Below are 57,671 nucleotides of genomic sequence, written 5' to 3'. Positions count from 1 at the left end.
GCCAGGGCTTGGGCGGTGATGCCCCGCAGGACCGGATCGTGCGAATCACCGGCGAGTTGTGCTGCGGCCTGTGCGTAACGGCGTGCCTCGACCTCGTAGCCGCCTTGTGCTGCGCCGATCGAGAGAGCGGCCAAGTGACGGCATTCGTACGTAGCTCGGTGAGCAGCACTGATCAACTGCTCCGCCGACGTGAACTCCCCAACCACACCGAGCCCTTGAAGCAGTGCGGCCGTCCAACGCCTTTCGGATGCGGCTGGCGTTGTCCGTGTGGGCAGGCGACGGAGCGCCTCCTCAAGTCGCTCGCGGCCGAGGAGGAGGTCGCCGTGTTGCACCAGCAGTCGGGCTTGTCGCAGCAGCGCGACGTGTCGCGGTGTTTGGGGATCACGCTCGTGCTGATCGGCCAGAGTTCCCTGGTGACTCTCTTCGGCGCGCGGCTCCAGACCGGGAAGCTTCAGTTCAGCGCGTTCCGCGAGGTCGTCGCCGAGCAGGCCTGAGCGCAGCATCTCCCGATGAGTCGACACCAGTTTCGCGAGCTCGGCGGGCATCTCCAGGAAGGTCGGCATGTCGTTCGCGGCCTGGCTGAGCCGCTCCAGCGTGGTGGACACATCGCGTCGAAGGTGTGCCTGGTCGGTGGGGGAGAGGGCACCAGGGCCGGCCAGAGCCGCGGCCAGCCGGTCCATCGCTCTCCTCGCAAACCGGATCGCCACCGCCCTGCTTCCCTTCAGCGCGGAGACAGCGACGGCGAGTACGTCCACAGCGACCAGTCCGTCAGTCGGGTCCAACTCGTCGCAAATCGCGATGATGCGCCGTCGAGCGTCCTTGCCACGGGACGGCATCCTTCGGGCGATCGTCGCCCAGATGTCCACGGCGGCGGCCTTCGCCCGAGCGTCGCCCGCACCCAGGTCGTCCGCCCGCGCCTCGACCACCTTCACCCACTCCTGGTCATCGTCACCACTCGCCGGCAGCACGCTGGTCGCCGTGACGAGGGTCTCGATGTCGGCCGCGCCGCTGAGGATGACGGCTCGGAGCAGTCCGAACGCGCCAGTGGTCTCGCCCCGTGCGTGCAATTCGCGCGCTGCCACGGCGATCTCCGCATAGACGTCCGCATCCTGGGCCGGGATGGGAAACGTTCGGTCGGCACGGTCCAGCAACGCCACCGCCTCCTGCGCGAGCGCGGCAGCTCCTTCCCCCGGCCCTCTTTCACACACCACCACCGCCGTCCGGGCCAGCGCAGCCGCTTGGACCACCGGGCCCGGCATCATCCGTGCGAGCGCGCGGGCACGGTTGACGTCACCGAGTTCTCCGTACAGCAGCAGTGCGTCGAGCGGGACTTCAAGGGACCGGTCCGTCAAACACGCCCGAGAAGCGGCGAGCCGTACGGCCGTTGCGACTTGTCCGGTGCCAACGTCGCGCCTGTCGGCGCTCGGCAGCTCCGCACCAAGTGCGTCCAACTGCGCGAGTACGACGTCATGACCCGCCGAAGCCGCCAGCAGCCTCTGCCGATGTGGGTCGAGTACGTACTCGCGCCGGCGGTCGGGATCGTCCAGCAGGCGGACGTAGCGCTGGAGCACATACGGCGGCGTCGACTCCGGCCAGTCGGCGGAGCGCCAGCGTTCTGCCCATGCGTGGAACTGTGCCGCGCGGCGCGCGACGCCGGCCGTCCCGAGTGTCTGGCGGACAGATCGCAGGATGTCGGCGTGACTGAGGGCGTACGTTTCCGTCACCGGGTCGTCCAGCACGACGCAGCGACCCTCCGCGCTGTGGATGAGACGCTCGACCTCGCTGACCGGAGCGTCGGCCAGCTCGGCAAGCTCCGCTATGCGCAAGCCCCCGCCCGACACCGCGAGCAACTCCATGACGGCGCTACCCAGGGGATGCGCCCGCAACCGGTCCGCATCGGCCCACGAGCTTGCTCCGATTGCGACGGCACGGGGTGAGGGGCTGAGCGTGCGGTAGTACGCGCGCCGGCGCAGTGGATGGTCGACCGGTAAGTCTCCGGAAGGCGGCCTGCTCCATCGTGTCGACACGATGATCCGCAGATCGGGGCCGGGATGGGCGGGCAGCAGCGCGGCGATGCTTCCGCCGGGTGCGACGCTGTATGCCTCGTCGCCGTCCGCCGCCGCATCGTCCTCGGCCGAGGCCTGGTCGGTCCATGCCGTGTCTTCGTCGAGTCCGTCGACGACGAGCAGCAGTTTCTTCTTGTGGGCTGCGCTATTCGCGGCTGCCCTGTCCAGGAGACGCGCCCAGCCTTTGGCGTCACGGGGCAACTCTTCTTGTAGGGAGTCACGTTGATGGCTGAGGAGGTTGCGAAGCTGCTGTCCCACCACGGCGGTGAAATCGGCGCGGGTGTTCGTGCCGTGGGTAAGGGAGACGAAGAAGCTCAAGACATCGAGGCTGCGCTCCGGCCTCTTCACGTAGTCAGCCAGCAGTGCCGTCTTGCCGACCGGGCGTTCCGACTGCCAGCACAGGTACGACGGTGCGGTTGGACCGGAGGCCCGGATGAAGGTGTGCATCACGGCGCGTTCGTCCTCCCGTCCCACCAGGGCATCTGCAACTCGCAGCTCAGGCAGATGCGTTTGGACAAGACGCATCTTCGGGTTCGGGTCGGGCGATTCATGGCCGTGCCCTCGTCTCCTGCCCTTGTCCTGCTGCTCCGAGCTGTGCCCTCGGCTCTGGGCGCTCTCCCGCTGCGCCGCCCGTAGCACCTTCTCCCAGTCGGCGTCGTCGTAGGCACCATGGTCTCCGTGTGCTTCGGCGGTCTTCCGTAAGTTCTTGATCAGTTCGACGAAGGCAGGCTCAAGCCTCGCTGACGGGGCGGAGTCGCCGTCACGCCACCTCTGGAGGGTGCGCACTGTGAGGAGGCCATCGGGGACAGCCGCGCTGGCGTCGGACAGGCTCAGCTTCGACGCCTCCAACAACTTCGCAGTCATCGCGCCGAGTTGCCTGCGGGCCGTGTCCCCGCCGTCGTCCGACTCCATCACGCGCCTCCGTCTTCTGTAAATGGCAAAGAAAATAGGTCTTGTTCGTTCAGCTGACCTGCGGCTATGTCGACGACCGCCGGGGAGCCGTATGCGCGGCAACATCTGGCCGTCGCAAGCTTCGTCCATCGACCGAGAGGCCCCCGTGGTCTCCGACGGAAGGACTCTCGCTGTGTCCGCGCTCTACGGACTGTTCCACGATGCCGCCGCTTTGACGGCAACTGCCAGTTTTCTCTACGGAGGGATTCTGGCCGCCGTCGCCCTCACCTCGGTACTGGCCCGCACCTCCGAGCGCCGCCGTGACGCCCGCTCGACCCTGGCCATCCTCATGAAGATGCGCCGACCGAAGTAGCGGAACCCAACAGCCGAAGTGGCGCTGTTCGAGCCTCCCCGCGAGAGCGGGGTTGTCGGTCTGCCGTCCCGGATACGTCGGGCGGCAGACTAATGGCGAATCCCGTATCTCGCGCTGCTGCAACTGTTAGCGTTCCCGTCGTACCGCAGCGTCACCGCTTGGCCCGTCGGCTTTACCAGGAAGCGATACCCAGGCTTGCCCGAAGTGCTTATGGACGATCTCGCAGAGCAGCGGCCCCGCTGGGACCCCAGATACCAGCCGTGCATCCCGACGGTCACGCTCGACGGTGCCGTGGCTCATCACTCGCTGTGTGCCCTCCTCGCGGAGGCCGACGCGCTCAGCACCATCAACTGCACGACTCCGGGCGAGACCGTCGCCGTCATCGAGTACCTGATGGCCATCTGCTTCGCGTCGAAGACCTGCCCCTCGTCCGACGAGGAGTGGCGGGCGTGGAACGTCGCCGAGCACAGTCTCAGCGGTGCGTCCGACTGGCTGACCATCCAGCCGGACCAGGAGTGGGACCTGTTCAGTCCCGACGCCCCGCTCGGCCAGAACCGTAATCTCGCACCGGAGATGCCTGAAAGCGGCACCGGGCCAGCCCAGTTGGTGATCGAGCACGTCGGCGACTACAGCCAGCACTTCGACCATCACCACCTCGAACGAGGTGACACCCTGCCCGCCGCCGACGCGTTCCGCGCCATGCTCACGCAGCACGTGTACGCCCCGTACGGTCGTGCACGCATATCCGGCAAGAATCTCGGTGCCACTGTCACGAACCTGGCGGCCGGGCGGCTGTTGGGGCGGATTCGCGTCGTGGCCCTGGGCCGGACCCTGGGCGAGACACTGCGGCTCAACCTCTACCCGTCCGAGGGCACAGGCGAGTCCTTCAACACGTCGTGGACCAGCGGCTCCATCGAACGCCGGACTTTCGCGGTGAAGGCGAAGCCCAGGACACCGGAGAATTCCGCCGACCTACACAGCGCTCTCGGCCGGTCAGTGCTTCTGCACCCTGCTCGCGGAGCGCACGGTCAGGCCATGGTCGACCGTGTACTCATCGGCGCCGGCGAAGTCCTCGAACTCGACCCAGAACGCGATCTCCAGGACGCCGCGTACGTGGACACGACCGCCGGCCGCAAGCCGCTGCGGCCATCCCCCAGCAGAGCGCAGTGGCGAGACGCGCACGCGTTGTACGGCGCGGTGATGGAAGCCCCGACAGGTATGTACGCCCGTCTGCGAGCCTTGCCCCACGAGCGGAAAGGCCCCGGCGCTCCTTACCAGATGTGGGCGGTAGGACTCCTCGCCAACAAGACTCTGCCTGTTGCCTGGACGCAGGGCACCTATCCGTTCGCTCCTGCCCTGACCAGGCACCTGCACCGCGCCTCGTACCGCGGTTCCAAGATTGCCGAGTACATCGCCGACAGCCTCAGACGCGCGGCCGTGATCGCCTCGGAAACGGCGTATCCGGCCATGCGCGCAGCGGACGGCAGCGCGCAGTTGGCCCGCTTCGACGGCCGGTGGGAGTTCTGGCCTGCTGCCTCCGTGCCCTTCTACAGCCTGCTCGACGAGGTGATCGACGCGGGAGCGGTGGACGACGACGATCCGGTCTCGGCCCCTCTGGTCGACTACGCCTGCACCTTGATGAAGGCGGCGCGTGCCCACCTGGCCCACCGTCTCGACTCCCTGCCGCCCAACGACCGGGGAAACCGCGCGCGGGCCCGAGCCCAGCAGCGCTTCGAGGACGACATGAACAGCGACAAGGCGCCCGCCGAACTACGAGGGGAGACCGCACATGACTGAAGACAGCAGCGTCGACGATCCCCTCGCCCCTGGCGTCTTCCCGCACGACAGCGCGGCCCTGACCGCGTGGCTCACCACGCTCGTCCGCAATCGCGAGTACGGCACGCTCGCCGATCTGCGCCGCGCGAAGGAACCGACCAATGCCCACATCCGAGCCGGCTGGTACGGCGGCGACAAGCACCGCGAGATCTTCGAGAAGGTGGCCTTCCTCTTCGCGATCTACCACCAAGGCCGCCCGGTGCCCTCGTACGGCTACGGCAGTCTGGGCGCCGCGGCACGCCGGATCGGAGACGGTACGGGTCGCGGTCCGGACAACCCGGGGGCACAGCGCCTGCTGGACCGGGTGGTCGCCAGCCGCCGCATCCCCTGGCGTCACCTTCAGCACGCGATCACACGTCTCCGGTCGTGTGATCAGGCGCCGCCTTCCTGGGCCCAGCTCACCGAGGACCTGATCCGCTGGAACGACCGGAAGGCACGTATCGCCTACCAGTGGTCGGTCGAGTTTCACACTCCGGTCACGCGGAGTCGGGCAGCACAGACCAAACAGACGACCCGAAAGGACGCGACCACGTGACCGAGGCCCGACGAAGCCAGTTCCTTTCCCTGCACCTGCTGGAGACACTCGTCGCGGTACTGCCGGTAAGGGATGAAAACGGACAACCCAAAAGCCTCGTGTACGGCGGGGCTGAGCGGCACATGATCACCAGCCAAGCGCGCAGGCGCGCCGAGCGGGTCCACGCACGCATCCGCGCCAACGCCGGTCTCGGCGCTCTCGCCCACCGGAGCATGGGTATCAGGACGCGGGAGTGGGCGCTCCTCGCCGGTCAGGCACTGGAGTCCGAGCACGGCTGGGCCAAGGACGAAGCGCTCGTCACTGCGCGGGCGATCATCGAGGCCAGCGGTCTGAAGTTCGGCGACCCGAAGAAGAAGACCGTGGCCAACCTGACGAAGGTCCTGATCTTCGCGCCCGAGGACACGGGCGTGAGAATTGCCGCTCACATCGCCGAACACGCCGACGACCTCAGGGAATGGCGAGAGACTTACCTTCAGGCCCAAGCCCAGGCGGAGGCGGCGAAGAAGTCCCGACGCGGAGCCAAGCCGAAGGAAGACGCACTGCCGCCGGAGGAGCAGGGCCCGACGGAAGCCGCCGCTACGACGCTCCCGCCGCTGCCCAAAGCCACCCGCGACGCCGTCCTCCTCGCGATCGCCCCGCGCGACGCGGTCGACATCGCTCTCTACGGACGTTTCCTCGCCGAGATCGCCGACTCGCCGAACGTCGACGGGGCTGTACAGAGCAGCCACGCCTTCACCGTTCACGAGGCGGAGCAGATCGACGACTTCTACGCGGCGGCCGACGACGCGAAGCTCGACCGCAAGCGGAACGCCCTTAACTTCCTTGACGCCGCGGACGATGCCGGCGCAGGCATGACGGGATACCAGTCGCTCATCTCCGGAACCTTCTACCGGCACGCGGTCCTCGACCGCATCCAGCTCCGCACCAACCTGCGAGCGGCCGGAATGCCGGAGAGCGAGGCGGAGGAAGCCGCCGCGGACGCGGAGAAGGAATTCGTCAACGCCTTCGTGGAAGCATTCCCTGAGGCCAAGAAGAACTCCACCGCTTCCACGGGCTCACTGCCCGCCCTGGTCCTGGCCTTCGAAGGCGAACGCCCCTACAACTACGCGGCCGCCTTCCAACTCCCCGTCGACGAGGCACCCGTGAACGCCGGTGGTGAAGGTCCGGCGGGTCCGGCGGCCGTCCGCAGGCTCCTGCGCCACCACGCCTTCGTCAGCAAGCGCCGGGAGGATCTCCGTACGGCACGAGTCCTCACCTACGACCCTCAGGTCGACGAGGTCCTGAGGGAGCCGCAACTGTCCCTGTCCGCTGAGGTGGTGGAGAAGATCGAGGACCTCACGCCATGACCGAGACGCACGTCCTGCTCATCCGGCTGGCCGGGCCCGTGCAGTCCTGGGGGGTGGCCAGCCGGTTCGCGCGTCGCGACACCCACCCCCGTCCCACCAAGTCAGGTGTGATCGGCCTGTGTGCGGCGGCGCTCGGCCTGGATCGTGACACGCCACTGGGCGAGCTTGCGGCGACGCTGTTCGGCGTCCGCGCGGACCATCCCGGAGTTCCGCTGCGCGACTTCCACACCGTGGGCGGCGGAAAGTATCCGGTCCGGCCGCGCGACCTCGCCACCGACCACCGCCGGGCGGCGGCGATGGAAGCTGCCATGGGCGCCGTGGAGGACATACGTTCCGGCTCCGGCCATTCGACGGTTGAGCCCTTCGGGCGTCAAGCGTTGGAGAGCTGGTACGGGGCTCCCAAGAGGATTGCGGCCGATCCGGTTTCGGGAACCCTGGTGTCGGCGGAGGTTCGCCGCCATCCCATGGTCACCGAACGCTGGTATCTCGCCGACGCCACCTTCCTCGTCGGACTCCAGCACGCCGACCGCACGCTCCTTGAAGGAGTTGCCCACGCTCTGGAGCACCCCAAGCGCCTGCTCTGGCTCGGCCGCAAATCCTGCCCGCCGACTGGGCAGTTGGCTCTTGGCGTCGTATCGGGAGTCTTGAAGGACGTGTTCGAGACGAGGTCCCTTCTTCCCGCCGCCGGCGCGCCGTCCACTCCGTCGGCAGGCACCCGCACCTGGGCCTGGATCGAGAGCCCACAGCCGCTCCCCGGCGTCGGACCCGTCCAGGACCAGCCGGTACGGTTCGACGCGGACGGCCCCGAGCACGGCCTCCGATGGGAGACCCGTCACCGCATCACCATCGCCCCGCACGCCAGCGAATGGGACATCATCCCGTGACCACCACAACCCCCGGCGTCGGTCCCGGAGCGAGGTTCGTCACCACGCACACCTTGCTCACCCTGGACGCGCGGCACCCCTTCGTCACCAAATCCCTGCTCGACGCCCAGGACATGCATCGGACCGTCATGAGCGGCTTCCGGGGCTGGGTCGAAGAGGGCAGCAGCGACGCCCGCTCCCAGATGGGTGTCCTGTCGACGTGGACTGTCGACCTCCGGAAAGCACAGCTCTCCCTGGTCGTGCAGTCCGGCGTTCCCGGTGACTGGAGCCCCATTCCCCGAGCCGCACTTGCCGAGAAACCGCACACACTCACCATCGACCGCACCTTCCGCGTCGGCGAAGAACTCGCCTTCCGCACGGTCGTCAACCCCGTCCACAGCCGGCCCCAGCCCGACAGTTCGCCGTCTGCGAAGGTCCGCGGCACCCGTGTCGCCCACAACCGCCCTGACCACATCAAGACCTGGTTCACCCGCCGCCTCCAACCCCTCGGCGAGCCGGCCGTTGCCCCCGACGGAGTGACCCGCATCGGCGCCGACGTCGACACCGAGCGCCTGGGCCTCCGTGTCCTCCCGAAAATCTCCAGCACCACCGCGCACAAGGGCCTGCGCATCGCCCGCGCCGAAATCAAGGGAACTCTCACCATCACGGATTCCGAGGTGTTCGTCGCAGCCCTCACGCGCGGTATCGGCCACGCCCGCGCCTACAGTTGCGGGCTGATCCTGGTGCGATGAAGGGCCGCCACGGAAGGGACGAACCAGGCCATGGCGGTGCTGGGTGAGAGCGGCGCCGTCGTGGTCTGGGTCGGCGAGAAAGGCGTACGGTTCTACGCCGGCGGCCGGGCGTTGACCCGTTCTTCCGCGCTGGTCGAAGCCCAGGCGGTGGCCTGGGCGAACCAGCGCACCCGGCTGGATGTCGCGCGGGCCATGTACCGGCTGGGCTTTCCCGACGAGGACCCGGCCGGCTGCACGCGGCGCCAACTGCTGGGCCGCGAAGGCGACCGCGTCAAGCGCTGCTACGCGCGGGAGTCGGCTCGTACGGGGGTCCCGTGGCGCGGACGACGCTTTACCCCAGGCGACTTCGGCAGCGGTGACGCACCCAACCAGGCGATCACCGCTGCCGCTCAGTGCATGTACGGCATTGCCCAGACGGTGGTGGCCGCGTTGGGGTGTAGCCCGGGGCTCGGTTTCGTGCACTCGGGCCACGAGCTGTCCTTCGTCCTCGACGTGGCCGACTTCTACAAGACCGACATTGGCATCCCGCTCGCCTTCGAGGTCGCCGCGGAGGGCCCCGAGGACATCGGCCCTCGTACTCGGCGGGCGTTGCGCGACCGGATCAACAGCACCGGGCTGCTCGACCGGTGCGTGCGCGACATCCAGACCCTGCTCGCCCCGGCAGGCGTCGGCACGCGCGGCGACGGTGATCATGTGCCCCTGCTGTCCGACCGCGGCGCCGAGGTGGCGGCCGGCCGCAACTACGGTGACGCCGAAGGTGGTCAGGACGCCACCTCGGATGAGGACGCCATCTCGGCTCAGGACAGCAGCACGCAGGACGCCTTGGCGCGGGACGGTGTGATCTGGTGACGGTCGTTGTCCTCACACACTGCCCCCTCGGGCTGAGAGGCTTCCTCACCCGCTGGCTCCTGGAGATCTCCCCGGGCGTCTTCCTGGGCAACCCCTCCGCCCGCATACGCGACGCGCTGTGGGACGAGGTCCGCCAGTACGCCGGCAACGGCCGTGCGCTGCTCGCCTACGCGGACAACTCCGAGCAGAGATACTCCTTCAAGACCCACGACCACAAATGGCACCCGGTCGACCACGAGGGCCTGACCCTCATCTTCCGTCCGGCCGATCGCCCCTCGGGCCGCCGTGCCCCGGAGCACTCCTCCCCGGCCGTCGGCTGGAGCAAGGCGTCCAAGCGCCGCCGCTTCGGGAACCGGGCGCCGTAGTCCGCGGCCTGCGGGGACGGCCATCGGCCGGCGCTCCGCGTGCCGTACCGACCGGGGTACTGCGGACCCGGAATCTGCGCACCGCCGCTCCGACAGGGGCGCCCCTTCCGCCCGAGGGGTCGCAACCCAACGAGATTGTCCAACTGCTGCAAGAACCATGCGACTGGAACTTCCCCACCTACCTGACGATCAGTACACCCCGAACTGCCGCCCCTGCGTGCGGGATATCCACTCGTTCGCAGCGCAGCGGCAGGCGTGAGCAGCAGCCGGGAGCCACATCCAGCGCGGAGCCCCGATGGGGCACCAGGAATGCCGCAGGGCGTCCGCGTAGCCTGTCACGTGGACAACTGAGTCCGTGTGGTCCCTTTTATCCCGTGTGTGCTTTTCTCTCATCCTTGCTGAAACAAGCGCCGCCCCTTGATAAAACCGCAGCTCACAGAGACCGCTCCCCGCCCCCGCGGGGATGGACCAGACATCGGCGAGCGCCTGGCGGCCGCCGGACACCGCTCCCCGCCCCCGCGGGGATGGACCCGCCAGGACGCGTTCGAGACCGCGGTGAAGACACCGCTCCTCGCGCCCGCGGGGATGGACCCAGGACGTGGAGCGTGGGCTGCACGGGTTGGTGTAATGCCACGCCCGCCAATCTGATGAAGATCGCCGACGCTCTGCATTGCCCGGTCGTGGTCCTGGAACGCAAGCGTGGGTTCAACGCGGCCGACGTCCGTGGTTGACGTCGCTCACGCTGGCGGGGTCCCGATTGGGCGGGTGTGCCGCCGGTTGCTCGGTGGGTGCAGGCCGAGTCCGGCGGGTGCCAGCGGTGCTGCGGGACATCGCGGCTCGGGCCAGCGGGCTCGGTGCGGAGCGTTGGGCCAGGCGGTGGAGGCGCCAGGTGAGGACTTGGGCGGGTGAGCGGGCGTCGGTGAGGGCGCGTTGGTCGGCGGCCAGTTGAAGGAGCCGGCTGGGGTCGTGGCCGGCGGTTTCGGCGTCGGTGAGGGTGGTGGCCAGGCAGGGTCGGACAGGATCTGTTCGGCGTGGGTGGGGATGGTCTGGTGTATGCGCTGGGCGTGGCGATCTGCGGCCGGCTGTGCAGGGGCGCGGTGGGTGAGGGCGGCCAGTGGTGTAGCGGCGGCGACGCTTCGGTGGGCGGCGCCGGCGGCCGCGGCACTGCTGGCGTTGGCGGTCGTGGTGGCGGGCGGAGTGCCAGCGCTGGATGGTGATCACGGCGAGGATCGCGGCGTCCAGGAACATCGCGAGGCCGGTGCCGTCGCTGGTGGCGGGCTGGCGGGCGATGGTGCGGATGGCTCCTCGCAGGGCGCGGGCGTGGTGATGGTCGGCGGCGGTGCGGGTAGCGGCTGGCGCGTTCGAAGGCGAGGGCTGCTTGGCGGAGTTGGGGTCGCAGGTTGGCTGGGGTGTGGAGGGGGAGGGCGTCGAGGGCTTCGGCGAAGGCAGCGATGTGGGCTTGGGAGGCGGAGTCGTCGGTGCCGTCCAGCTGGTGGGGGATACGTTCCGCGGCGGCGATGGCCTGGGTCCACGGGTCGGTTCGACGGATGCCTGGGCCCGCGGCGGTGGTGGGTGCGGCGTCGGTGAGGCGGTCGCGGATCTGGAGGTAGGACAACCCGGGGGCGAGGGTGGAGTTGGAGAACCACATGGGCTCGCCGGCGGCGTTGGCGCGCTTTCGGAGGGCACAGGTCGATTCAGGGGCGAGGCTGCCTGGTACTGCTTCTCGCTGCACATCATCTGATCGTGAACGGCCAGGCGGGGAAGCCAAGGCCGACTGTCAGCATGGCCGCATAGGATCACCGCTTCCTTGAAGTCGATGCGTTGACAGGAGGGCATGGTGAGCTTTGACCTCGCAGTGTGGAGCGAGGAACTCCGCCCATCCCGTGCTGCGGCAGAGCAGACGCTTCGGCGACTGTGCGCGGGCGAGGCTGAGGTCGTCATGCCGGTCGAGGCGGTGCGGGGTTTCCACGCCGCACTGGTAGCCGAGTTCCCGGAGGCCGATGGCATCACGGACGAGGCGTCGCCGTGGTCGGCGGGTCTGGATGTCGGTGACGGCTTCGTTCTGATGCCGGTCCAATGGAGCCGGGCGGGAGAGGTGGCCACCCGGGTTGTCGAACTGGCCGGGGAGCATGGGTTGGTCTGCTTCGACCCGCAGGCCGGCGTTGTGCACCTCCCCCCTTCTCTCCGGGCCGCAGGAGCGTTGGAACTGCAATCATGTGTCGGCCTGCCGGTCAGCGACCCGGACCCGGAGACCGTCGAGCGGGCTGTGCGCAGGCTGTCGGCGGAGAACTGGTTCGTGATCCTTGAAGACCCAGCAGGACGATATGTACAGGTCGGAATAGGCGCTCATGCGGGAGTCGCTGCGGGGGGCCACGCGGTCGAGTTCCGGGATGACTCGTCCGGACGGCACTACCGCTGCGTGCTCCAGGAGCGTGAGCGGGCTTTGAGCGTTTTCGCGGCCTTCACGCGCGATTCGGCGACCCGACCGGATGGGATTGCGTGGGAGAAGCTGACGTTGTGAGCGTTGTCGGAAGCGGTACCAGCCCGCTATGGCACGCCAGTGGCACGCGGCCCCGTAATTGGTCTGGGCAACGACAAAGCCCCAACTCGGTGAGCTGGGGCTTCTTTATGGAGCGGATGACGGGATTTGAACCCGCGCTCTGAGCTTGGGAATCGCGGGGGTCTTGCCGGCGTCTGTGCTGGTCTGGTAGCTCGGTGACCGTCGGGTGCTTCATGACCGCGGGGTGGTGTGTGACTGCGGGTGCCCGCGGCATACCGCTGGAAATGGTGCAGCGGTGGTGCGGTGTGACGCTCGCGCCCTTGCGGTCGTGGAGCCGCTGCGTCGAACCCACGCGTTTACTCGCTTTGCGAGGTGGCCGGGAGCGGTGGGCCATCGCACGACCTACTCTGTGTGGTAGGGAGTTGCCGGTCGCCCCCGCCCATTCGGTGCCCCAAATGTCGCTTTCTCTGCAGTTGGTTCAGGGCAGGTCCACCCTCCCGAAAACCCGCAGGTCAGTAAGCCTGCTCCCCGCACCCGCGGGGATGGACCCGTGGCGAGGACACGCTCGCCGAGGTCGAGCAGCTGCTCCCCGCACCCGCGGGGATGGACCCATCTGCCGGATCAAGGACCTGCCCGACCTCTACTGCTCCCCGCACCCGCGGGGATGGACCCTACAACCAGGGCGAGGGGCAGCCGGCCTCCGGCTGCTCCCCGCACCCGCGGGGATGGACCCGCGTCGCGTACGACCGCGGGGCTGGCGCCGTCCTGCTCCCCGCACCCGCGTGGATGGACCCGTCACGGACATCGCGGTGGTGGCGGCAGCGGCCTGCTCCCCGCACCCGCGGGGATGGACCCACCGAAGTCGGCGAAGGCACTTGGGCGACCGTCTGCTCCCCGCACCCGCGGGGGATGGACCCGGCTCACCTGGCGTGGCACGTGCCCGGAAGACCTGCTCCCCGCACCCGCGGGGATGGACCCGATGTCGCCTTCGAGCACGGCGCGGTGGAGCTGCGGATCAGCCGCGCCGCACCCGAACTCACCACGGGGGCCGAAGGGCGGTGGGCGACCCGAAGTCGCGGGCCGGGAAGCGCGTCGTGGTGCTGCCGGGGTTCCTCGCCGTGGACGTACGGCGGCACCTGGAGTGGTTCGCGGCGAAGGAGCCGGACGGGTTGCTGTTCGTCGGCGAGCGCGGTGCGCCGTTCCGACGCTCGACGTTCGGTCGTAGGTGGCGCAGGGCTCGTGCCGCCGCCGGCTTGCCGCCGAGTTTCGCTTCTACGACCTGCGGCACACCGGCAACACCCTCGCCGCTGACACCGGCGCCAAATTCAAGGACCTCATGGTCCGCGCCGGCCAGTCCTCGCAGAAGGCCCAACTCATCTACCAGCACTCGACGCTGGAGCATCAGCGACGGCTGGCCGAGGACATCGATGCCCATGTCCGTGACCGACGCGCTGGCGGCAAGCAGTCCGGAGGGGATGCCCGGCAAGCGTGATTGGGTGCGTGCCGCCGCACGGCGGTCGTAGCAGGTTCTCCTGCCGAGGTCGCCGTGTTGGCGTGAACCTGGCCGTGCCGATTCGCAGTCCGGCACGATCGGCCGCATGACGTATGTGGTGACGGTGGACGCGGAGGTCCCCGAAGGCGCCCCCGAACTGGACGCGCTACAGCGCGAGGGCGTGATCAACCTGTTGGGCAAATACCTGGACCAGCTCGACGCGATCGAAGGACCGGACGATCTGGAGGTCGACGTCCTCGACCGTGTGATCGCCGTCCATCCCGGTGGTGCGATCGTGAAGGTGTTCGTGGACGCGCCCACGCTGGAAATCGCTGAGGAAGCCGTCCATGCAGTGATGACGGACATCCTTGAACGCACCGAACTGCTTGCGGAGTGGACCATCGCTCGGTGCGAGGTCGAGTTGCATGAAGGTATTGCACAGCAGGGCCTCGACGCAGCGGACGGGCCGGACGCACCGCCCTCCGACCCTGCCGAGCGGGCGCGTCGGCATCGCGAGGCACTGACCGGGCCGGAGTCGGGGAAGCTCGACGAGGCGGAAGTGAAAGCGATGCGCAGCAAGCTGCGCGCCATGGGCACTCAACTGCATGCCTTCCCTCTCGACTCCTTCGGATTCACCGAGGACAAGGAAGACGAGGACGAGGAGGGCTATGGGCCGCTCGTTACCCAGGAGGCAGCCGAGATCGCGGCCGGCACCCTCGTCTACGGCATTCACCTCCTCGTGGACGAGCTGTTCGCCGATCTCGGCCGGCTGGAGAACGACGGGCCGAACGTCGCCGAGAGCGACGAGGTGTTCATGGTCCTCGACGGTCTGCCCGAGCGGTACGTCCTCAAGTACGACGTGCTGTTCGTACGCCGACTGGTCACCACGGCCGTCTGCATGACCGCCCGCCTTACACAGCCGAATTTCGGACCGTTGACCTGTGTCGCCGAGGAGTTGCTCATGCGCCTCCTCCTGACCGAAGCCGAGGTGACAGCCGACCTGTACGGACTCCTCGACGACGACGTACGCCGAGCCCTCGAAATCCTCGCCGATGAGGTCTACGAGGACATGGACCACGAATGGCTTTACCAGCCTGCCGCGGACGGAATCGACGAAGACCCTGCTTTCGCCCACATGGGAATCGCTCCCATGGGCATCAACGACTGGTTCAAGCCCTTCAACGAGGGACGCTTCGTCCACGTCTACGCGGCGGACGACGACAGCGAGGCCGCCACTGAACCGGGGACGGAGGAGTGAGTGTCGGCACCGTTGTGGCACAGCAATGGCACGCGGAACCGTAATTGGTCTGGGCAACGGCAAAGCCCCAACTCGGTGAGCTGGGGCTTATTTGTGGAGCGGATGACGGGAATCGAACCCGCGCTCTGAGCTTGGGAAGCTCATGTTCTACCATTAAACTACATCCGCAAGGTGAGCGGCTTTGGGAAGACGCTGCGAGGCTACTGTACCCCATGGTGGGAGGCGGACGGGGCGGGGTCGGGGGGTGGGGGAGGGGTAGGTTGGGGGTCGGTGTGGTGGAGCCGGGTGGGGCGGGGGAATCCCCTAATGTGTGGGTTTGTCGGCCACGCGGAGTTGGGGAAGGGGCTACATGGAGCGCACGGTTGTTCGGTGTGCGGAGGGACATGTGTTCAGTACGGCGTCGTTTCCGATGCAGCATCTCGGAGCCGAGCGGTTGGGGCCTGGGCGGCTGTTGAGGTGTCCGAAGTGCGCGCGGCTGCGGCATGCGGTGCCGGTGGACGAGCTGCACGGGAGCACGGGGAAGTGAGCGGGAAGTAGGGCCACGCGTCCCGGTGCGCCCCGTCGCTCGGTGCCGCGAGGCGCCATGGCGGTGCCGTGACGGCCCCGCGGGGTGCGGGGCGCCGGGACGCGTGATCGGGTTCGGCTAGTCTCGGGGGGTGCTTCTCTCAGACAAGGACATCCGGGCCGAGATCGACAACGGGCGGGTGCGGGTGGACCCGTTCGACGCGGCGATGGTGCAGCCGTCGAGTATCGACGTGCGGTTGGACCGGTTCTTCCGGGTGTTCGAGAACCACCGCTACCCGCACATCGACCCCGCGGTGGAACAGCCCGACCTGACCCGGCTGGTGGAGCCGGAGGGCGACGACGCGTTCATCCTGCACCCGGGGGAGTTCGTGCTCGCCTCGACGTACGAGGTGATCTCGCTCCCCGACGACATCGCGTCGCGGCTGGAGGGGAAGTCGAGCCTCGGGCGGCTGGGGCTGCTCACGCACTCGACGGCCGGCTTCATCGACCCCGGGTTCTCCGGCCACGTGACGCTCGAACTGTCGAACATGGCGACGCTGCCGATCAAGTTGTGGCCCGGGATGAAGATCGGGCAGCTCTGCCTGTTCCGGCTGTCGTCCCCCGCGGAGTTCCCGTACGGGTCCGCCCGCTACGGTTCGCGCTACCAGGGCCAGCGCGGCCCCACGCCCTCCCGCTCGTTCCTCAACTTCCACCGCACGCAGGTCTAGCCAACGCCTCGAAGGCCCTCAGGGGTGCATCCGCGCACCCTTCAGCACCTTGTCCACCGCGTTCTTCGGCCCGTACACCGCCAGCCCCACCAGATCGAGCCCGTCCCGCGGCACCGCTCGGACCGCGGCCCGGTTGTCGTGGTCGTTGCCGGTGCTGAAGAGGTCCGCGGTGAAGACCGACCGCGGCAGCGCGCGGGACAGCGCCCGGGCGTGCGCGGTGGTCAAGGTCTGCTTGTCGCCCTCGAAGACCAGGACCGGCTGCCGGAACATCGGCAAGTACGGCGTGCCGTCGGCGTCCTCGTACGGCTCGCCGACCACCTCGGGCACCTGCGAGCCGAGCCCGCTGACGAGGAAGGCGGTCGTGTTCAGCCGCTGCCAGGTCTCCAGGTCGTCCCGCAGGAGTACGGCGATCTTCGTGTCGAAGCGGAACGGTTCGGGTGCGATGTCGTTCTCGGTGCTCATGCACCCAGCCTCACGCCCGGCCGGCCCCGGATCTTGTACGTTCCTGACCGATCCCGCGGATCGGCGCCGACCCGGCCCCGCGCCCCGGGCCACCCCGCCCGCGCGCACCGGCCGCGCCCCCCGGCCCACCCCTCAGATCAGCGGCAGCTTGAACAACATCAGCAGCGCCACCAGCTGTATCGACGACGCCCCGAGCGCCTTGAGCCACGGCAGATCGTGCGACTTCGCCACCATCGACGTCAGCAGCGCCCCGCACGCGATCCACGTCGCCCAACCGAGCAGCTGCACGAACCCGTTGCCGCCGCCGAGGAACAGCGCGAACAGCAGGCGCGGTGCGTCCGTGAGCGAACTCACCAGCATCGCCAGGCCGATGGTGGGCGCCCAGGCGCCGTCCCCGCCGAGCTGGCGGGCGAGCGTGTTGGTGACGGCGCCGAGCGTCAGCCCGCACAGCACGACCATGACCGCGGTGGTCAGCACCCACGGCACGCTCGCGGTCAGCGTGGAGTTGAGCACGTCGCTGCGGGCCGCGTCGAAGCCGAAGACGGCGAGCAGCCCGTAGATGAAGGTCACGATGAGGGCCGGGCCCCACACCGTGTGGTCGCGCATCTGCCAGAACGTACGGCCCGGCCGCAGCACGATCCCGCTCAGCAGTTCCTTCCAGTGCAGCCGCGGGGCGACCGGCGGCGCGCTCGCCTGGCCGGCCCGGTACGTGGCCACGTTGTCATCGCCGTAGGGCGCGCCGCCGTAACCGCCGTCGTACCCGCTGCCGTAGGAACCGCGGTCGTAGGACCCGCCGTCGTAGGAACCACGGTCGTACGACCCGCCGTCGTACGCCTGCTCCGCGTACGGGTCGGCGTACCGCGCGTCGTTGCCCACGGTGAACGCGCGGGTGCTGCCGGGGGAGTCGTCGTACGAGGGGGCCGGGGCGCCGCGGTGGTCGTAGTAACCGGGCTGGTCGGGCCCGCCGTGCGGCGCACCCGCGCCGGGCGCGCCGTCGGGGTAGCCGCCTCCGCCGCCCCCGCCGTATCCCCCGCCGTACGCCCGCGGGTGCCCCTGCGGCTGCTGCGGCGCCGCGCCGGGCCCGGGCGGCCGGTACCGCGCCGACCGCGCCCCGCCCCGCTGCCCGCCCTCGCCCCGTCGTCCCTTGAAACCTGCCACGCCTTCGAACGTACCCGCTACTTCCGGATGCGGGGACGGCCCTCTGTGCGCGGGCGGCCCATTGCTGCCAACCTGTGACACGCCCGGTAGCCTGCCGGGCGGCAACGGGTGACGGGCTGGACCGGGTGTGGGGAAGTCGACGATGAAGAAGAACGCCGCTGGGATCATCGGAGCGGAAGCCGCGGACGAGGGCGCGCGGACCAGGGCCGTTCGGGTGATGCGCACCCCTCTCACCCCCTTCCCCGCCCGCCGCAGGGCCGCCCTGGTCGCCACCGCCGTTCTCGCCCTCGCGCTGCCGCTGGCCGCCTGCTCCACCGGCACGGACCCCGGCTACGGCTCCCACCTCCCGGACTCCCGTACGAGCGCGCCCGCGACCCCTTCGGCACCGACGGCGACCGGCACCGGCGCCCCCGCCGACGCCGGGCACGCGATCCCGGCCCGCCTGGAGGCGGACGGCACCACCATCACCGTCGGTGACCCCTCCGCGGCGCACACCCTCACCGTCTTCGAGGACCCGCGCTGCCCGATCTGCGAGCAGTTCGAGCAGGCGAACGCGGCCCAGGTCCAGGCGCTGGAGGTGGCGGGCAAGATCCGCGTGCAGTACACGTTCGCGTCGTTCCTCGACCAGCGCGGCGGGGGCGGCTCGAAGCGGACGGTGAACGCGCTGCGCGCGGCGTTGGACGCGTCGGCGGACGGCAGCGGCTTCGCGGCGCTGCACACGCTGGTCTACCAGTACCAGCCCGACGAGCAGACCGACGGCTTCACCGTGGACTACCTGCTCCAACTCGCCGGCCGGGTGCCGGGGTTGCGCAGCACCACCTTCGACGCGGCGGTGCGCGACCAGAAGTACGCGAGCTTCGTCAGCGCCTCGGAGAACGCGTTCGACAAGAGCGGGGCGGCCGGCACCCCGATGGTGAAGATCGACGGCGACAAGGTGTCGGACGACAGCGGGATCTTCAAGACGGCGGACTTCAAGAAGATGCTGGCCGACCACGGGGTGTCCTGAGGGACTACCACCCGGCGGCCGGCTACTGCACGCCGCACGCCGCGCGCCGGCCACCGCGCGCCGGCCGCCGGCCGCTGGTGACGTCCGGGGCCCGGTGACGTCCGGGCCCCGCACCGTCCGTGCGGCTCAGCCCGTCGTGGTCGCCTCCGCCGGCACCGCCGCCGGCGTCCGCACCGAGTCGAGCAGCAACTGCGCGACATCCACGACCTGCAGCGACTCCTTCGCCTTGCCGTCGTTCTTCTTCCCGTTGACCGAGTCCGTGAGCATCACCAGGCAGAACGGGCAGGCGGTGGAGACGATGTCCGGGTTCAGGGACAGCGCCTCGTCGACGCGCTCGTTGTTGATGCGCTTGCCGATCCGCTCCTCCATCCACATCCGCGCGCCGCCCGCGCCGCAGCAGAAGCCGCGCTCCTTGTGGCGGTGCATCTCCTCGTTGCGCAGCCCGGGCACCTTGGCGATGATCTCGCGCGGCGGTGTGTAGACCTTGTTGTGCCGGCCGAGGTAGCAGGGGTCGTGGTAGGTGATCAGGCCCTCGACGGGCGTGACCGGGACCAGCTTCCCGTCGTCCACCAGGTGCTGGAGCAACTGGGTGTGGTGGATGACCTCGTACTCGCCGCCGAGCTGCGGGTACTCGTTGGCGATGGTGTTGAAGCAGTGCGGGCAGGTGGCGACGATCTTCTTCGAGGCGCGCGGCTTGCGGGAGGTGGGGACCACCTTGCCGTCGTCGTCGAGCTCCTCGCCGAACGCCATGTTGAGCATGGCGACGTTCTCCTGGCCGAGCTGCTGGAAGAGGAACTCGTTGCCCAGGCGGCGGGCCGAGTCGCCGGTGCAGTTCTCGTCGCCGCCCATGATGGCGAACTTCACGCCCGCGATGTGCAGCAGCTCGGCGAACGCCTTGGTGGTCTTCTTGGCGCGGTCCTCCAGCGAGCCCGCGCAGCCGACCCAGTACAGGTACTCGACCTCGGTCAGGTCCTCGACGTCCTCGCCGACGACCGGCACCTCGAAGTCGACCTCCTTGACCCAGGCGAGCCGCTGCTTCTTCGGCAGGCCCCAGGGGTTGCCCTTCTTCTCCAGGTTCTTCAGCATCGTGCCGGCCTCGCTGGGGAAGGCCGACTCGATCATCACCTGGTAGCGGCGCATGTCCACGATGTGGTCGACGTGCTCGATGTCGACCGGGCACTGCTCGACGCAGGCGCCGCAGGTGGTGCAGGACCACAGCACGTCGGGGTCGATGACCCCGTTCTCCTCCAGGGTGCCGATCAGCGGGCGTTCGGCCTCGGCGAGGGCGGCGGCCGGCACCCCGGCGAGCTGCTCCTCGGTCGCCTTCTCCTCGCCCTCCGCGGACTTGCCGCCGCCTGCCAGCAGGTAGGGCGCCTTGGCGTGGGCGTGGTCGCGCAGGCTCATGATCAGCAGCTTCGGCGACAGCGGCTTGCCGGTGTTCCAGGCCGGGCACTGCGACTGGCAGCGGCCGCACTCGGTGCAGGTGGAGAAGTCGAGGATGCCCTTCCAGGAGAACTGCTCGACCTGGGAGACGCCGAACACGTCGTCCTCGCCCGGGTCCTCGAAGTCGATCGGCACGCCGCCGCTGGTCATCGGCTGGAGCGCGCCCAGGGCCACCGGGCCGTCGGCGTTGCGCTTGAACCAGATGTTGAAGAAGGCGAGGAAGCGGTGCCAGGCCACGCCCATCGAGGTGTTCAGGCCCAGGGTGATCGCCCAGATCATGGTGACGCCGAGCTTGATCATCGCGACCAGGTACACGGTGTTCTGCAGGGTGTGGGTGCTCAGCCCGCGCAGGCCCGCCACCAGGGGGTACGACACCCAGTACGCGGCTTCGTAGTGGTCGACGCCGTGCAGGGCGCCCTCCAGGCCGCGCAGCATCAGGATGGCCAGGCCGATGACAAGCACCACGTACTCGACGAAGTACGCCTGCCAGGCGGTCGATCCGGCGAACCGCGACTTGCGTCCGGCGCGGGAGGGCAGGTTCATCAGCCGGACCGCGATGAGCACCAGGATGCCCAGGGTGGTGAAGAGCGTGATGAACTCGATGTACACCTCGTACGGCAGCCAGGTGCCGATCACCGGGAGAATCCAGTCGGCCTTGAAGAGCTGTCCGTAGGCGTTGAGGATGGTCAGGCCCAAGGTGAGGAAGCCGACCGCCACGAACCAGTGGGCGACGCCGATCGGGCCCCACTTGTTCATCCGGGTGTGGCCGACGAACTCCTTGGCCAGCGTCTTCGTGCGCGCGACCGGGTCGTTGGTGCGGCTGCCCGCGGGGACGGGCGTCCCGAGCTTGACGAACCGGTAGATCTGCGCGACGGCGAGGCCGATCAGGGCGACGCCGACCGCCGTGAGGACCAGCGACACGATGATCGCGGCGAGCTGCATGAGGGCTCCTCGGGCCTGCTGCGAGCAAAAACGTACTAAGCGGTAACTTACTCCGGTCTCGGCTGAGGTTACCCGGGAATTCCGGGCCCATAAAGCCGCCCTGCTGGTGATCTGCGTCGCGACGGGGGTACCCGCGGGGCGGAGCGGGCGCCCGCTGGGTGGGGGTGGGGGCGCTCGCGGAGCGGAGCGGGGGTGTCCGCGGGGCGGATCTGCCGCCGATCGGGTGAATTGCGGCGGTTCAGGCGTGGCCGGGGAACTACGCAGGGTGCCCATCCGTGAGACAGGTGAGGGGCGGCGCCGGTGGTCGGGTGGGCGTCGCTCGGGTAGTGCGTCAGACACGCGCCGTTAAGTTGAGTCGCCTCGACTCATGTCAATTGACAGCGGGCTCGTTGTCGTGCACTGTTGAGCCAGTTGCACTCAAGTCAGTTGTTGGAGGATTAACCATGGCACGTGCGGTCGGCATCGACCTGGGCACGACTAACTCCGTCGTCAGCGTTCTCGAAGGCGGCGAGCCCACCGTCATCACCAACGCAGAGGGCGCCAGGACCACGCCGTCCGTCGTCGCCTTCGCCAAGAACGGCGAGGTGCTCGTCGGCGAGGTGGCCAAGCGCCAGGCCGTCACCAACGTGGACAGGACCGTCCGCTCGGTCAAGCGCCACATGGGCACCGACTGGCGGATCAACCTGGACGGCAAGGACTTCAACCCGCAGCAGATGAGCGCCTTCATCCTGCAGAAGCTGAAGCGGGACGCGGAGTCGTACCTGGGCGAGAAGGTCACCGACGCGGTGATCACCGTCCCCGCGTACTTCAACGACTCCGAGCGGCAGGCCACCAAGGAGGCCGGCGAGATCGCCGGTCTGAACGTGCTGCGCATCGTCAACGAGCCGACCGCCGCCGCGCTGGCGTACGGCCTGGACAAGGACGACCAGACGATCCTCGTCTTCGACCTCGGCGGCGGCACCTTCGACGTGTCCCTGCTGGAGATCGGCGACGGCGTGGTGGAGGTCAAGGCCACCAACGGCGACAACCACCTCGGTGGTGACGACTGGGACCAGCGCGTGGTGGACTACCTGGTCAAGCAGTTCCAGTCCGGCCACGGCGTGGACCTGGGCAAGGACAAGATGGCGCTCCAGCGGCTGCGCGAGGCCGCGGAGAAGGCGAAGATCGAGCTGTCCTCGTCGACCGAGACCTCGATCAACCTGCCCTACATCACGGCGTCCGCCGAGGGCCCGCTGCACCTGGACGAGAAGCTGACCCGGGCGCAGTTCCAGCAGCTCACCTCCGACCTGCTGGAGCGCTGCAAGACCCCGTTCCACAACGTGATCAAGGACGCCGGCATCCAGCTGTCCGAGATCGACCACGTGGTCCTGGTCGGCGGCTCGACCCGTATGCCCGCCGTCGCGGAGCTGGTGCGCGAGCTGACCGGTGGCAAGGAGGCCAACAAGGGCGTCAACCCGGACGAGGTCGTCGCCATCGGCGCGTCCCTCCAGGCCGGTGTCCTCAAGGGCGAGGTCAAGGACGTCCTGCTGCTCGACGTCACCCCGCTGTCCCTCGGCATCGAGACCAAGGGCGGCATCATGACCAAGCTGATCGAGCGGAACACCACGATCCCGACCAAGCGTTCGGAGATCTTCACCACCGCCGAGGACAACCAGCCGTCGGTGCAGATCCAGGTCTACCAGGGCGAGCGCGAGATCGCGGCGTACAACAAGAAGCTCGGCATGTTCGAGCTGACCGGTCTGCCGCCGGCCCCGCGCGGGATGCCCCAGATCGAGGTCACCTTCGACATCGACGCCAACGGCATCATGCACGTGGGCGCGAAGGACCTCGGCACCGGCAAGGAGCAGCGGATGACCGTCACGGGTGGCTCCTCGCTGCCCAAGGACGAGGTCGACCGGATGCGCCAGGAGGCCGAGCAGTACGCGGACGAGGACCACAAGCGCCGCGAGGCCGCCGAGACCCGCAACCAGGGTGAGCAGCTCGTCTACCAGACCGAGAAGTTCATCGCGGACAACAAGGACAAGCTTCCCGAGGACGTGAAGTCCGAGGTCGAGACCGCGGTCGCCGACCTCAAGGAGAAGCTGAAGAACGAGTCGTCCGACGACGGCAACACCGCGTCGATCCGCGAGGCCACCGAGAAGGTCGCGGCCACCAGCCAGAAGCTCGGCCAGGCGCTGTACGCCAACGCGCAGGCCGAGGGCGGCGCGGCGACCGCGGGTGCCGGTGCGGGCGCCGGTCCGGCCGACGACTCGGCCCAGGCCGCGGACGACGACGTCGTGGACGCCGAGATCGTCGACGACGAGAACAAGAGGGATGGTGCCGCGTGACGGAGGAGCCGAAGGGCTTCGAGGAGCCCGACGTCCCCTCCGACGCCGCCGACAAGCCGGAGTCCGGCAAGGCGGGTAAGTCCGGCTCGGGCAACGGGACCGCCGGTAAGGCGGGCCCGGTGTCCGGGGCCGGGGACGACGCGACCTCCCAGGAGCTGACGGCCGTCAAGGCGCAGTTGGACCAGGTGCGCACCGCGCTCGGCGAGCGCACCGCCGACCTCCAGCGCCTCCAGGCCGAGTACCAGAACTACCGCCGCCGGGTGGAGCGGGACCGCGTCGCCGTCAAGGAGGTCGCGGTCGCCAACCTGCTGACCGAACTGCTCCCGGTGCTCGATGACATCGGCCGGGCGCGGGAACACGGCGAACTGGTGGGCGGCTTCAAGTCGGTCGCCGAGTCGCTGGAGACGGTCGCCGCGAAGCTGGGCCTGCAGCAGTTCGGCAAGGAGGGCGAGCCCTTCGACCCGCTGGTGCACGAGGCGCTGATGCACAGCTATTCGCCTGATGTCACACAGACGACATGCGTGCAGATCCTCCAGCCGGGGTACCGCATCGGGGAGCGCAATCTGCGGCCGGCCCGGGTCGCGGTCGCCGAGCCCCAGCCGGGCGCCCACGGCAAGGACGAGCAGTCCGAGTCGGACGAGCCGGCCGACCAGGCCGACCGGGCCGACCGGAAGGCGGACGACGACGAGGAGACCGGTGGCCCGTCCAAGGGCTGACGGAGCGGGACGTGACGGAGAGGAGGGACGCCGAGGATGAGCATCAGTAGGGACCTGTTGGAGAAGGACCTGTACAAGGTCCTCGGTGTCCCCAAGGACGCCACCGACGCCGAGATCAAGAAGGCGTACCGCAAGCTGGCCCGGGAGTTCCACCCCGACGCCAACAAGGGCGACGCCAAGGCCGAGGAGCGCTTCAAGGAGATCTCCGAGGCCAACGACGTCCTCTCCGACACCAAGCGGCGCAAGGAGTACGACGAGGGCCGCGCGCTGTTCGGCAACGGCGGCATGCGGCCGGGTCCCGGCGCGGGTGGCAGCGGCGGGTTCAACTTCGACCTGGGCGACCTCTTCGGCGGCGCCCAGGGGCCCGGCGGCACCACCACGACCGGCCAGGGCGGCGGCTTCGGCGGCGGCCTGGGCGACGTGTTCGGCGGCCTGTTCAACCGGGGCGGCGGCACCCGCGTGCAGCCGCGCCGCGGCCAGGACATCGAGTCCGAGGTGACGCTCAGCTTCACCGAGGCCGTCGACGGGGCCACCGTCCCGCTGCGGATGTCCTCGCAGTCGCCCTGCAAGGCGTGCTCCGGCACCGGCGACAGGAACGGCACGCCCCGGGTGTGCCCGACCTGCGTCGGCACCGGGCAGGTCTCCCGTGGCGGCGGTGGCGGCTTCTCGCTCACCGACCCGTGCGTGGACTGCAAGGGCCGCGGTCTGATCGCGGAGAACCCCTGCGAGGTCTGCCACGGCAGCGGCCGGGCGAAGAGTTCGCGCACCATGCAGGTCCGCATCCCCGCCGGGGTCACCGACGGGCAGCGCATCCGGCTGCGCGGCAAGGGCGCCCCCGGCGAGCGCGGCGGACCGGCCGGCGACCTGTACGTGGTCGTGCACGTCGGCCGGCACCCGGTGTTCGGCCGCAAGGACGCCAACCTGACGGTCACGGTCCCGGTGAGCTTCACCGAGGCCGCGCTCGGCGGCGAGATCAAGGTGCCCACCCTCGGCGGGCCGCCGGTCACCTTGAAGCTGCCCGCCGGCACGCCGAACGGCCGGACCCTGCGGGCCCGGGGCAAGGGCGCGGTGCGCAAGGACGGTTCACGCGGCGATCTGCTCGTCACAGTCGAGGTGGCGGTGCCCGCACGGACCGAGGGCAAGGCGCTGGACGCGCTGGAGTCCTACCGTGAGGCGACCGCGGACCTCGACCCGCGGGCGGAGTTGTTCAAGGCCGCAAAGGGAGCGTGAGCGGATGAGCATCGACGGCGGCGGGGTCTCCGGGCCCCGGATGGGACGCGGCCGCAATCCGTACCAGTTGACGGAGGAGTCGCCGGTCTACGTGATCTCCGTGGCGGCCGAGCTGTCCGGGCTGCACCCGCAGACCCTGCGGCAGTACGACCGCCTCGGCCTGGTCTCGCCGGACCGCGCGGCCGGCCGCGGGCGCCGTTACTCGGCCCGCGACATCGAGCAGTTGCGGGAGGTGCAGCGCCTCTCGCAGGACGAGGGCATCAACCTCGCCGGCATCAAGCGGATCATCGAGCTGGAGAACCAGGTCGCCGCGCTCCAGGCCCGGGTCGCCGAACTCTCCGCCGCCGTCGACGGCGCCGCCGCCGTCATCCAGCAGCGTGAGGCCGCGGTGCACGCGTCGTACCGCCGCGACCTGGTGCCGTACCAGGACGTGCAGCACACGAGCGCGCTGGTGGTGTGGCGTCCCAAGCGGGACGGCTAGAGCCTGCCCTGGGAACCTGCGTTGCCGTTGCCGTACCCGCGTCCCTTCGGGGGCGCGGGTGCCGCACGTTGCCGGCCGTAAATGCGGCGACAGCCCCGCGGGTCGCTTGTTAGCTTCGGATGCCATGGACCCACTTGGCGAAGCGCAGATCCGGGACTCCTTCGTGAACTGCTCGAAGGGGGAGGCGAAGCGGAGCAGGCTGCCTCGGGACCTGGCGGAGGTGCCGTGGGGCGACCTCGACTTCTTCGGCTGGCGGGACCCGGGCGCGCCGGACCGCGCGTACGTGGTGACCGGCGGGGAGCGGCCGCTGGGGATCACCCTGCGGATCGCGCCGGGGGCACGGAGGAACCTGATGCGCAGCAGCCTGTGCTCGATCTGCCTGACCGGGCACTCCGGCGGCGGGGTGGACCTGCTGGCCGCGCCGCTGGCCGGCCCGGCCGGGCGGCAGGGCAACACCGTGGGCATCTACATGTGCGCCGACCTGGCCTGTTCCCTGTATGTGCGGGGCAAGAAGACCTCGGTGCTGGCCAAGCGCATGGAGGAGACCCTGACGCTGGAGGAGCAGGTGGAGCGCACCCTGCGCAACCTGGACGCCTTCCTGGCCAAGGTCACCGGCGCCCGCGCGGCCTGAACCGGCGCCCGCGCGGCCTGAACCGGCGGCACGAACCCGGATCACCCGAACCCGGGGTGCCCGCAACCGAGTGCGCGGCGTCGGGCGGACGCGTCAGGCGTTGCCCATCGCGCGGGTGAGGGCGATCTCGATGACGACGCGGTCCGGGTTGAACGCGGGGGTGCGGTCGTAGCGCTCGGTGTAGCGGCGTACGGCGTCGGCGACGCGTTCCGGGTCGGCGCTGACCGTGGCGAGCCCTTCGAGGGTGGCCCAACGGCGGCCCTCCGCCTGGCAGACCGCGACCCGGGCGCCGGACGGCCCGGCGGCCCGCACGTTCGCCGTCTTGCGGCTGGCGGTGTTGGTGATCACCCGGGCGAGCCCCGCCTCGGGGTCGTAGGTGACGCCGACCGGGACGACGTGCGGGGAGCCGTCGGGGCGGCTGGTGGTCAGCGTGCACAGGTGGTACTCGCGCCAGAAGTCGAGGAATCCGGCGTCGGGGGAGCGGGGGTCACGGCGGGCCATGGGAGGAACCGTAGCCCGTCGGCGCGGTGGCGTTGCCCGCGCGGGGCTCAACCGTCCAGCCGGACCGGCAGTTCCTCCACGCTGTTGCCGACGAAGCCCGGCAGTGGCGGCAACTCGTCCTCGTCCACGGCCATCGCCAGCCGCGGATACGCCCCGTACAGCGTGCGCAGCGCGACCGCGGCTTCCAGGCGGGCCAGCGGGGCGCCCAGGCAGTAGTGGGCGCCGTGCCCGAAAGAGAGGTGGCGGGTGCCCGGCGGCCGGGTGATGTCGAACAGGCCCGCGTCGGGGCCGTATTCGCGCGGGTCGCGTCCGGCGGCGGCGTACCCGGCGAGCACGGGCGTGCCGCGCGGCACCCTGGTGCCGTCCACGTCGATGTCGGTGGTGGGGTAGCGGAACGGGAAGTTCGCCACCGGGCTGTCCCAGCGCAGCGTCTCCTCGATCACCGCGTCCCAGGAGGCTTCACCCGAAAGAACGAGGTCGCGCTGACCGGGGTGGCCGCACAGGGCGCGCACCGCGTTGGTGATGAGATTGAGCGTGGTCTCGTGCCCGGCGACGATCATCAGCAGCAGGGTGCCGGTCACCTCCTCGTCGCTCAGCCGCTCGGCGCCGTCCGTCCGGTCCCCGTCGCGGGCCGCGATCAGCGCGCTGGTCAGGTCGTCGCCGGGGCGGGCCCGGCGCTCGGCGACGACATCGGCGAGCACGCCGTGGATCGCGCGCTGCGCGGCCATCGCGTCGGCGGCCGAACTGGAGGTGCTGACCAGGAGGTGGGTGAGGTCGTGCAGGCGGTCGCGGTGCGCCGGGTCCACTCCGAGCAGCTCGCTGATCACGCCCATCGGCAGCGGGTACGCGAAGTGCGCCCGCAGGTCCACCACGCCGTCCTCGCCCGCCCGGCCGGGCAGTTCGGCCACCAGGTCGCCGGCCAGCCGCTCGATCCAGGGGCGCATGGCGGCCACCCGGCGCGGTGTGAACGCCTTGGTGGCCAGCCCCCGCAGCCGCCGGTGGCTGTCGCCGTCGGCCGTCGTCATCCCGTTGACCAGGGCGAAGGCGTTGAGCTGCCACTGGTCCGGGATACGGCCCTCCTGGAGTGCGGCGAAGTGCCGGGCGTTCTTGGCCACTTCGGGGTCGGCGAGGAAATCGCGCAGTTCCCGGTAGCGGGAGACGATCATGCCGGGGACACCGTCGGGCAGCATCACCGGACAGGCGGCCGCGCGCTCGCGCAGTATGGCGGCGTCGGCCCGTACGGACGCGCCGCTGGCGTCCATCGGATACGGGTCGGCGGGGCCGGCCGGGTCGGTCGTGCCGGCGGGGCCGGTCGGGATGGCGGGGTCGGTCGCGCCGGCTGGGCCGGTGGACTCCGTGGACTCCGTGGACTCCGTGGGCTCGGTCGGGCCGGTCGGCCGGGAATCCGTCGGGTGTGCCGAGCTCATGGGTCCTCCCGAGACGGTGCCCCGAACCGGTGCGCGAACCTGTGCCCGGAATCACCTTGAGTGGAATAGACTCAACTTGCTTCATGTTCCTGTGATCAGGTTGAGGTACATGGTAGCGACGATCGAATGAGGAGGACAGCACGCCCGTGGAAGCCGAGCTGACCAACAAGAGCCGGGAAGCGCTGAACAGCGCCAACGCCAAGGCCGTCGCGGAGGGGAACCCGGACCTGACGCCCGCGCATCTGCTGCTCGCTCTGTTGAGCGGCACGGACAACGAGAACGTGCTCGACCTGGTGGCCGCGACCGGCGCCGACCCGGCGGCGCTGCGCGCCGACGCGGAGCGGCTGGTGGAGAGCCTGCCGTCGGTACAGGGGGCCACCGTCGCACCCCCGCAGGCGAACCGTGACATGCTCGCGGTCATCGCCGACGCGTCCCAGCGCGCCACGGACCTCGGCGACGCGTACGTGTCGACCGAGCACCTGCTGATCGGGACCGCCGTCAAGGGCGGCCCGGCCGGCGAACTGCTCAACGCCGCGGGCGCCAAGGCCAAGGCGCTGCTGACGGCGTTCGAGAGCGCCAGGGGAGGGCAACGGGTGACCAGCCAGGACCCGGAGGGCACCTACAAGGCGCTGGAGAAGTACGGCACCGACTTCACCGCCGCCGCCCGCGAGGGCAAGCTCGACCCGGTGATCGGCCGGGACCAGGAGATCCGCCGGGTGGTCCAGGTGCTCTCGCGCCGGACCAAGAACAACCCGGTGCTGATCGGCGAGCCCGGCGTCGGCAAGACCGCCGTCGTGGAGGGCCTGGCCCAGCGCATCGTCAAGGGCGACGTGCCCGAGAGCCTGCGCAACAAGCGGCTGGTCTCCCTCGACCTGGGCGCGATGGTGGCCGGGGCGAAGTACCGCGGCGAGTTCGAGGAGCGGCTGAAGGCGGTGCTCGCCGAGATCAAGGACAGCGGCGGGCAGGTCATCACCTTCATCGACGAGCTGCACACCGTCGTCGGCGCGGGCGCCGGCGGCGACTCCGCGATGGACGCGGGCAACATGCTCAAGCCGATGCTGGCCCGCGGCGAGCTGCGGATGGTCGGCGCCACCACGCTGGACGAGTACCGCGAGCGGATCGAGAAGGACCCGGCGCTGGAGCGGCGCTTCCAGCAGGTGCTGGTCGCCGAGCCGACCGTCGAGGACACCGTGGCGATCCTGCGCGGCCTCAAGGGCCGCTACGAGGCGCACCACAAGGTGCAGATCGCCGACTCCGCGCTGGTCGCCGCCGCGACGCTCTCCGACCGCTACATCACCTCCCGCTTCCTGCCCGACAAGGCCATCGACCTGGTCGACGAGTCCGCGTCCCGGCTGCGGATGGAGATCGACTCCTCGCCGGTCGAGATCGACGAGCTCCAGCGCTCGGTGGACCGGCTGCGGATGGAGGAGATGGCGCTCAAGAACGAGACCGACCCCGGCTCCGTGCAGCGGCTGGACAAGCTCCGCAAGGACCTCGCCGACCGCGAGGAGGAGCTGCGCGGCCTGACCGCCCGCTGGGAGAAGGAGAAGCAGGGCCTGAACCGGGTCGGCGAGCTGAAGGAGCGGCTCGACGACATCGTCACCCGGATCGAGCGGGCCCAGCGCGACGGCGACTTCGAGGCCGCGTCGAAGCTGATGTACGGGGAGAAGCCCAAGCTGGAGGAGGAACTGGAGGAGGCCACCCGCGAGGAGCAGGAGGCCAAGACCAGGGGTGCCGACGAGAAGATGGTCAAGGAGGAGGTCGGCCCGGACGACATCGCCGACGTCGTCGCCGCCTGGACCGGCATCCCCGCCGGCCGCCTGCTGGAGGGCGAGACGCAGAAGCTGCTGCGGATGGAGGACGAGCTCGGCAAGCGGCTGATCGGCCAGACCGAGGCGGTCCGCGCCGTCTCCGACGCGGTGCGCCGCTCCCGCTCCGGCATCGCCGACCCTGACCGCCCCACCGGCTCCTTCCTCTTCCTCGGCCCCACCGGCGTCGGCAAGACCGAACTGGCCAAGGCGCTCGCCGACTTCCTCTTCGACGACGAGCGGGCCATGGTCCGCATCGACATGAGCGAGTACGGCGAGAAGCACTCGGTGGCCCGGCTGGTCGGCGCCCCGCCCGGATACGTCGGGTACGAGGAGGGCGGCCAGCTCACCGAGGCGGTCCGCCGCCGCCCGTACAGCGTGGTGCTGCTCGACGAGGTGGAGAAGGCGCACCCGGAGGTCTTCGACGTCCTGCTCCAGGTCCTCGACGACGGCCGGCTCACCGACGGCCAGGGCCGTACCGTCGACTTCCGCAACGCGATCCTGATCCTCACCTCCAACCTGGGCAGCCAGTACCTGGTCGACCCCAAGCTGGACCCGGAGCAGAAGAAGGAGAACGTCCTCGCCACCGTCCGCGCCTCCTTCAAGCCGGAGTTCCTCAACCGGCTGGACGACATCGTGGTGTTCTCCGCGCTCGACCAGGACGAGCTGCGCCGGATCGCGCGGCTGCAGACCGCCCGGCTCGCCGAGCGGCTCAGGGACCGCCGGCTCACCCTGGACATCACCGACGGCGCCCTGGACTGGCTCGCCGAGGAGGGCAACGACCCCGCCTACGGCGCCCGTCCGCTGCGCCGGCTGATCCAGACCGCGATCGGCGACCCGCTGGCCCGCGCCATCCTGGCCGGAGAGGTGCTGGACGGGCAGAACGTCCGGGTGGACCGGGCGGTCGACGGGCTCATCGTCATGGGGGAGGATGGCGGGGAAACGTCACGAAGGGAACCCTCACGGTGAGCATCGACCCCTCCTCGATTCCGAACTTCGGGAGCCAGCCGGAACCCGACCAGCCGAGCGGAGGACCCACCGCCAACGTGGTGATCCCGGACCAGGACCTGGTCAAGCAGCTCCTCGACCAGATGGGGCTCAAGCACGCCATCGACGACGAGGACGACCTCCTGGCGCCGTGGGAGGAGTTCCGCACCTACTTCATGTTCCGCGGCGAGGCCCAGCAGCACGTCTTCGCGGTGCGTACGTTCTACGAGCGCACGTACTCCGTCGACGAGAAGGCACAGCTCCACGAGGCGATCGACGAGTGGAACCACCTCACGCTGTGGCCGAAGGTCTACACGAACACCGACGACGAGGGCGCCGTCCGCCTCGTCGGCGAGGCCCAGATGCTCATCGGCATGGGCGTCAACCTCGACCACTTCGTGGCCACCACGGTGAGCTGGGTGCAGGCGTCCATCGAGTTCAACAAGTGGCTCGGTGAGCGGCTGGGCCTGGAGGAGGCGGCCGGCGACGACAGCGACGGCGAAGGCGGCTCCGACTCCGGCTCCGGTGACTCGGGCGACGGCTCCGAGGGCTGAACGTAGGAAGCGCCGGGCGAGGAATCGTCCGGACCCGCACACGCACCTCCACGGGCGCCCGGGACGAAGCAGGTACGCGCACGCACGCGTACGACGTCCCGGGCGCCCGTGCGTGCGTTGAACGTGCGTGCGTTGAACGTGCGTGCGCTGAGCGTGCGTGCGTTGAGCGTGCGGGCGCCGAACGTCGGCGCAACCGAACGGGCGTACGTGTCCGGCGCGGTGGGTCAGTAAGGTGTTGGCCATGGCTTCTCCGCGTGGCGCCGATCTGACGGCGCCGACCATCCTGCGTGCCCACGGGCTGGTGCTGCGCCCCGTCGTCGCGTCCGACGAACCGGCGGTCGCGCGGGCGATGACCGATGGCGAGGTGCTCCAGTGGGCCGCGGGCATGGCGGTGCTCGACGCACCGCCGAAGGACCGCGCCACGGTGTGGCTGTCGGCGCGCCTCACCGCGTGGTCGACCGGCACCGCGGCGTTCGCCGTGACCGACCCGGCCGATGACGTCATGATCGGCTACCTCGGCCTGCGCGACGTGCACCGGGTGCCCGACCAGGCGGTGGCCGGGTACTGGGTGACGCCCGCCGCCCGCGGCCGCAAGGTCACCGCCCGCGCTCTGGACGCCGCCGCGGACTGGGCCTTCAGCCCGGCCTACGCCGGCGGCCTGGGACTGCACCGGATCGTCCTCGACCACGTCCTGCACAACGTCGGCTCCTGCCGGGCCGCCCTGCGGGCGGGGTTCGCGGAGGAGGGCGTGATGCGGGAGGCGTTCGTCGAGCCGAACGGAAAGCGGCACGACTGCCACCTGCACGCCCGGCTCGCCACGGACCCGTCCGCGCGGCCCTTCGACTGAGCGGACCTGCGGCCGAACCGAGCGGCGGAGCGGCGGAGCGGCTGGGTCGGGCGGCCGGGCGGTGCGTACGGCTGAGCCCGGACCTGTGACTGTGACTCAGGTCTCATCGGGGGCGTGCAGCAGACGGGACCGCTGCCGCGTCGGGAAGGGGTGAACGCAGCACGGACGACACCCCCTTCGAGCAGGAACCGGTGAACGCCATGAACGACTCGACCAACAGCGCCGAAGCGCCGCACTCCGGCACCGCCACCACCGCGCGCGGAGCCCGTCGCAAGCGGGCCACCGCCGTCGCCGGTATCGCCACCGCACTCGTCCTGGCCGGTGCCGGCACCGCCCTGGCCGCAGGCGGCGGCCCGCACACCTCGCACCCTTCGCAGACCTCGCACCCGTCGCACACCTCGCGGCCGGCCGCCACGGCGGCCCACAAGACCACCGCCGACGGGAACGTCACCACCGTGCAGTACGGCGACATCCCGATCCAACTGGCCGGCTTCAGCCTGGACATGGCCAGGGCCGAGCTGGTGGACAAGGCTCAGCTCAAGATCGGCACCGTCACCAAGGCGTCGCCCCGCGGCTGCAAGCCGACCTCCGTGCTCGCGGTCTCCCCGCACGCCCCGACCGTCGTCCACAAGGGCGACACCGTCGACCTGACCATCTGCGCCGCCTGACCCGACGGGGCCTGAGGACCGCCTCCCGCCCTACCCGACGCGCTCGCGATCGATGAACGCGGTCAACGCGCCCACCACCGCGTCGGGCTGCTCGTCGGGAATGAAGTGCCCGGCACCAGGGATGACGGCTCCGGTCACGTGGTCCGCCCAGGGGCTGATGGAGGCGGCCATGTCCGGGATCGAGCCGTGGGACGAGGAGACCGCCAGGATCGGGACGGCCAAGTGCCGCCGTCCGAGGGCCTCATGATTCCCGCGCGCCGATTCCGCGGCGGCGCGGTAGTACGAGAGCGACGCCCGCAGCCCGCCCTCCGCCGCGACGGCGGCGGCGTAGTGGTCGATCTCGGCGTCGTCGAACGTGTCCGGGGACAGCGTCTTGGCCTTCAGGAACCAGTCGACGTAGTCGCGTTCGCGACCGGCGAGCAGCGTCTCGGGCAGGTCGGGCACGAGGTGGAACGCGAAGTGCCAGGTCTTCCAGGCGCGTTGGGGGTCCGTCGGGATGGCGTCCGGGAGGCTGATACCGGGAATGCCGGCGTCGAGCAGGGCGACACCGTGCAGGCGGTCCTCGTACGCCAGGGCCAGCGAGAAGGCGACCCAGGCCCCGATGTCGTGGGCCACGAGCCAGTACTCCTCCACGTGGAGCGCGGTCACGGCGGCGTGGACGCGCGAGGCGACGGTGTGCGTGTCGTAGCCGTGTGGAGGACGGTCGGAGTGGCCCTGCCCCGGCAGGTCGATCGCTATCACGTGGTACCGCTCGGCGAGGCCCGGCATCACCTTGCGCCAAGCCCACCAGGTCTGCGGGAACCCGGCGAGCAGGACGACGGCGGGGCCGCTCGGCCGACCCCCTTCCACGGCATGGAGGCGGATGCCTCCGGCGTCGACCCAGCGGTGGCCGAAGCCCGCGAGGTCGTGCAGCGGCAGCCCGGAGATCGGGTGCTGCCCGGGGGAGCGGTTCTCGGTGGTCGCGGTGTCGGTCATGCCGCGAGCCTAACCTATCTTGAACCGATCAGTTCAAGATAGGATGGGCAGGGGCCGCGACGAAGTGGCCCGAGCTCGTCGACGAGGTGCGTGCGTGATGGCCGGGAAGAAGCAGTTCGATGTGGACACCGCACTCGACGCGGCGATGGTCCGGTTCTGGCGAGCCGGATACGCCGACACCTCCCTCGACGACCTCTCCCGGGCGACCGGACTGAACCGCAGTTCCATCTACTCCTCGCTCGGCGACAAGGACACGCTCTACCTGCGCTGCCTGGACCGCTACACCACGCGGTACGGAGGCAGGTACGACCAGGCCCTCTCGGCCGCGTCCGAGGAACCGCTGCGGGCGGTACGGGCCTTCTTCGAGGTCACGCTCGCGCGCATCGCCGACCCCGACGTGCCGGACGGATGCCTGGTCGCCCAGACCGCGATGGCGGTACCGGTGCTGAACCCCGCCATCGCCGCGCGTGCGATCGAAGCCCTGGCCATGCAGCGCACCCGGCTGCGGACCGCCCTGACCGCCGCGGACCTGGCCGACCCCGATGCCGACGCCTTCGCGGTCCACCTCGCGGCGGTCAACCAGTCGCTGGCCGTGATGAGCAGAGCCGGCACGAGCAGCCGGCAACTCCACACGATCGTCGACATCAGCATCAGCGCACTCGCCCACGCACTCCCCACCCCCACCCCGACCCCGACCCCCGCCCCCAACCCCTGAGCCCGAGCCCGCCGACGCCCTGTCGCGGGCGAACCGGAGTCGGGGGGCGTGTCGGTCAGCCCTTCAGGCCGGTTTGCGCGAGCCCTTCGACGAAGTGGCGCTGGGCGGCGATGAAGACGGCCAGGACGGGGACGACCGTCGTCACGGAGGCGGCGAGTTGGACGTTCCACAGGTGGGAGCCGTAGGCGTCGGTGTACTGGGTGAGGGCGACCGGGAGCGTGTAGTTGCGCTTGTCGGTCTCGTAGACGAGTGGTTCGAGGTACATGTTCCAGCTGTTGAGGAACGTGAAGATCGCCACCGACGCCAGCGCCGGCCGGGCCAGCGGCAACGCCACCCGGAAGTACAGGCCGAACCGGTTCAGACCGTCCATGCGGCCGGCGTCCTCGAGTTCGTCGGGGACGGCCAGGAAGAACTGCCGCATCACGAAGGTGCCGAGCACGCTCGGCGCCCCGAGGATCGGGATGACGATCAGCGGCCAGTGGGTGTTGGTCAGCCCGAGCCGGTCGACCATCTTGAACAGCGGGATGACGGTTACCTCGGTCGGGATCAGCAGGCCGCTGAGGATCAGCGGGAACAGCACCTTGTTGCCGGGGAAGGGGATGCGGGCGAAGGCGTACCCCGACAGGGACGCGACCACCATCGTGCCCGCGGTGACGAGCAGCGCGATGTAGAGGCTGTTCAGGTACTGGTGGGCCAGCGGGTAGTTCGCGAACGCGGTCTTGTAGTTGGACCACTGCGGGTGCAGCGGCAGCAGCTTCGGCGGATAGCCGAGCACCTCGTTCTCCGGCAGGAGGGAGGAGGTGATCATCCACCAGGTCGGGAAGACGAAGGGGATCGCGAGCACGACCATGACCGCGTACAGCAGGGGCTTCTTCCACCTGCCGCGGCGCCGTCCCGGTGGTCTCGGCGCGGTGGCCGCGTCCCGGAGCGCGACCGGGTGGCGGGCGGCTGTCTCAAGACTCATAGAACACCCACTTCTTGCGCAGGCGCCACTGGATCAGGGTGAGCACCAGGATGATCGCGAACAGGACGACCGCGACGGCGCTGCCGTATCCGAAGTCGTGGTTGTCGAACGCCTGCTGGTAGAAGAAGTACACGAGGACATTGGTCCGGTTGTCCGGACCGCCCTCGGTGAGGATCTGGATCTGCGCGAACACCTGTAGGGAGCCGCTGATCGTCACGATCGTGGTCAGCAGCGTCGTGGGGCTGATCATCGGCAGGATCACCGAGCGGAACCGGCGCCACGCCCCCGCGCCGTCGATCTCCGCGGCCTCCAGCAGCGACCGCGGTACGCCCTGGAGGGCCGCGAGGAACAGCACCATGTTGAGCCCGACGTTCTTGAAGACCTGCACGATCACGACCGACACCAGCGCCGAGTCGTCGCCGCGCAGCCAGTTGGGTCCGTCGATGCCCACCGCGTGCAGCAGCGCGTTGACGCCGCCGTTGTTCTGCAACAGGAAGTTCCAGGTGATCGTCCAGGCCACCAGCGAGACGACGACGGGCGAGAAGAAGAGCGTCCGGAACACCGTGGTGCCGCGCAGCCGCTGGTTCAGCAGCAGGGCCAGCAGCAGGGCCAGGGAGATGTTGATCACCACGAGTCCGACGCAGAACAGCGCCGTGGCCCGCGCCACCGACGGCGTGGCCGGATCGTGGAGCAACTGCGAGTAGTTCTTGGTGCCCACGTACGTCGTCACGCCGGAGAGCACGTTGGACTTGTGGAAGCTGTAGTAGACGACCGCGATCAGGGGGTAGAGGACGAAGGCGAGGAACCCGAGGGTCTGCGGCAGCACGAACAGCCAGCCGCTGAAGGCATCCTGCCGCCGCAGCGTCCAGAACCGCCCGGGCCCGGTCCGCGGCCTGGTCGGTGACTCGGTCCGTGATCCGGTCCGCGGCCCGGTCCGGGGCCCGGTCCGTGATCCGGTCCGTTGCTCGGGGGCGCTCGCCCCCTGTCGCGTGGGCGGTATCTCCCTCATGGCGGTCACTCGGACAGGGCCGGTGCGATCGCCTTGCAGACGCCCGCCAGCACCGAGTCGACGTTCGCACCGGCCTTCCACATCGGATCGAGCGCGTTCTGCACGAGGTTGGCGATCTTGGCGCTGTCCTGGTGGGACGGAAGGACGGCGCCGTTCTTGATGCCGTCGATGACCACCTGCTGCAACTGCTGCGGGGTGAACAGGGGGTTGGCGCCCGCCAGGGTGCCGGTGGTGAGCTGGCTGGTGCGGGCCGGCGGGAAGTAGCGGGCGAGCTTGGCGGAGTTGGCCGGGTCGGAGAAGTACGCGAGGAAGTCGGCCGCCTGCTGCTTGTGCGAGCCCTTGGTCAGCACGCCGATGCCGGCCTGCCCGATGACCTGGGACGCGCCGGTCGGGCCGGACGGGAGCGGGACGATCCCCCAGTCGAACGGATGGTTCGCCAGCAGCGTCGCCCGGCTGATCTGGGTGACGGTGAGGGCGGACTCGCCGGCGAAGAAGTCGGCGGTCTCACCGGGGCCCGGCAGCGCCTTGTCCGTGAAGATCGCGTCGTGCAGGAAGGTCATCGCCTGCCGCATCGCGGGCGCGTCGAACGTGCAGGTCTTCCCGTCGGCCGACCACGCGTCGGCCCCCCAGCCGCGCCACAGTGCGGCGAGTTCGATCCAGGTCTTGTAGTCCCAGTCGCGGATCACCAGGCCCTGCTTGTCGGTGTGGGCGGCGACCTGCGCGGCGATCTGCTCCGCGTTCTGCCACGTCCACTGGTGGGCGGCCACCATCTGGTCCGGGGTCTGCTTCACCCCGGCCTTCTTGAGCAGGTCCTTGTTGTAGAACATCCCGAACGGCGAGGTGGAGAAGGGGTACGCGTACAGGTCCCCGCCCTGCTTCCACAGCTTGGTGGCCGCGGGCGTCAGGTCGCCGTACTGGTAGCCGGCCGTCTTCTCCAGGGTCGGGGTCAGGTCGGTGAGCGCCCCGGACGTGACGAAGTCGGGCGCGTCCCGCTCCAGTACCCAGGCCATGTCCGGCGGGTTGCTGCCGGCGATCTGGGTGGTCAGGGCGGTGGTGTAGTTGTCGATCGGGATGTAGTCGAAGGTGATCGACCTGATGTCCGGGTGGGTCTTGCGGTACTCCGCCGCGATGCTGTCGAACAGCGCCGTCTGCGACTTGTCATTGCTCCACACGGTCATCCGCAGCGACACGTTCGAGTCGTCGCCCGAGCCGGACCCGTTCGAGCACCCCGCGAGCGGGACGACCAGCAGGGAGACGGCGGACAGCGCGAGGGAGGTGAGCCGGAGGCGTCTGGTTCTCATCGTTGCTCCAGAGGATTCGGTTCTAGTAGCCGCGGATCTCGGGCCAGGCCAGCGGAACACCGCGCCCGGACAGCAGGGACTGGTAGTCGTGGAGGTGGTCGGGCGTGGCGTGCACGCCGTGCGGCGTACGGCCGGTGGCGACGCAGTGCGCGGCGAGCGCGCCGGCGGCCTCGCCGATGTTCCACTCGACCGGATGCAGGCGGTAGGCGCCGTTGGTGATGTGCGTGGTGCCGATGTTCTTGGCGGCCGGCAGCAGGTTGGTCATCCGCCGGGGCAGCAGCGCGCCGAGCGGGATCTGGAACGGGGTCGACGCCACGTCGAGGTAGGTGTCGCCCCCGGTCGAGGGGTGCAGGTCGATCCGGTACATGCCGATGCCGACCGAGTCCGGGTAGCGGGTCGCGCCGCGCTCGCCGCGGATCTCCAGCGAGACGTCGTCCTCGCGGATGGTGGTGAAGGCCCGGATACGGCGGGACTCCCGCACGTAGATGTCCTGGGCCAGGCCGTCGTCGGTGCCGAGCAGGTCGCCGCGCAGCCGCAGGGACGGGAAACCGGTGCCGCCGTCGGGCCGCGGCGCTTCGGTCTGCATCCAGTACAGCGCCGACAGCGCCAGTTCGCGCGCGCCCGCCCGGTGCTTGGCGGCCTCGTCGGCCGAGACCTCGAAGAGCGGCCCGTCCATGTAGTCGATCATCGGCCAGTTCACCAGGGTGATGTCACTGGCGTAGGCGCCGGGTTCGAAGAGCTTGCGGGCCGCGATACGGCGGAACCGCCACAGGTCGTCGGTCCCGGCGTCCTTGCTCTGGTCCGCCTCGACGGACAGCGGGTCGTCGTCCGGGTTCGGGTCGAGCCGGCCGTTCGACGGTTCGAGGGTGCGCGGGTTGGGCCAGGAGAAGGCGAGCAGCGGTCCCGGCCAGACGTCCGGGCGGACCGACCGCCAGTAGTCGTACGTCGCCGGCCGGTCGATGGTGTGGTCGCCGTCCACGTGGTCGACGGCGAAGCACCAGGACGCGGCCTGCATGGTCAGCGGTTCCGCGGTGTCCTTCGCGCTGGGCTCGCCGGTGTCGTCCCTGGACTCGGCGCCGGTGACGTACTCGGCGCCGCTCAGCGGCAGCAACTCGCCGGTCTCGGTCGCGTCGATCACGTACCGGGCCTGCACGGTGACCGGGCCGTCCCCGGTGTCGCCGTCCGGCACCAGGGTCACCGCGGTGATCGCGTCGCCGTCGACCGAGACCGCGTCCGCGCGGTAGGGCCGCAGCACCGTGAGCCGGCCGGAGCTGCGGGCCGGCGCGAGCATCGCCTCCAGGACCGCCACGGCGACCCGCGGCTCGTGGCAGAGCCGGCTTACCAGGCCCGCGCCCGGGTTCAGTTGGCGCGCCCGCAGGGCCCGCGCGGTCAGCGGGTAGTGGCGCCGGTAGTACTCGCGTATGCCCTCCCGCATCGACCGGTACGAGGCGGTGACGCCGAGCATCTCGACCCACGGGTGCTCGTCCGGCGGGGTGGCCTGAGCGGTGAGTTGGCCGCCGAGCCACCGCGAGCCCTCGGTGAGCACCACCCGTGCGCCGTGCTCGGTCGCGGCCAGGGCGGCGGCTATGCCACCGAGTCCTCCGCCGACGACCAGCACGTCCGTGCGTACTTCCTTCACCTGCACGTCCTTCCTGGTAATTCGTATTAGCGCACGCTAGGGAAGGAACCCGGAGAAGTCAACGACAAGTGCGGAAGCGGTGGGAGGGGGGTGCGGGCGCCTCCCGGAGGGGCTCGGCTTCCGGTCGTACGCGCGGAAGGTCGGCTCGGCGCGGGGTGCGGCGCGGGGCAACGGGCGGGCGGGGTGCGGCGCGGGGCAACGGGCGGGCGTGTGGCGGGGTGCGGCGCAGGGCGCTGCCGGTTCGCCGCGGGGCGCGGCCGGTTCACCGCGGAAGCGTTCGGCCCGTTTCGGCCTCGCGTACCGCCCGGTTCAGCGCCGCCGGGCGGGCGGCGCGGCGGTGACGGTGGCCCCTTCGACCAGCTCGCACGGGAGCAGGACCTGCGTCTTGCGGCCCGGCTTCATCTCGCCGCGCAGCATCCCGACCAGGATGCGCACCGCACGCGCGCCCATCTCGCGGCGGGGGATGCGGAACGTGGTCCAGTCGACCTCGGGCGCCGTCCGCAGCGGCCATGCCGACGTCTGCGTGGGGTCGGTGTCGCCGAGCACGCCGATCGACAGGTCCTCGGGTACCCGCAGCCCGGAACCCGTGGCCAGCGCACGTAGCGCGGCCGCCATCTCCGTCGCCTCCACCAGGGCGGCGGTGACCTCGTCGGCGCGCAGCCGGTCGAACACCGCGGTCGGATCGTCGTCGGTGAGGGCGAGCGGTGCCTTGCGGTGCCGTCGGCAGGCGCGCAGGTATCCGGAGCGGCGGTCGGCCGTCGACTCGCTCTCCTCGCGGTAGCCGACGAGCGCCACCCGGCGGTGGCCGAGCGACCACAGCCGCTCGTACAGCTCCGCGGTCGCCGCCGCGTAGTCGCCGCCGACGTAGCTGACCGGCCCGGCGGACGACTCGCGCCGGCCGATGAACACGAACGGGAACCGCTCGTCGACCAGGCGGTCGAGCTCGTCGCGGTCGGTGTGCCGGCCGAGCAGGATGCAGCCGTCCGCTATGCCGAGCCGGTTCGACCCCTCCTCGTAGACCTTGCGCCGGCCCTGCCGGCGCCCCGGACTGGTGAAGAGCAGCAGGTCGAAGCCCTGCGCCTCGGACTCCTCCTCGATGCCGCCGAGGAAGGGGCCGTAGAAGTCGGCCGTGCCGGAGGGGAAGACCGCCTCGTAGGTGAACACCCCGATGATCTGGTTCGACTTGCCGCGCAGGCGCCGGCCCATGATGTCCACGGTGTAGCCGGTCTGGCGCAGTGCGTCCTCGACGCGCTTGCGGGTTTCGGGCGCGACGCGCACCCCGTCGGAGTCGTTGAGCACCAGGGAGACCATCGCCTGCGAGACGCCCGCGAGGCGGGCCACCTCGGCCTGGGTCACCCGTTTCCGGCGCTGCGTCACGTGTCGCATCGTAACGCCACCCTTTCCCTCCGGAGGATCGGCTCCGGGCCGGCGCGATCCGGCCGCTCTCTGCCGGAGCCCATGCTAATACGTATTATCGCTTGACTTCCACCGGCACGCGGCGCCACCATCCCTCACGCCCCCCGGCACCGCCCTTTCCGGTCCGCTCCCGGCCGCCGCCCTTCCCCCTACCGTGAGGGTCCTTTCATGTCCGCTGAGCACAGTTCCCGTGGCATCACCCGCCGCTCCACGCTGCTGGCCGGCGCCGCGCTGGCCCCCGCGTGGTTCCTCGGCTCGTCCTTCGGCGCTCCGGGCCGCGCCGCAGCGGCGACGGCCGCGGACTTCGCGAAGGTCAGGAGCCAGTGGCAGGACACCCTGATCGGCAGCTACGACACCTCCGACCCGGTGATCTCCGGCTACGTGCAGGACGCGGCCGACGCGGCGAGCGGCCTGTGGTCGACGCTGGACACCTCCAGCTCCCGCAGCTACCTGTGGGCGGACCTGGACAGCAGTACCGTCTCGGCCGTCCAGCGCGACGTGATCGGACGGCTGCGCCAACTCGCCCTGGTCTACGCGTCCCCCGGCTCCACGCTGTCCGGCAACTCCGAGCTGCTGGCCGACATCCGGTCGGCCGTCGACTGGTTCCTCGCCCACAAGTACGGCGTCACCGCGCAGTACGACAACTGGTGGGACTTCCAGATCGGCATCCCGCTGGCGCTGGGCGACACCTGTGTCGCGCTGTACGGCGAGCTCTCGGCGAGCCAGATCGGCACCGCCATGGCCGCGATCGCCCGCTACCTGCCGGACCCGAGCCAGGTGGGCGGAGGCGCGGCCACCGGCGCCAACCTCGACTGGACCTGCGCCGTCACGACCGTGCGCGGCGCGCTGAGCGAGGACGCGAGCGTGATCGACAGCGCCATGACGGCGATCGCGAACCTCTTCCCCTACAGCTCCGGCGGCGACGGCTTCTATCCCGACGGCGGCTTCATCCAGCACAAGCTGTACGCCTACAACGGCTCCTACGGCGTGTCCCTGCTGCAGTACCTGACCTATCTGCTGGTCGCCCTGCAAGGCACCCCGTGGGCGGCGACGACCGACCAGGTGCAGCGCGTCTTCACCTGGACGCAGGCCAACTACGTGCCCTGGATCTACCGCGGGGCGTTCATGGACATGGTGCGCGGCCGGGCGCTGTCCCGCTTCTACGAGACCGACCACCGTATCGGGCGGCTGACCAGCGCCACCCTGCTCCAGCTCGCCCACCTCTTCCCGGCGAGCCAGGCGCTGACCCTCCGCTCGCAGGTCAAGGGCTGGATCACCGCGGACACCTACCAGGACTTCTTCGGCTACGACCCGGTGCCGCTCGAACAGGTGCGCACCTCGTCGATCGCGCTCGGCCGGGCCGTCGTCGCCGACCAGGCCATCCCGACCGGAACCGAGTCCACCACCTCCGTCGTGGCGACCTCGATGGCGCGGGTCGTGCACCGGCGGCCCGCGTTCGCCTTCGCCATCGCCATGGACAGCACCCGGATCAAGCCGTACGAGAGCGCGAACGCGGAGAACCTCGAAGGCTGGTACACCGGTGAGGGCGCCGCCTACCTCTATCTGGCCACCCAACCCGGCCACTGGACGAACGCCTACTGGCCGACCGCGAACAAGTACCGGGTGCCCGGCGTCACCCTTGACGCCAAGACCCTCGCGCTCGGCGCCAACCGCGGCTCCACCAACACCTGGGCCGGCGGCGCCCTGCTGGACGGGAACGTGGCCGCGGGCATGGGGCTGTCGTTCGCCGTGCAGACGCTCACCGGCCGCAAGTCGTGGTTCTGCCTCGACGACATCGTGGTCTGCCTGGGCGCCGGGATCACCAGCACCGACGGCCACACCGTCGAGTCGGTGATCGAGAACCGCAACACCGGCCCCGACGGGCGGGCGAACATCCACGTCGACGGCGCCGTGGTGCTCGCCACCCCGAGCAGCACGCCGACCGTCGTCCAGCCGCGGTGGATCTTCGTGGACAACCTCGGCGGCTACGTGTTCCCGGTCGGCGGCCACGTCACGCTGCTGCGCGAGGACCGTACCGGCAAGTGGACCGACATGGACCACCGCGGCGTCTACGACGACACGACCGCGTACACCCGACGGTTCGTCACCATGTGGGTCGACCACGGGGTCAGCCCGACCGACGGCAGCTACCGCTACATCCAGCTGCCCGCCGCGACCTCGGCCCAGACCGAGGCGTTCGCCGCGTCGAACGACGTCACCGTCGCGAACACGACCCAGGTGCAGGCGGTCAGGCGCGCCGGCGCCGGGATCGCGATGGCCAACGTCTGGCAGGCCGGCGCGCCCAAGGCCGGGGGCATCCAGGTCGACCGGACCGCCTCGGTCATCACGCAGCGGAAGGACGGCACGCTCAGCGTGGCCGTCTGCGACCCGACCCAGCAGCTCACCGGCACGGTGACCGTCACCGTCGACGGCGCGGTGTCGGCCGTGGTCTCCGCCGACCCCGGCATCACCGTCCTGGCGACCACGCCGAACGTGCGCCTGGCGGTGGCCGTCGGGGGAGCGGCGGGCAAGAGCTTCGTCGCCCGGTTCACCGAATGACGGAACGGTTGCCATGACCGCGAACGCGCCCGGTTCACCGAAGAGAGGAGAGTCCATGCGCACCAGAGCAGTGGCGGCGGTGCTCGGGTTACTCGCCGCGAGTTGCGCGGTGGCGATCGGCCCGGCACACGCGGCGTCGTCCGTATACGAGGGGTCGTCCGTTCACGAGACGTCATCCGTTCACGCGGCGTCGTCTGTCAACGCGGCGTCGTCCGTCTATGAGGCGTCGTCCGTCTACGAGGCGGAGGACGCGACCATCTTCCACGGCACCGTGGACACCGACCATCTGGGCTTCACCGGAACGGGATTCGTCAACACCGCCAACGAGATCGGCGCCTACGTCGAGTTCACCGTCGACTCGCCCACGGCGGGTGACGCCACCTTGGCCCTGCGCTACGCGAACGGAACGACGGCCGGACGCCAGGCGGACGTCAGCGTCGACGGCACGGTGGTGTCCACACCGGCTTTCGCGACGACCACGGACTGGAACACCTGGTCCGTCTCCAGGCTCCCCGTGACCCTGCGCGCGGGAACCAACCTGATCCGGGTCACCGGCACGACCACCGGCGGCCTGCCCGACCTCGACTCGCTCACCGTCGCCGACCTGCTGGGCACCCAGTGGTCGGACGCGCTCGTCGACTCGACCATGCACCGGTACACCCCGGCGACCGTCGGCGGCTGGAGCTACCCGGTCGCCCTCTACATGATGGGCCAGTACCAACTCGCCCAGCACACCACCGATCCCGCGCGCCGGGCCGCCCTGATCGCGTACATCAAAGCGTGGGCCGACCGCTTCGTCGACGCCTCCGGGCACATCGCCAACAGCTTCACCAGCCTGGACAGCATGATGCCCGGCCAGGTGATGATCGCCCTCTACCGGGAGACCGGCCAGACCAAGTACGGCCTGGCCGCCAAGCAGATCCACGACCGGCTGCTGCCCGGAGCCGGATACCCGACCACGCCCGACGGCGGGTTCTGGCACGCCACCAGCGCCGACCGGGCCGACCAACTCTGGTCCGACGGCACCTTCATGGCCGACCCGTTCATGGCGCAGTACGGCAGGTACATCGGCGACAGCACCCAGTCGTTCGACATCGCGACCAAGCAGCTGGTGGTCTACGCGAGCCATCTCCAGCAGCCGAACGGCCTGTTGAAGCACGCCTACGACGCCTCCAAATCGGCGTCCTGGGCGGACCCGGCCACCGGACTCGCGCCCGAGTACTGGTGCCGCGCCGTCGGCTGGTACGGCATCGCCGCCACGGAGATCCTCGACCTGATCCCCGCCGACCACCCGCGCCGGGCCCAGCTGATCTCCATCGTCCGCGATCTGGTCCGCGGCATGGCCGCCTACCAGGACCCGGCCAGCGGCCGGTGGTTCCAGGTCGTCGACAAGGGCGCCGACCCGGGCAACTGGACCGAGACGTCCTGTTCGGCGATGTTCACCCAGACCATCGACACCGCGATCAAACGCGGATACGTGCCCGCCGACACCTACCAGCCCGTCGTGGACGCCGGGGAACGCGGCGAGCTGGCCCGCATCTCCCTCCACGACGACGGCCTCACCTACCTCACGTCCACCTCCGTCGGAACGAACGTCGGAGACTACGCCTACTACGTCCACCGCCCCCAGGCCACCAACGACTTCCACGGCCTCGGCGCCTTCCTCTACTTCTACGAGGAGACCCACCCCTGACCCGAAACCGCCCCCGACCGGGGCAAAGCCGTCCCCCGGCCCCGGAGCTCTCGGCGACGCTGTTGGTTTATTTGGGGCTGTGCGTGACGTCGGCCTTCGAGACCTGGTTGTGGTCTTGAAGGCCGACGTTGTCGTATGGGGTGGGTGTGGATGTCGATGCAGCCGAAGGGGTCTGGGGAGATCCCGGCGGAGACGGTGCGGGTGGCGCGGGCCGCGTTCCCGAAGGGGAGCCTGGCGATCCGGGTGCGGGACGAGTTGGGCCCGTTGTTCAGGGACGAGGAGTTCGCGGATCTGTTCCCGGTGCGGGGCAGGCCGGCCTGGTCGCCGGGCGGGCTGGCGCTGGTGTCGGTGTTGCAGTTCGTGGAGGGGCTGACCGATCGGCAGGCCGCTGAAGCGGTGCGGGCCAGGATCGACTTCAAATACGCGCTCGGGCTGGAACTGGATGATCCGGGCTTCGACTTCTCGGTGCTGTCGGAGTTCCGTGACCGGCTGGCCGGGGCGGACGCGGGGCGACGGGTGCTGGACGGCATCCTGGTCGCGGCCCGTGAGAAGCGGCTGCTCAAGAGCGCGGGCCGGGCCCGCACCGACTCCACGCATGTGCTGTCGGCGGCGCGTGAACTGTGCTGGCTGGAGATGGTCGCCGAGACGTTGCGCGCGGGGCTCAACGCACTCGCCCAGGCTGCCCCTGCCTGGTTGTCGGAGGTGGCCGAGCCGGAGTGGTTCAGGCATTACGCCACGAGAGCGGATGACACGCGATTCCCGGTCAGCCGCGTGAAACGGGAAGAGGTGGGGACGCGGATCGGCCGGGACGGGACGCGTCTGCTGTCGGTGGTCTTCAGCGCTGATGCCCCCGCTGGACTGCGCGGGCTTGCCGAGGTGGAGACCCTGCGGCAGATGTGGGTCCAGCACTTCCACCACGTCGACGGCGAGGTGAGGCGCAGGGGCCCAAAAGACCGCCCGCCGGGCGCGCTGCGCCTGGTCACGCCCTATGACACCGACGCACGCGGCAGTGTGAAACGCGACACTGTGTGGGACGGCTACAAAGTCCACTTCACCGAGACCTGTGAGCCGGACGCCCCGAACCTGATCACGAACGTCGCCACAACGGTGTCCACCGTCCAGGACCGGTCGATGGCCGAGACCATCCACCACCAGCTCGCGGCCCGTGACTGCCTGCCCGCCGAGCACTGGGTGGACGCCGGCTACCCCACCGCCCCCGCGCTGGTCAGCGCCCGGCGCGACCACGGCATCGCCCTGCACGGCCCCATCCAGGCCGACAACAGCGCCCAGGCCAGCGCCGAAGGCGGCTTCGGACAGGACGCCTTCACCATCGACTGGGACAACCAGCAGGCCACCTGCCCCGGCGGCCACACCAGCACCAACTGGAGCGAACGGCTCTCCCAACGCGGCCAGCCGGTGCTGCGGGTGGTGTTCTCGGTCAGGGACTGCCGCCCCTGCACCATGCGGCAGGCGTGCATCAACACCCCCAACCCCACACGGGCTCGCGAACTGCGGCTACGCCGCCACGACGAACACCACGCTCTCCAGGCGGCCAGAGCCGAGCAGCAGACCGATGCCTGGAAGGAGCGCTACAAGGTCCGCGCCGGAGTCGAGGGCACCATGTCCCAAGCCGTCCAACGCTGCGGCCTGCGCAGATCCCGCTACCGAGGGCTGGCCAAGACCAGCCTTCAGCACCAGCTCACTGGCGCCGCGATCAACCTCGCCCGCATCGACTCCCACCTCACCCAGACACCCCGGGCCCGCACTCGCACCAGCCACTTCGCAGCACTTCGCCCCGCCGAGCTCATCCTCGACGGGGCGAAGTAGGACCAAGCCCCAAATAAACCAACAGCGCCGGGTTCATGCACTCACGGGGCCACGAGGGAAGGTCGCCGGCCGGGAGACGGAAGCACGTCTCCCGGCCCAGCGGGCGCACCGGAAGTGGCCCGTCAGACCGTGGCGTGATCAGCAGGCTCCGCGGCTCCAGGGAACCCGAGCCTGTCCAGGAGTGCCGTGAACGACTCCTCCACGAAGACCTCGTGGGAGCGCAGAACCGCTTCGATCGAGGCGGGGTCGGCCTTGCCGGGGAATCCCGCGTTGGCTGCCCAGGCGAGAGCAGCCCGTGCATCGGCCGGCACCGTCGCTTCGAGTTCCGCCAACTTGCGCCGCGCGGCCGCCGCGTAGGCGGGTGTGGTCACCCATATGCTCATATCACCCATGCTCTCGGGCTCTTCCTCCCAGAGATTTCCCGCTTTGCCGGCCGCCAGCAACTCCAGGTGCAGATAGGCGTCCCCCTGCCGGCCATCGGCCCCCAGCCCGTTGATCACCGCAGTGTCGCTGTCGTGGATGTAGACGTAGGCGCAGGCGCAACAGGCCGCGGCTCGGGTCCACTCGACCAGTGCGGCAAGGTCCGCTGCTTTCCACAGCCCGTAGTCGAGCTGCAGCGTCTGCCGGCCTCCCGGCCGGGACCACCGACAACAGGTCGCATCCGCGAACGCAATAGCGGATCATCCGAGGCGAGAGGAACCGCTTGGCGCTGCGGACGGCCGCGACCGGCCCGGGCGAAGCCGGCACCCGGGCCTCGTCCCGTTCACGCACTCATCGGATCACCGGGGCGGCAAGGGCTACGTTCACTGCATCGGCGAGGCCGGATTCGAGGTCGAGGTCGAGGTCGCGATACCGGGCGCGGCCAAGAGCGCCGCATTGGAGCCGTGGTGTTCCGGACGTGCCGAGTCGAGGGGGCCAGGAGCCCGGCAGTGTCCGCGACGACGATGATCACGTGTCGTCCTTCTCCCACGATGTTGGACAGGTACGCGCGCCTGGCGGCGGCCTCAGCCGTGGAACGCCCCGCGAAGGCGTTCGGCCGCCTCGGTCAGGACCTTCTCCTTCTTGCAGAAGGTGAAGCGGACCTGGGTGCGGCCGGCGTCGGGGTGGTCGTAGAAGACGGAGTTGGGGACGGCGACGACGCCGGCGCGTTCGGGGAGGGTGCGGCAGAAGGTGAAGGCGTCCTTCTCGCCGAGGCCGGCGATGTCGGTGGTGATGAAGTAGGTGCCCTGGGGCTGGAAGACCTCGAAGCCGGCGTCCCGGAGGCCCGCGGCCAGCAGGTCGCGCTTGGCCTGGAGGGTGTCGCGGAAGGCGGTGAAGTAGTCGTCCGGGAGGCGGAGGGCTTCGGCGATGGCGTACTGGAAGGGGCCCGAGGCGACATAGGTGAGGAACTGCTTGGCGGTGCGGACCGCCGCGACCAGGGGCGCGGAGGCGGTAACCCAACCAACCTTCCACCCCGTGAACGAGAAGGTCTTCCCGGCCGAGGAGATGGAGACGGTGCGGTCGCGCATGCCGGGCAGGGAGATCAGCGGGATGTGCTCGCCGTCGAAGACGAGGTGCTCGTAGACCTCGTCGGTGACCACGACGAGGTCGCGCTCGACGGCCAGTTCGGCGATGGCGGTCAGCTCGTCGCGGGTGAGCACCATGCCCGTGGGGTTGTGCGGGCTGTTCAGGAGCAGCAGGCGGGTACGCGGAGTGACGGCATCGCGTAGGGCGTCCAGGTCCGGGCGGAAATCGGGGGCGCGCAAGGTCAGCGGGACGCGGGTCGCGCCGGCCATCGCGATGCAGGCCGCGTAGGAGTCGTAGAAGGGCTCGAACGCGATCACCTCGTCGCCCGGTTCGAGCAGCGCGAGCATCGCCGCCGCGATGGCCTCGGTCGCCCCGGCGGTGACGAGGACCTCGCTGTCCGGGTCGAAGTCCAGGCCGTAGAAGCGCCGTTGGTGGTCGCTGATGGCGGCGCGCAGCGGGGGCACCCCCATGCCCGGCGGGTACTGGTTGCCGTGGCCGTCCCGCAGCGCCTGAACGGCCGCTTCCCGGATCGCTTCCGGCCCGTCGGTGTCGGGGAAGCCCTGCCCGAGGTTGATCGCGCCGGTGGCCACGGCCAGGGCGGACATCTCCGCGAAGATCGTCGTCCCGAGCCCGTCCAGCCTGCGGTTCAGCAGGGGGCGGCCGGGGCTGTGGAGGCCGTGGCGGCGGTCAGTGCCGCCCGCGGCACCGGCACCGCCCGGGGCACCGGCGCCGGCATCGCCCGCGGCACCGGCACCGGCATCACCCGGGGTGCCCGCCCTGCCCGTCGCATCGGCCGTGCCCGCCATTGCGTTCCACCCGCTCTCCGCCGCGTGCCCGCCATTCGATCAGCCGATGGTACCGGGTTGTCATATCGGAACACCTGAACTCGTAAGCGCTCCAAGGGATGGAAAGTACGCACAGATGGGTAAAAACGCTGAGAAGGCGATGCGATCCGTGATTCCGTTGGTTCCGGATCTCTTCGGGGCCTCCCGATCATCCAGATCACCCCGAACCCGCTGGACCAAGCCTGGTCCACCGCGATCCGTATCCGTATCACCCCTGATCCACCCGGCCCACGCCGGCGCAAGCCACCGCACCTTCGCCTCGCGGCGGGGGCGGGACGGCCCGATTCGCGCCGCGTGTGCGATCCCCAGCGTGACCCGCGGAGCCTTCCCATGCTCACCACCCTTGATACCGCATACACGGACACCCGGGCCGGCGACCTCGCCTGGTGCCTGGACAAGGATGCGCTGCCCGCGCTCGCCACCCTCGGCGTGCGGATCGGCGACGCCGCCCGGCTCCACGCCGACGTCGAGTTACGCCTGCTCGGGGCCTCCCACCAGGTGCTCGTCGACGCCGGCCGGGGCAGCTGCTCCGAGACGGTCGCCTGCCTGCCCGGCAGCCAGGCGCCACTGCCCTTCGGCGTCTCCCGCCGCGTCGGCCCGTGGGACTACGAGTTCGCCGCCCGCATCGAGCACCTCTCGCTGGGCTCCTTCACCGCCCGCGCCCAGGAGTTGCTCGCCCTGGTCGCCGACCACCCGCACGGCCTAGCCGGCACCTTCCCGGGTGACCCGAACGCGTTCACCGCGATGCTGGTGCAGTGCGGGGAGGGGAACGTGCGGTGGCGGACATGGCACGCGTACCCGCAGGAGGGGCGGTTGGTGGCGACACGGACGAAGGTGCGGGTGGCGGGGTGAGCAAAGTCCTTACGGGGGACGCCGTTTGTACGGTGCGGCGCCAACCGGCTTTCTCGGGCTGCCTCGTGGCGTCGGGCGGGCACGCGGCGCCTGGCCGCCTTACGCCGTCCCGTTCCCGTAGCAGGCCGCGTCCCCGTACGAAGCCGCATCCCCGTACGGCAGATGCCCGCGGGGCGCATACCGTCCGGTGCCGGCGCCCCGTCGTACCCCTGCGTGCTTCCGGGCGCCGTCGCCCGCCGCCACCCGCCTGCCCGGCCGCGCCGATTGAACCCTTGTGGGTGACCGGCGGCGGAGCAAGCCTGACATAACGTGCACTCATGCTTGACCAGCGCGGCCGTCCGCGAGCCCCCCACCAGCTCTCCTTAGCGCTGCCCGTCCCCGCGCGGGCGGCCCGCGCGCTGGTGCTCACCGCCGTCTTCGTCTGCGCCGCCTGCGGCCTGGTCTACGAACTCGAACTCGTCGCCCTCGCCTCGTACTTGGTCGGCGACTCGGTCACCCAGGCGTCGCTCGTACTGTCGGTGATGGTCTTCGCGATGGGCTGCGGCTCGCTGCTGGCAAAACGGTTACGCAACCGCCCCGCCGCCGCGTTCGTCGCCGTCGAGTCCGCGCTCGCACTCGTCGGCGGGCTGTCGGTGATGACGCTGTACGCCGTCTTCGCCTGGTACGGGCAGGCCCGCTTCGCCATGATCGGCTGCGCCTTCGCGATCGGCGTGCTGATCGGCGCGGAGGTGCCGCTGCTGATGACGCTCGTGCAGCGCATCCGCCGCCAGGACGCGGGCGGCGCCGTCGCCGACCTGTTCGCCGCGGACTACGTGGGCGCGCTCGTCGGCGGCCTCGCCTTCTCCTTCCTTCTGCTGCCGTATCTGGGGCAGTTGACCGGCGCGCTCGCCACCGGCGCGGTCAACGCGGTCGCGGGCGGCGCCACCGTGCTGTGGCTCTTCCGCGGCGACCTGTCCGGCCGCGCCCGCGGCTGGCTGCTCACCGCGAACGTCGGCGTGCTCGCCCTGCTGGCCTGTGCCGCCGTCGGCGCGGGACCGTTCGAACGCGCCGCCCGCCACGCGGTCTACGGCAGCCGGGTGCGGGTCGCCGAGCAGACCGGCGCGGAGGAGATCGTGCTGACCGGGGGGACCGGCGCGAGCGGCGTCTCCTCGCTGCGTCTCTACGTCGACGGCGACCTCGCGGTGTGCGGCGCCGACGAGGCGGTCTACCACCAGGCGCTGGTGGAGCCGGCGTTGACCGGACCGCACGCCCGGGTGCTGATCCTCGGCGGCGGCGACGGGCTCGCGCTGCGGGAGGTGCTGCGCCACCAGGGCGTCGAGGCGGTGACGGTCGTCCCGGACGACGACGAACTCGCCCGGCTGGGCCGCACCGATCCGGGGCTCACCGCGCTCAACGGGCACGCGTTCGACGACCCGCGCGTGCGGGAGGTGGGGGGCGACGCGTTCGACTGGTTGCGGAGGGCGACGAGCCAGAGCGCCGAACGGGTAAGCGGCGCAGGGGCGTTCGGGAGCGCGGGTGCCGATACGGGCGGGGGTGGTGTGGCCGGGGGAGTCGGTGCCAATGCGGGCGGGGGTGGCGCTCGCGGGGATGCGGGTGCCGATACGGGCGGGGGCGGCGGGGCGCCTGACGCGGGAAGCCCCGGTCGGCAGCGGTACGACGTGATCATCGCGGACCTGCCCGCACCCGGCGCCTCCGACAGCGCCAAGCTCTACTCGCAGGAGTTCTACGGACTCACCGCGCACGCGCTCGCCGGCGGAGGGCGGCTCGCCGTCCACGCCGGTTCCTCTGCCCACACCCTGTGGACAACCGATGCCACCCTCCACACCGTCTCCCTGCGCACCACTCCGTACGCGATGACCGGCACCCGCGCCTGCGGCTCCTCCGCCGGCTGGAACTTCCTGCTGGCCGCGCCCACTTCGGCCCCGCCCCACCTCGCGCTCCCGAACCGTCCGCCGCCCGGCCAGTCCCTCACCGCCGCCGGCCTCCGCGCCGCCGCGCGCCAGGCCCGCCGCACCCGCCCGGCCCGCCCCCTGCCCCCGTCCACCCTCCTGCGCCCGCGCATCACCGAGTAGCGAGCACGCGCGCACGGGGAGTGACGTACGGTGTCCGAGTTATGTCAGAATTCCCCTGTGTCGTGGGTGAGTTGATGACCCCACGCGACGAGCGTGCGATCGCGCGGACCACCGCGGACCAGCGCGGACCAGCGCGGCGCGAGCACCGGACGAGTACGGGAGACGGCGAGTGGCGGCGTACGACGACCACGGGCCCATGGTCGACAATCCGTGGCGGCAGCACCTGGTGACGTTGAGGAGCGACCTCCTCAAGGAGATGCATGAACTCCGGTCCCTGTTCCAGGGCCCCTGCGCCGACATCGGCCTGGGGGAGACCTGGGTCGGCCCGGCCGCCGACACCTGGCACACCGAGGCCCAGGGCCGCCGAACCGACATACTCGCGCAACTCGGCCGGCTGGTCCCGCTGGTGGAGGCGGCGATCGGCACGTGCGCGGAGAAGGTCACGGTGGGCGAGGCGAAGAGCCTCCAGGTGGACCTGTTGTAGCCGGTCACGGGTGGCCGTAGCCCGTAGCCCGTAACTCGTATCCGCCGACAGCGGATCGCACCCCTTGAACCGTACGTACGCGGGCCCGCCGCGAGAGCGTGCCCGCGTACGGCAGCACCCTGGGACGACACGTGGGACACCCCGAGCACCAGCCGACCTTCTCCGGCATCGACCCGGACAAGCTGCCCGGCACCATCAACTCCCTTGAGCGCGACAAGAACCGGCTGCACGACAGCGCCACCCGCTTCCGTACCCGCTTCACCCGCTACGGCCTCGACACCCGGCCGCTGGACCGGCTGATCGCCATCTCCCGCTGGGCCGACGGCGAACTCCCCCTGCTCCGCCGCCGGCAGCGCCTCGCGGTGGCCATCGGCGAACACGGCTCCCAGCGCACGCTGATCTATCTCCCCGACAGTGCGGTCACGCCGGGCGCGGCCGCCCGCGCCACCGCCCAGGGGCGCGCCCTCGCCCAGCGCTTCGACCGGCAGATGGCCGACCACGACGGCGCCGTGCCCGAAGCCCTCTTCACCGCACTCGCCGCGGGCGGCGACGACGGCGACTTCCTCTACGGCTTCTACTCCTCCCTCGGCCCCCGCCGCCTCTCCCAACTCTCCAACTCCATGTCCGGCAACCCCTACGACCGTCGCTACCCCGACCACCCCGACCAACTCGCCTACGACCGCGACGTCCTGGCCCGCACCTTCGGTGGCTTCACCCGCGTCGCCGCCGACACCCGCCCCCGGCCCGGCCAACGCGCCTTCTGGTCCACCTGGTTCGACCGCTTCGACGACCCCGGTCAGGGGTTCCGCCCCGACCTCCTCCTCCCGCTCGTCGACAGCGGCACCTACGACCCCGACTTCCTCGTGGCCCTCGCCGACCGTGCCTTCACCACCGACCCGAACCGCAGCGTCACCCCGCGCATGCCCGGTTCCCCCGGCGCCGACGACCCCTGGCACGCCGATCACTACGTCCAGCTCTTCAACGCCCTCACCAAGAACCCACTCGCCGCAGGCCAGTTCATCGCCCTCCGGCCCGACATCGCCGTCAACGCCCTCTACCCGGGCGGCGGCAGCACCACCCCCGACCGCATCGCCGCCTTCACCGCCACCCTCAAAGCCGCGACGATCACCCTCCGCGCCTCCCACCCCACCCTCTCCGACCGCAACACCGCGTGGCTCCTCACCACCAACCTCGCCCACACCCAGGACCCCGCCCTCCAGACCACTCACCCCTACCCCGCGGTCTCCCTCCTCTTCTCCGAGATCCTCGCCCAGCACTGGGACGACCTCCAATACGCGATCACCTCCCCGGCCCAGGACGCCTTCTGGCCCGCCCCCACCTGGAACCCCACCGCCTTCACGAATTCCCAGGACCCCACCCGCGACGGCCTCGAACTCCACCCCACCGTATGGAAAGCCTTCATGGAAGAGGCCATCCGCGACCCCCACGCAGCAGCAAGCATGAGCGCACTCTTCGAGACTTACAGCAACAAACTTGCCGCGCTTACGTCCACTGCTATCCGTAGTACCGATGAGTCGATCGACTTCATCAGCTTCAAGATGGGCCTGAGCGAGAACTTCTACAGCAGCGCGTTCGGTGAGACCGAGAAGAACTTGGGAGATGAGGCGCAAGCGTGGGCTGACGACATGTCCAAGATCCGAAAGGACCTTGTTCTCACAGTGGTGGGGCTTGCGGCTGGCGGTGAGGAGGGTGCCGTGGAGTTCGCCAAGGAGCAGGGCAAAGGCTATGCGACCAGTCTGCTGGAGGGCTGGGTCGGTCGGCAGGTACAGGTTCCGCCGGAGCGGGCTCCGACAGACCTCATCGAGGGGATCAAGGGCCTCAAGAACACCCGTCTGGAGTCGACTTGGAGGTCCGCGTTTGCCACAAGTGTGGGTGCGCTGGTTGGCGCGAATTTCACGAATATTCCTAAGGTGAAATTCGTCGTCCCAGGAGAAGTCGACAAGTACCACTCCTTTTCGGGAAAACCATATTCTGCTGGCGCGCCTGATGATGGGCCGCGCTACATCACCGGACCGGCGGACGACTTCGTCGCGGCGATCAGAAGAAACCACGGGCAAGTGGACACAAGCAAGATGACGCCACAACAGCAGGGTGCGTACTCAAGTTGGCTGGAGGACCCCGCCGTGGTCGCCAAACTCGGCGATGACCGGGTCTACTTGCACATCATGGGGCAAGGCTGAACCGAGTCACTCTGCGACCGAGATAACCTGCCAGGCGAGGACTGCTGAGGCGGGCATGTACGTCTGGAAGGCGAAGGAGATGAGATCGCCTCCGGTGAAGGCGTATCGCAGCACATGGCGATTGCAGGTCACTGTTGGGTTGCCGCTGTGCGGGACTGCGGTGACCCGGGAGAAGCCCAGGCTCCCCACCCCAGCGCACGCCGCCTCCACGACGTAGGACCCACCGTCTTCGAGATCGACCGCCGTCCGCGGAAGGGCGGTCGGACCCTTCACCGGGCCGACCCAGTGCAGCTTCACCTGTGAGGACCGGGTGAGACTTGCCTCGGCTTCGTGCCGCAGGTCGTCTTCACTGCGGGCCGGGTTCCTGCTGTGGACGGGTGACGTGGTCGGTGTCGGTTGGACCGGGTGTCCTTGGGGCGAGCTGCATCCCGTGAGAGATAGGCCCGTCAGGACGAAAGTGACGGCGAAGGCGGGGGCGAGAGGCACAGCTCTTCCGGCTGCTGACCCCAGCCACATATTTCCCATACTGCTCTTTATATAGTTAATCGGGCAGAACCGAAGATAGTGCACCCCCGTTCGTGGGGGTGGGCCGGCGCGGTTGACGGGGACCGTGGGGGAGGGGAAAGCAGCCGGGCGGAGTAGCGGCGGGTGGGGAGGGGCGGGCGGGCGGGGGAAAACCGCACAGGGAGCCGTCATCACGGCCGCACGTGGGTAGGCTCCGCCGCATGGAGCACGAGTCTTTCGTCCCGACCCCGTCCGCCCGGGTGGCGGAAACGTTCCGTACCCCGGGCGCCGTGGCGTCCGCGCTGCCGGGATGGCAGCCGGACCCGGACGCGACGGAGGGCGAGCGCGTGGCGCGGGGGAGGCTGCGACTGCGCATCGCCGGCTCCACCATCACGTACCGCGGATTCGTCACCGTCAAGGGTGACGCCCCGCCGTTCACGCTGGAGGCCCGCGGCACGGAGGTGCGCGGCGACGGCGTGGTCGAGGTCAGCGCGCGGATCACGCTGACGGACACGGAACTGCCCCAACCGGGCACGACCGTGGAGTACCGAGGCGAGGCGACCGCGAACGGCCGGCTCGCGTCCTACGACCCGGCGGTGGCGGACGCCGCGGTCCGGCGTCTGCTTGACCGCTTCTCCGCGGGCATCGCCGAGCTGGCCGCGGCGGCCGGCCCCACCGAGCCCGCCGACTCCGGGAGCCCCGCGCCCGCCGCCGCGGACCGTACCGCCGAAGACCCCACCGCCGCCGACCCCGCACCGGCCGACCCCGACCCCGATGAGCCGGCCTCCGAGGAGCCCGACGTCGTGGACGACCTCGGTGACCCGAGCCCCGAACTGGAGGAGTTCGAACTCGTCGAGGTCGAGGTGGACGTCCCGGAGAGCGCCGCCGCGTTGGACGACCTGGTGCCGCCCGCCGAGGCCGCGCACGCCCGGCGGACGATGATCGGGCGCAGCGCGGAGGAGGTCGACCACGCGCCGCCGCGCGGCCGGTACGCGCCGGTGCCCGCGCCGGACGCCACCTCGGCGGCGACGCTGCGGTGGGCGGCGCCGGCGGCCGCGGCACTGCTGGCGTCGGCGGTCGTGGTGGGCAGGGTGCTGCGCCGCCGCAGGTGATACGGGGTCGCTCCGACGGCGAACCCGGGCGAGCGCGCGTGAGTCGACGGCATCACGGCCGCTACGCTCGCTTCCGTGGAGACTGAAACGAAACTGACGGCGGGCGACGCCGAACTGACCTTGCAGCCCGAGCACGGTTGCCGGATCGCCTCGCTGAAGGTCGGCGGGACCGAACTCCTGCGCCAGGGCGAGAAATTCGGCGCCTTCCTGATGGTGCCGTGGTGCGGCCGCACCGAGAACGGCGTGTTCCGCAACGGCGGGGTGACCCACCAGCTCCCGATCGACGCGCCGCCGCACGCGATCCACGGCACCGGACGGCACTCCGCCTGGCACGAGGCGTCCCCGGCGACGCAGACCACCGCGGCCTACTACTACGACCTCGCCGACCCGTGGCCGTATCCCGGCCGCGTCACGCACACCATCGAGCTCGCCCCGCACTCCGTGAAGCTGT

Annotated in this window: 46 protein-coding genes, 1 tRNA gene, 1 pseudogene and 1 CRISPR repeat array (2 of these 49 only partly in view); of the genes and pseudogenes, 32 read left to right on the top strand and 16 right to left on the bottom strand. The window is 70.2% G+C overall.

Annotated features, from left to right (window positions below):
• A protein-coding gene (locus tag OG896_RS17315; RefSeq protein WP_329366454.1) for a hypothetical protein crosses the window boundary here: on the bottom strand, window positions 1-2,978 show its 5' portion. The gene continues 835 nt to the left of window position 1, outside the view; 2,978 of the gene's 3,813 nt are visible here — the first part of the coding sequence; it begins with the start codon at window positions 2,976-2,978; its stop codon lies beyond the left edge, outside the window.
• A 172-nt stretch (window positions 2,979-3,150) separates the two neighbouring features.
• Between OG896_RS17315 and OG896_RS17310 the strand changes: the two genes are divergently transcribed.
• From OG896_RS17310 to OG896_RS17260, 11 genes and pseudogenes are all read left to right on the top strand, one after another.
• Entirely contained in the window at window positions 3,151-3,330 is a 180-nt protein-coding gene (locus tag OG896_RS17310) for a hypothetical protein (protein WP_329366452.1), read from the top strand.
• A gap of 210 nt (window positions 3,331-3,540) precedes the next feature.
• A complete protein-coding gene (locus tag OG896_RS17305; protein WP_329366450.1) occupies window positions 3,541-5,127 on the top strand; it encodes a type I-E CRISPR-associated protein Cse1/CasA in 1,587 nt (528 codons plus the stop codon).
• Window positions 5,120-5,701 (top strand): type I-E CRISPR-associated protein Cse2/CasB, encoded by a 582-nt coding sequence (gene casB, locus OG896_RS17300; protein ID WP_329366449.1) that lies wholly within the window; start codon window positions 5,120-5,122, stop codon window positions 5,699-5,701. The genes OG896_RS17305 and casB overlap by 8 nt, the downstream gene beginning before the upstream one ends.
• Window positions 5,698-7,047: a type I-E CRISPR-associated protein Cas7/Cse4/CasC gene (locus tag OG896_RS17295; RefSeq protein WP_329366447.1), complete on the top strand. Its 1,350-nt coding sequence runs from the start codon at window positions 5,698-5,700 to the stop codon at window positions 7,045-7,047. Before casB ends, OG896_RS17295 begins: the two co-directional genes overlap by 4 nt.
• Complete coding sequence (gene cas5e / locus OG896_RS17290; protein ID WP_329366445.1) at window positions 7,044-7,931, top strand: type I-E CRISPR-associated protein Cas5/CasD; 888 nt, start codon at window positions 7,044-7,046, stop codon at window positions 7,929-7,931. The genes OG896_RS17295 and cas5e overlap by 4 nt, the downstream gene beginning before the upstream one ends.
• A 53-nt stretch (window positions 7,932-7,984) precedes the next feature.
• Window positions 7,985-8,662 (top strand): type I-E CRISPR-associated protein Cas6/Cse3/CasE, encoded by a 678-nt coding sequence (gene cas6e / locus OG896_RS17285; protein WP_329366443.1) that lies wholly within the window; start codon window positions 7,985-7,987, stop codon window positions 8,660-8,662.
• Window positions 8,663-8,671: 9 nt separating this feature from the next.
• Window positions 8,672-9,511 (top strand): annotated as a pseudogene (cas1e, locus tag OG896_RS17280) (type I-E CRISPR-associated endonuclease Cas1e); the annotation flags it as partial.
• On the top strand, window positions 9,508-9,876 hold the full coding sequence (gene cas2e / locus OG896_RS17275) for a type I-E CRISPR-associated endoribonuclease Cas2e (RefSeq protein ID WP_329366442.1): 369 nt from the start codon (window positions 9,508-9,510) through the stop codon (window positions 9,874-9,876). The pseudogene cas1e and the gene cas2e, both read left to right, overlap by 4 nt.
• Before the next feature lie 1,834 nt (window positions 9,877-11,710).
• Complete coding sequence (locus tag OG896_RS17270; protein ID WP_329366440.1) at window positions 11,711-12,397, top strand: hypothetical protein; 687 nt, start codon at window positions 11,711-11,713, stop codon at window positions 12,395-12,397.
• 500 nt (window positions 12,398-12,897) lie between these two features.
• Window positions 12,898-13,354: a CRISPR direct-repeat array (repeat unit 29 nt; unit sequence CTGCTCCCCGCACCCGCGGGGATGGACCC).
• Window positions 13,355-13,601: 247 nt separating this feature from the next.
• Entirely contained in the window at window positions 13,602-13,868 is a 267-nt protein-coding gene (locus OG896_RS40420) for a hypothetical protein (RefSeq protein ID WP_443057071.1), read from the top strand.
• A 106-nt stretch (window positions 13,869-13,974) separates the two neighbouring features.
• Window positions 13,975-15,126, top strand: coding sequence for a hypothetical protein (locus OG896_RS17260; protein WP_329366438.1), 1,152 nt, complete (start codon window positions 13,975-13,977; stop codon window positions 15,124-15,126).
• A gap of 94 nt (window positions 15,127-15,220) precedes the next feature.
• Here the strand turns inward: OG896_RS17260 and OG896_RS17255 are convergent.
• A tRNA-Gly gene (locus OG896_RS17255) sits at window positions 15,221-15,294 on the bottom strand.
• Between the two features lie 488 nt (window positions 15,295-15,782).
• Here OG896_RS17255 and dcd point away from each other — a divergent pair.
• Entirely contained in the window at window positions 15,783-16,358 is a 576-nt protein-coding gene (gene dcd, locus OG896_RS17250) for a dCTP deaminase (RefSeq protein ID WP_328467284.1), read from the top strand.
• Between the two features lie 18 nt (window positions 16,359-16,376).
• On the opposite strand, the gene OG896_RS17245 is transcribed toward dcd, so the two are convergent.
• Both OG896_RS17245 and OG896_RS17240 read right to left on the bottom strand, forming a co-directional pair.
• The gene (locus tag OG896_RS17245; protein ID WP_329366435.1) at window positions 16,377-16,820 is read right to left on the bottom strand and encodes a DUF2000 domain-containing protein; all 444 of its coding nucleotides are present in this window, start codon (window positions 16,818-16,820) and stop codon (window positions 16,377-16,379) included.
• 132 nt (window positions 16,821-16,952) lie between these two features.
• Window positions 16,953-17,978 carry a Yip1 family protein gene (locus tag OG896_RS17240; protein WP_443057070.1) on the bottom strand — a complete coding sequence of 342 codons (1,026 nt, stop codon included), beginning with the start codon at window positions 17,976-17,978 and terminating at the stop codon, window positions 16,953-16,955.
• A 142-nt stretch (window positions 17,979-18,120) separates the two neighbouring features.
• Here OG896_RS17240 and OG896_RS17235 point away from each other — a divergent pair, with 142 nt between their 5' ends.
• Complete coding sequence (locus OG896_RS17235; protein ID WP_329366431.1) at window positions 18,121-18,984, top strand: DsbA family protein; 864 nt, start codon at window positions 18,121-18,123, stop codon at window positions 18,982-18,984.
• A 126-nt stretch (window positions 18,985-19,110) separates the two neighbouring features.
• Here OG896_RS17235 and OG896_RS17230 read toward each other — a convergent pair whose 3' ends face one another.
• Window positions 19,111-21,369, bottom strand: a complete 2,259-nt coding sequence (locus OG896_RS17230) for a (Fe-S)-binding protein (protein WP_329366429.1) — start codon at window positions 21,367-21,369, stop codon at window positions 19,111-19,113.
• Between the two features lie 443 nt (window positions 21,370-21,812).
• Here OG896_RS17230 and dnaK point away from each other — a divergent pair, with 443 nt between their 5' ends.
• The 5 genes from dnaK (at window position 21,813) to OG896_RS17205 (ending at window position 26,754) form a co-directional block, all read left to right on the top strand.
• Entirely contained in the window at window positions 21,813-23,696 is a 1,884-nt protein-coding gene (gene dnaK, locus OG896_RS17225) for a molecular chaperone DnaK (RefSeq protein ID WP_329366427.1), read from the top strand.
• The gene (gene grpE, locus OG896_RS17220; RefSeq protein ID WP_329366425.1) at window positions 23,693-24,412 is read left to right on the top strand and encodes a nucleotide exchange factor GrpE; all 720 of its coding nucleotides are present in this window, start codon (window positions 23,693-23,695) and stop codon (window positions 24,410-24,412) included. Before dnaK ends, grpE begins: the two co-directional genes overlap by 4 nt.
• A 36-nt stretch (window positions 24,413-24,448) precedes the next feature.
• Entirely contained in the window at window positions 24,449-25,642 is a 1,194-nt protein-coding gene (gene dnaJ / locus OG896_RS17215) for a molecular chaperone DnaJ (protein ID WP_328467297.1), read from the top strand.
• Between the two features lie 4 nt (window positions 25,643-25,646).
• On the top strand, window positions 25,647-26,123 hold the full coding sequence (locus OG896_RS17210; protein WP_328467299.1) for a heat shock protein transcriptional repressor HspR: 477 nt from the start codon (window positions 25,647-25,649) through the stop codon (window positions 26,121-26,123).
• 124 nt (window positions 26,124-26,247) lie between these two features.
• Window positions 26,248-26,754: an FBP domain-containing protein gene (locus tag OG896_RS17205; RefSeq protein ID WP_329366421.1), complete on the top strand. Its 507-nt coding sequence runs from the start codon at window positions 26,248-26,250 to the stop codon at window positions 26,752-26,754.
• A gap of 93 nt (window positions 26,755-26,847) precedes the next feature.
• Here the strand turns inward: OG896_RS17205 and OG896_RS17200 are convergent, their stop codons facing one another.
• Entirely contained in the window at window positions 26,848-27,255 is a 408-nt protein-coding gene (locus OG896_RS17200) for a pyridoxamine 5'-phosphate oxidase family protein (protein ID WP_329366419.1), read from the bottom strand.
• A 47-nt stretch (window positions 27,256-27,302) separates the two neighbouring features.
• Complete coding sequence (locus tag OG896_RS17195) at window positions 27,303-28,682, bottom strand: cytochrome P450 family protein (RefSeq protein ID WP_443057069.1); 1,380 nt, start codon at window positions 28,680-28,682, stop codon at window positions 27,303-27,305.
• Between the two features lie 146 nt (window positions 28,683-28,828).
• On the opposite strand from OG896_RS17195, the gene clpB reads away from it, so the two are divergent.
• The 4 genes from clpB (at window position 28,829) to OG896_RS17175 (ending at window position 33,546) form a co-directional block, all read left to right on the top strand.
• Window positions 28,829-31,459, top strand: a complete 2,631-nt coding sequence (clpB, locus tag OG896_RS17190; protein WP_329366417.1) for an ATP-dependent chaperone ClpB — start codon at window positions 28,829-28,831, stop codon at window positions 31,457-31,459.
• Window positions 31,456-32,031, top strand: coding sequence for a YbjN domain-containing protein (locus OG896_RS17185; protein ID WP_329366416.1), 576 nt, complete (start codon window positions 31,456-31,458; stop codon window positions 32,029-32,031). The genes clpB and OG896_RS17185 overlap by 4 nt, the downstream gene beginning before the upstream one ends.
• 241 nt (window positions 32,032-32,272) lie before the next feature.
• Window positions 32,273-32,878: a GNAT family N-acetyltransferase gene (locus OG896_RS17180; RefSeq protein WP_329366414.1), complete on the top strand. Its 606-nt coding sequence runs from the start codon at window positions 32,273-32,275 to the stop codon at window positions 32,876-32,878.
• A 200-nt stretch (window positions 32,879-33,078) separates the two neighbouring features.
• The gene (locus tag OG896_RS17175) at window positions 33,079-33,546 is read left to right on the top strand and encodes a PASTA domain-containing protein (RefSeq protein WP_329366412.1); all 468 of its coding nucleotides are present in this window, start codon (window positions 33,079-33,081) and stop codon (window positions 33,544-33,546) included.
• Between the two features lie 30 nt (window positions 33,547-33,576).
• Here OG896_RS17175 and OG896_RS17170 read toward each other — a convergent pair whose 3' ends face one another.
• Window positions 33,577-34,521 carry an alpha/beta fold hydrolase gene (locus tag OG896_RS17170; RefSeq protein WP_329366409.1) on the bottom strand — a complete coding sequence of 315 codons (945 nt, stop codon included), beginning with the start codon at window positions 34,519-34,521 and terminating at the stop codon, window positions 33,577-33,579.
• A 97-nt stretch (window positions 34,522-34,618) separates the two neighbouring features.
• Between OG896_RS17170 and OG896_RS17165 the strand changes: the two genes are divergently transcribed.
• Entirely contained in the window at window positions 34,619-35,236 is a 618-nt protein-coding gene (locus OG896_RS17165) for a TetR/AcrR family transcriptional regulator (protein ID WP_329366407.1), read from the top strand.
• Window positions 35,237-35,291: 55 nt separating this feature from the next.
• Here the strand turns inward: OG896_RS17165 and OG896_RS17160 are convergent, their stop codons facing one another.
• The 5 genes from OG896_RS17160 to OG896_RS17140 form a co-directional block, all read right to left on the bottom strand.
• Window positions 35,292-36,086, bottom strand: a complete 795-nt coding sequence (locus tag OG896_RS17160) for a carbohydrate ABC transporter permease (RefSeq protein WP_329374084.1) — start codon at window positions 36,084-36,086, stop codon at window positions 35,292-35,294.
• Between the two features lie 103 nt (window positions 36,087-36,189).
• Window positions 36,190-37,026, bottom strand: a complete 837-nt coding sequence (locus OG896_RS17155; RefSeq protein WP_329366405.1) for a carbohydrate ABC transporter permease — start codon at window positions 37,024-37,026, stop codon at window positions 36,190-36,192.
• 188 nt (window positions 37,027-37,214) lie between these two features.
• The gene (locus OG896_RS17150) at window positions 37,215-38,510 is read right to left on the bottom strand and encodes an ABC transporter substrate-binding protein (RefSeq protein WP_329366403.1); all 1,296 of its coding nucleotides are present in this window, start codon (window positions 38,508-38,510) and stop codon (window positions 37,215-37,217) included.
• A gap of 22 nt (window positions 38,511-38,532) precedes the next feature.
• Entirely contained in the window at window positions 38,533-40,149 is a 1,617-nt protein-coding gene (locus OG896_RS17145; RefSeq protein ID WP_329366402.1) for an FAD-dependent oxidoreductase, read from the bottom strand.
• A 309-nt stretch (window positions 40,150-40,458) separates the two neighbouring features.
• Complete coding sequence (locus OG896_RS17140; protein WP_329366401.1) at window positions 40,459-41,526, bottom strand: LacI family DNA-binding transcriptional regulator; 1,068 nt, start codon at window positions 41,524-41,526, stop codon at window positions 40,459-40,461.
• Window positions 41,527-41,733: 207 nt separating this feature from the next.
• On the opposite strand from OG896_RS17140, the gene OG896_RS17135 reads away from it, so the two are divergent.
• From OG896_RS17135 to OG896_RS17125, 3 genes are all read left to right on the top strand, one after another.
• Window positions 41,734-44,124: a polysaccharide lyase 8 family protein gene (locus OG896_RS17135; protein WP_329366400.1), complete on the top strand. Its 2,391-nt coding sequence runs from the start codon at window positions 41,734-41,736 to the stop codon at window positions 44,122-44,124.
• 55 nt (window positions 44,125-44,179) lie between these two features.
• Window positions 44,180-45,817: a glycoside hydrolase family 88 protein gene (locus OG896_RS17130; protein WP_329366398.1), complete on the top strand. Its 1,638-nt coding sequence runs from the start codon at window positions 44,180-44,182 to the stop codon at window positions 45,815-45,817.
• Between the two features lie 150 nt (window positions 45,818-45,967).
• Window positions 45,968-47,644 (top strand): IS1182 family transposase, encoded by a 1,677-nt coding sequence (locus OG896_RS17125; protein WP_329366396.1) that lies wholly within the window; start codon window positions 45,968-45,970, stop codon window positions 47,642-47,644.
• Between the two features lie 122 nt (window positions 47,645-47,766).
• Here OG896_RS17125 and OG896_RS17120 read toward each other — a convergent pair whose 3' ends face one another.
• Both OG896_RS17120 and OG896_RS17115 read right to left on the bottom strand, forming a co-directional pair.
• Window positions 47,767-48,144 carry a hypothetical protein gene (locus OG896_RS17120; RefSeq protein WP_329366394.1) on the bottom strand — a complete coding sequence of 126 codons (378 nt, stop codon included), beginning with the start codon at window positions 48,142-48,144 and terminating at the stop codon, window positions 47,767-47,769.
• A gap of 504 nt (window positions 48,145-48,648) precedes the next feature.
• On the bottom strand, window positions 48,649-49,803 hold the full coding sequence (locus OG896_RS17115; protein ID WP_329374082.1) for a pyridoxal phosphate-dependent aminotransferase: 1,155 nt from the start codon (window positions 49,801-49,803) through the stop codon (window positions 48,649-48,651).
• A 522-nt stretch (window positions 49,804-50,325) separates the two neighbouring features.
• Here OG896_RS17115 and OG896_RS17110 point away from each other — a divergent pair.
• From OG896_RS17110 to OG896_RS17095, 4 genes are all read left to right on the top strand, one after another.
• Window positions 50,326-50,847: a DUF2617 family protein gene (locus tag OG896_RS17110; RefSeq protein WP_328467329.1), complete on the top strand. Its 522-nt coding sequence runs from the start codon at window positions 50,326-50,328 to the stop codon at window positions 50,845-50,847.
• 317 nt (window positions 50,848-51,164) lie between these two features.
• Window positions 51,165-52,919: a spermidine synthase gene (locus OG896_RS17105; RefSeq protein WP_329366392.1), complete on the top strand. Its 1,755-nt coding sequence runs from the start codon at window positions 51,165-51,167 to the stop codon at window positions 52,917-52,919.
• A gap of 196 nt (window positions 52,920-53,115) precedes the next feature.
• Complete coding sequence (locus tag OG896_RS17100) at window positions 53,116-53,403, top strand: hypothetical protein (RefSeq protein ID WP_329366390.1); 288 nt, start codon at window positions 53,116-53,118, stop codon at window positions 53,401-53,403.
• 131 nt (window positions 53,404-53,534) lie between these two features.
• The gene (locus OG896_RS17095) at window positions 53,535-55,604 is read left to right on the top strand and encodes a hypothetical protein (protein ID WP_329366388.1); all 2,070 of its coding nucleotides are present in this window, start codon (window positions 53,535-53,537) and stop codon (window positions 55,602-55,604) included.
• Between the two features lie 6 nt (window positions 55,605-55,610).
• Here the strand turns inward: OG896_RS17095 and OG896_RS17090 are convergent, their stop codons facing one another.
• Complete coding sequence (locus OG896_RS17090; RefSeq protein ID WP_329366386.1) at window positions 55,611-55,901, bottom strand: hypothetical protein; 291 nt, start codon at window positions 55,899-55,901, stop codon at window positions 55,611-55,613.
• Window positions 55,902-56,329: 428 nt separating this feature from the next.
• Between OG896_RS17090 and OG896_RS17085 the strand changes: the two genes are divergently transcribed.
• Window positions 56,330-57,220, top strand: coding sequence for a CoxG family protein (locus OG896_RS17085; RefSeq protein WP_329366384.1), 891 nt, complete (start codon window positions 56,330-56,332; stop codon window positions 57,218-57,220).
• 75 nt (window positions 57,221-57,295) lie between these two features.
• On the top strand, window positions 57,296-57,671 hold the 5' portion of the coding sequence (locus tag OG896_RS17080) for an aldose epimerase family protein (RefSeq protein WP_329366382.1). 422 nt of this gene lie beyond the right edge of the window; the window shows 376 of its 798 coding nt (coding positions 1-376); it begins with the start codon at window positions 57,296-57,298; the stop codon falls past the right edge of the window.

The organism is Streptomyces sp. NBC_00669 (genome assembly GCF_036226785.1).
Taxonomy (GTDB): Bacteria; Actinomycetota; Actinomycetes; order Streptomycetales; family Streptomycetaceae; genus Actinacidiphila.
Note: the sequence above shows the minus strand (reverse complement) of the source record. Positions and strands in the feature narration are given on the sequence as shown.

What these genes read in the sequence shown, in the direction of transcription:
- OG896_RS17260 (WP_329366438.1), top strand. Translation starts at nt 13,975, where the DNA reads ATGACGTATGTGGTGACGGTGGACGCGGAGGTCCCCGAAGGCGCCCCC.
- OG896_RS17105 (WP_329366392.1), top strand. Translation starts at nt 51,165, where the DNA reads ATGCTTGACCAGCGCGGCCGTCCGCGAGCCCCCCACCAGCTCTCCTTA.
- OG896_RS17170 (WP_329366409.1), bottom strand. Translation starts at nt 34,521, where the DNA reads ATGACCGACACCGCGACCACCGAGAACCGCTCCCCCGGGCAGCACCCG.
- dnaK (WP_329366427.1), top strand. Translation starts at nt 21,813, where the DNA reads ATGGCACGTGCGGTCGGCATCGACCTGGGCACGACTAACTCCGTCGTC.
- OG896_RS17210 (WP_328467299.1), top strand. Translation starts at nt 25,647, where the DNA reads ATGAGCATCGACGGCGGCGGGGTCTCCGGGCCCCGGATGGGACGCGGC.
- OG896_RS17110 (WP_328467329.1), top strand. Translation starts at nt 50,326, where the DNA reads ATGCTCACCACCCTTGATACCGCATACACGGACACCCGGGCCGGCGAC.
- OG896_RS17085 (WP_329366384.1), top strand. Translation starts at nt 56,330, where the DNA reads ATGGAGCACGAGTCTTTCGTCCCGACCCCGTCCGCCCGGGTGGCGGAA.
- OG896_RS17175 (WP_329366412.1), top strand. Translation starts at nt 33,079, where the DNA reads ATGAACGACTCGACCAACAGCGCCGAAGCGCCGCACTCCGGCACCGCC.
- OG896_RS17200 (WP_329366419.1), bottom strand. Translation starts at nt 27,255, where the DNA reads ATGGCCCGCCGTGACCCCCGCTCCCCCGACGCCGGATTCCTCGACTTC.
- cas5e (WP_329366445.1), top strand. Translation starts at nt 7,044, where the DNA reads ATGACCGAGACGCACGTCCTGCTCATCCGGCTGGCCGGGCCCGTGCAG.
- OG896_RS17235 (WP_329366431.1), top strand. Translation starts at nt 18,121, where the DNA reads ATGAAGAAGAACGCCGCTGGGATCATCGGAGCGGAAGCCGCGGACGAG.
- OG896_RS17135 (WP_329366400.1), top strand. Translation starts at nt 41,734, where the DNA reads ATGTCCGCTGAGCACAGTTCCCGTGGCATCACCCGCCGCTCCACGCTG.
- OG896_RS17305 (WP_329366450.1), top strand. Translation starts at nt 3,541, where the DNA reads ATGGACGATCTCGCAGAGCAGCGGCCCCGCTGGGACCCCAGATACCAG.
- OG896_RS17125 (WP_329366396.1), top strand. Translation starts at nt 45,968, where the DNA reads ATGTCGATGCAGCCGAAGGGGTCTGGGGAGATCCCGGCGGAGACGGTG.
- OG896_RS17180 (WP_329366414.1), top strand. Translation starts at nt 32,273, where the DNA reads ATGGCTTCTCCGCGTGGCGCCGATCTGACGGCGCCGACCATCCTGCGT.
- OG896_RS17230 (WP_329366429.1), bottom strand. Translation starts at nt 21,369, where the DNA reads ATGCAGCTCGCCGCGATCATCGTGTCGCTGGTCCTCACGGCGGTCGGC.
- OG896_RS17150 (WP_329366403.1), bottom strand. Translation starts at nt 38,510, where the DNA reads ATGAGAACCAGACGCCTCCGGCTCACCTCCCTCGCGCTGTCCGCCGTC.
- OG896_RS17195 (WP_443057069.1), bottom strand. Translation starts at nt 28,682, where the DNA reads ATGAGCTCGGCACACCCGACGGATTCCCGGCCGACCGGCCCGACCGAG.
- OG896_RS17205 (WP_329366421.1), top strand. Translation starts at nt 26,248, where the DNA reads ATGGACCCACTTGGCGAAGCGCAGATCCGGGACTCCTTCGTGAACTGC.
- OG896_RS17160 (WP_329374084.1), bottom strand. Translation starts at nt 36,086, where the DNA reads ATGGTCGTGCTCGCGATCCCCTTCGTCTTCCCGACCTGGTGGATGATC.
- dnaJ (WP_328467297.1), top strand. Translation starts at nt 24,449, where the DNA reads ATGAGCATCAGTAGGGACCTGTTGGAGAAGGACCTGTACAAGGTCCTC.
- OG896_RS17270 (WP_329366440.1), top strand. Translation starts at nt 11,711, where the DNA reads ATGGTGAGCTTTGACCTCGCAGTGTGGAGCGAGGAACTCCGCCCATCC.
- OG896_RS17130 (WP_329366398.1), top strand. Translation starts at nt 44,180, where the DNA reads ATGCGCACCAGAGCAGTGGCGGCGGTGCTCGGGTTACTCGCCGCGAGT.
- OG896_RS17165 (WP_329366407.1), top strand. Translation starts at nt 34,619, where the DNA reads ATGGCCGGGAAGAAGCAGTTCGATGTGGACACCGCACTCGACGCGGCG.
- casB (WP_329366449.1), top strand. Translation starts at nt 5,120, where the DNA reads ATGACTGAAGACAGCAGCGTCGACGATCCCCTCGCCCCTGGCGTCTTC.
- OG896_RS17245 (WP_329366435.1), bottom strand. Translation starts at nt 16,820, where the DNA reads ATGAGCACCGAGAACGACATCGCACCCGAACCGTTCCGCTTCGACACG.
- OG896_RS17100 (WP_329366390.1), top strand. Translation starts at nt 53,116, where the DNA reads ATGGTCGACAATCCGTGGCGGCAGCACCTGGTGACGTTGAGGAGCGAC.